This window comes from Amycolatopsis sp. NBC_01488, assembly GCF_036227105.1.
In the GTDB taxonomy this organism is placed as follows: domain Bacteria; phylum Actinomycetota; class Actinomycetes; order Mycobacteriales; family Pseudonocardiaceae; genus Amycolatopsis.
On sequence record NZ_CP109434.1, the window covers coordinates 1,347,145 to 1,403,337 of the forward strand.

At 68.8% G+C, this 56,193-nt stretch carries 57 protein-coding genes (2 of these 57 cut by a window edge); 30 read left to right on the plus strand and 27 right to left on the minus strand.

All coding sequences use genetic code 11. The features are described from left to right. The 4 genes from OG738_RS06265 to OG738_RS06280 form a co-directional block, all read right to left on the minus strand. Positions 1–289 carry the start of a DUF1206 domain-containing protein gene (locus tag OG738_RS06265; protein ID WP_329056585.1) on the minus strand. It extends 527 nt beyond the left edge of the window, so only the first 289 of its 816 coding nucleotides appear in the window; its start codon is at positions 287–289; its stop codon lies off the left edge, out of view. A 166-nt stretch (positions 290–455) separates the two neighbouring features. Next, positions 456–881 (minus strand): hypothetical protein, encoded by a 426-nt coding sequence (locus tag OG738_RS06270; RefSeq protein ID WP_329051982.1) that lies wholly within the window; start codon positions 879–881, stop codon positions 456–458. Positions 882–949: 68 nt separating this feature from the next. Continuing rightward, positions 950–1,879: an esterase/lipase family protein gene (locus tag OG738_RS06275; protein ID WP_329051985.1), complete on the minus strand. Its 930-nt coding sequence runs from the start codon at positions 1,877–1,879 to the stop codon at positions 950–952. A 1,044-nt stretch (positions 1,880–2,923) separates the two neighbouring features. After that, the gene (locus tag OG738_RS06280) at positions 2,924–7,147 is read right to left on the minus strand and encodes an NACHT domain-containing protein (RefSeq protein WP_329051987.1); all 4,224 of its coding nucleotides are present in this window, start codon (positions 7,145–7,147) and stop codon (positions 2,924–2,926) included. Between the two features lie 376 nt (positions 7,148–7,523). On the opposite strand from OG738_RS06280, the gene OG738_RS06285 reads away from it, so the two are divergent. Then, positions 7,524–7,907 carry an SCO5389 family protein gene (locus OG738_RS06285; RefSeq protein ID WP_329051989.1) on the plus strand — a complete coding sequence of 128 codons (384 nt, stop codon included), beginning with the start codon at positions 7,524–7,526 and terminating at the stop codon, positions 7,905–7,907. Between the two features lie 60 nt (positions 7,908–7,967). On the opposite strand, the gene OG738_RS06290 is transcribed toward OG738_RS06285, so the two are convergent. After that, positions 7,968–8,717: a GntR family transcriptional regulator gene (locus OG738_RS06290; protein WP_329051991.1), complete on the minus strand. Its 750-nt coding sequence runs from the start codon at positions 8,715–8,717 to the stop codon at positions 7,968–7,970. 137 nt (positions 8,718–8,854) lie between these two features. Between OG738_RS06290 and OG738_RS06295 the strand changes: the two genes are divergently transcribed. The 9 genes from OG738_RS06295 to OG738_RS06335 all read left to right on the plus strand — a co-directional run bounded on the left by OG738_RS06295 (position 8,855) and on the right by OG738_RS06335 (position 16,569). Continuing rightward, positions 8,855–9,316, plus strand: a complete 462-nt coding sequence (locus tag OG738_RS06295) for a hypothetical protein (RefSeq protein WP_329051993.1) — start codon at positions 8,855–8,857, stop codon at positions 9,314–9,316. A gap of 288 nt (positions 9,317–9,604) precedes the next feature. Next, complete coding sequence (locus tag OG738_RS06300) at positions 9,605–9,880, plus strand: hypothetical protein (protein ID WP_329051995.1); 276 nt, start codon at positions 9,605–9,607, stop codon at positions 9,878–9,880. After that, the gene (locus OG738_RS06305; RefSeq protein ID WP_329051996.1) at positions 9,864–10,112 is read left to right on the plus strand and encodes an AMED_5909 family protein; all 249 of its coding nucleotides are present in this window, start codon (positions 9,864–9,866) and stop codon (positions 10,110–10,112) included. Before OG738_RS06300 ends, OG738_RS06305 begins: the two co-directional genes overlap by 17 nt. A 335-nt stretch (positions 10,113–10,447) precedes the next feature. Then, positions 10,448–12,016, plus strand: coding sequence for an FtsK/SpoIIIE domain-containing protein (locus tag OG738_RS06310; RefSeq protein WP_329056587.1), 1,569 nt, complete (start codon positions 10,448–10,450; stop codon positions 12,014–12,016). Continuing rightward, on the plus strand, positions 12,013–12,402 hold the full coding sequence (locus tag OG738_RS06315; protein WP_329051998.1) for a hypothetical protein: 390 nt from the start codon (positions 12,013–12,015) through the stop codon (positions 12,400–12,402). The genes OG738_RS06310 and OG738_RS06315 overlap by 4 nt, the downstream gene beginning before the upstream one ends. Then, positions 12,402–14,033: a replication initiator gene (locus tag OG738_RS06320; protein ID WP_329052001.1), complete on the plus strand. Its 1,632-nt coding sequence runs from the start codon at positions 12,402–12,404 to the stop codon at positions 14,031–14,033. Before OG738_RS06315 ends, OG738_RS06320 begins: the two co-directional genes overlap by 1 nt. A gap of 13 nt (positions 14,034–14,046) precedes the next feature. Next, complete coding sequence (locus OG738_RS06325) at positions 14,047–14,235, plus strand: helix-turn-helix transcriptional regulator (protein WP_329052003.1); 189 nt, start codon at positions 14,047–14,049, stop codon at positions 14,233–14,235. Positions 14,236–14,449: 214 nt separating this feature from the next. Beyond that, positions 14,450–15,487, plus strand: coding sequence for a tyrosine-type recombinase/integrase (locus OG738_RS06330; RefSeq protein ID WP_329052005.1), 1,038 nt, complete (start codon positions 14,450–14,452; stop codon positions 15,485–15,487). 44 nt (positions 15,488–15,531) lie between these two features. Beyond that, a complete protein-coding gene (locus OG738_RS06335) occupies positions 15,532–16,569 on the plus strand; it encodes a DUF6414 family protein (protein ID WP_329052007.1) in 1,038 nt (345 codons plus the stop codon). 125 nt (positions 16,570–16,694) lie between these two features. Here the strand turns inward: OG738_RS06335 and OG738_RS06340 are convergent, their stop codons facing one another. Continuing rightward, complete coding sequence (locus tag OG738_RS06340) at positions 16,695–17,852, minus strand: acyl-CoA dehydrogenase family protein (RefSeq protein WP_329052008.1); 1,158 nt, start codon at positions 17,850–17,852, stop codon at positions 16,695–16,697. A gap of 109 nt (positions 17,853–17,961) precedes the next feature. Here OG738_RS06340 and OG738_RS06345 point away from each other — a divergent pair, with 109 nt between their 5' ends. Further along, positions 17,962–19,638: a class I adenylate-forming enzyme family protein gene (locus OG738_RS06345; RefSeq protein ID WP_329052009.1), complete on the plus strand. Its 1,677-nt coding sequence runs from the start codon at positions 17,962–17,964 to the stop codon at positions 19,636–19,638. On the opposite strand, the gene OG738_RS06350 is transcribed toward OG738_RS06345, so the two are convergent. Beyond that, positions 19,603–20,607: an Lrp/AsnC family transcriptional regulator gene (locus OG738_RS06350; protein ID WP_329052011.1), complete on the minus strand. Its 1,005-nt coding sequence runs from the start codon at positions 20,605–20,607 to the stop codon at positions 19,603–19,605. The genes OG738_RS06345 and OG738_RS06350 overlap by 36 nt on opposite strands. A 138-nt stretch (positions 20,608–20,745) precedes the next feature. Here OG738_RS06350 and OG738_RS06355 point away from each other — a divergent pair, with 138 nt between their 5' ends. Continuing rightward, a complete protein-coding gene (locus tag OG738_RS06355; RefSeq protein ID WP_329052012.1) occupies positions 20,746–21,429 on the plus strand; it encodes an SDR family NAD(P)-dependent oxidoreductase in 684 nt (227 codons plus the stop codon). A gap of 3 nt (positions 21,430–21,432) precedes the next feature. On the opposite strand, the gene purE is transcribed toward OG738_RS06355, so the two are convergent. The 5 genes from purE to OG738_RS06380 all read right to left on the minus strand — a co-directional run bounded on the left by purE (position 21,433) and on the right by OG738_RS06380 (position 26,562). Continuing rightward, entirely contained in the window at positions 21,433–21,930 is a 498-nt protein-coding gene (purE, locus tag OG738_RS06360) for a 5-(carboxyamino)imidazole ribonucleotide mutase (RefSeq protein WP_329052014.1), read from the minus strand. Positions 21,931–21,940: 10 nt separating this feature from the next. Then, on the minus strand, positions 21,941–23,125 hold the full coding sequence (locus OG738_RS06365; RefSeq protein ID WP_329052016.1) for a 5-(carboxyamino)imidazole ribonucleotide synthase: 1,185 nt from the start codon (positions 23,123–23,125) through the stop codon (positions 21,941–21,943). A gap of 12 nt (positions 23,126–23,137) precedes the next feature. Continuing rightward, positions 23,138–24,334 carry a glycosyltransferase 87 family protein gene (locus tag OG738_RS06370; RefSeq protein ID WP_329052018.1) on the minus strand — a complete coding sequence of 399 codons (1,197 nt, stop codon included), beginning with the start codon at positions 24,332–24,334 and terminating at the stop codon, positions 23,138–23,140. Beyond that, a complete protein-coding gene (locus tag OG738_RS06375; protein ID WP_329052020.1) occupies positions 24,309–25,658 on the minus strand; it encodes a glycosyltransferase 87 family protein in 1,350 nt (449 codons plus the stop codon). The genes OG738_RS06370 and OG738_RS06375 overlap by 26 nt, the downstream gene beginning before the upstream one ends. 70 nt (positions 25,659–25,728) lie before the next feature. Next, the gene (locus tag OG738_RS06380) at positions 25,729–26,562 is read right to left on the minus strand and encodes a GGDEF domain-containing protein (RefSeq protein ID WP_329052022.1); all 834 of its coding nucleotides are present in this window, start codon (positions 26,560–26,562) and stop codon (positions 25,729–25,731) included. 269 nt (positions 26,563–26,831) lie between these two features. On the opposite strand from OG738_RS06380, the gene OG738_RS06385 reads away from it, so the two are divergent. The 7 genes from OG738_RS06385 (at position 26,832) to OG738_RS06415 (ending at position 32,975) form a co-directional block, all read left to right on the plus strand. Beyond that, positions 26,832–29,012, plus strand: a complete 2,181-nt coding sequence (locus OG738_RS06385) for a sigma-70 family RNA polymerase sigma factor (protein WP_329052024.1) — start codon at positions 26,832–26,834, stop codon at positions 29,010–29,012. Positions 29,013–29,022: 10 nt separating this feature from the next. After that, the gene (locus OG738_RS06390; protein WP_329052026.1) at positions 29,023–29,523 is read left to right on the plus strand and encodes a GtrA family protein; all 501 of its coding nucleotides are present in this window, start codon (positions 29,023–29,025) and stop codon (positions 29,521–29,523) included. A gap of 38 nt (positions 29,524–29,561) precedes the next feature. Then, entirely contained in the window at positions 29,562–30,089 is a 528-nt protein-coding gene (locus tag OG738_RS06395) for a GtrA family protein (protein WP_329052027.1), read from the plus strand. 196 nt (positions 30,090–30,285) lie between these two features. Beyond that, positions 30,286–31,140, plus strand: coding sequence for an NAD(P)H-binding protein (locus OG738_RS06400; protein ID WP_329052028.1), 855 nt, complete (start codon positions 30,286–30,288; stop codon positions 31,138–31,140). Positions 31,141–31,156: 16 nt separating this feature from the next. Continuing rightward, positions 31,157–31,807 (plus strand): response regulator transcription factor, encoded by a 651-nt coding sequence (locus OG738_RS06405; protein ID WP_329052029.1) that lies wholly within the window; start codon positions 31,157–31,159, stop codon positions 31,805–31,807. A gap of 118 nt (positions 31,808–31,925) precedes the next feature. After that, complete coding sequence (locus tag OG738_RS06410) at positions 31,926–32,558, plus strand: response regulator transcription factor (RefSeq protein WP_329056589.1); 633 nt, start codon at positions 31,926–31,928, stop codon at positions 32,556–32,558. A gap of 3 nt (positions 32,559–32,561) precedes the next feature. Then, a complete protein-coding gene (locus OG738_RS06415; RefSeq protein WP_329052032.1) occupies positions 32,562–32,975 on the plus strand; it encodes a Pvc16 family protein in 414 nt (137 codons plus the stop codon). Here the strand turns inward: OG738_RS06415 and OG738_RS06420 are convergent. Next, positions 32,972–34,255: an ATP-binding protein gene (locus OG738_RS06420; RefSeq protein ID WP_329052033.1), complete on the minus strand. Its 1,284-nt coding sequence runs from the start codon at positions 34,253–34,255 to the stop codon at positions 32,972–32,974. The genes OG738_RS06415 and OG738_RS06420 overlap by 4 nt on opposite strands. Positions 34,256–34,258: 3 nt before the next feature. Next, a complete protein-coding gene (locus OG738_RS06425) occupies positions 34,259–34,954 on the minus strand; it encodes a response regulator transcription factor (RefSeq protein ID WP_155549497.1) in 696 nt (231 codons plus the stop codon). 42 nt (positions 34,955–34,996) lie between these two features. On the opposite strand from OG738_RS06425, the gene hisN reads away from it, so the two are divergent. Both hisN and OG738_RS06435 read left to right on the plus strand, forming a co-directional pair. Further along, positions 34,997–35,782, plus strand: coding sequence for a histidinol-phosphatase (gene hisN, locus OG738_RS06430; protein WP_329052035.1), 786 nt, complete (start codon positions 34,997–34,999; stop codon positions 35,780–35,782). Positions 35,783–35,917: 135 nt separating this feature from the next. Beyond that, positions 35,918–39,178 carry a GH92 family glycosyl hydrolase gene (locus OG738_RS06435; RefSeq protein ID WP_329052037.1) on the plus strand — a complete coding sequence of 1,087 codons (3,261 nt, stop codon included), beginning with the start codon at positions 35,918–35,920 and terminating at the stop codon, positions 39,176–39,178. A 43-nt stretch (positions 39,179–39,221) separates the two neighbouring features. On the opposite strand, the gene OG738_RS06440 is transcribed toward OG738_RS06435, so the two are convergent. From OG738_RS06440 to OG738_RS06460, 5 genes are all read right to left on the minus strand, one after another. Continuing rightward, positions 39,222–39,482 (minus strand): hypothetical protein, encoded by a 261-nt coding sequence (locus OG738_RS06440; RefSeq protein WP_003105220.1) that lies wholly within the window; start codon positions 39,480–39,482, stop codon positions 39,222–39,224. Continuing rightward, positions 39,482–40,450 (minus strand): TNT domain-containing protein, encoded by a 969-nt coding sequence (locus OG738_RS06445; protein WP_329052042.1) that lies wholly within the window; start codon positions 40,448–40,450, stop codon positions 39,482–39,484. The genes OG738_RS06440 and OG738_RS06445 overlap by 1 nt, the downstream gene beginning before the upstream one ends. Positions 40,451–40,557: 107 nt before the next feature. Then, on the minus strand, positions 40,558–41,487 hold the full coding sequence (locus OG738_RS06450) for a hydroxymethylglutaryl-CoA lyase (RefSeq protein ID WP_329052043.1): 930 nt from the start codon (positions 41,485–41,487) through the stop codon (positions 40,558–40,560). Then, a complete protein-coding gene (locus OG738_RS06455; protein ID WP_329052045.1) occupies positions 41,487–42,080 on the minus strand; it encodes a PH domain-containing protein in 594 nt (197 codons plus the stop codon). The genes OG738_RS06450 and OG738_RS06455 overlap by 1 nt, the downstream gene beginning before the upstream one ends. Before the next feature lie 85 nt (positions 42,081–42,165). Then, the gene (locus OG738_RS06460; protein ID WP_329052046.1) at positions 42,166–42,963 is read right to left on the minus strand and encodes a biotin--[acetyl-CoA-carboxylase] ligase; all 798 of its coding nucleotides are present in this window, start codon (positions 42,961–42,963) and stop codon (positions 42,166–42,168) included. Between the two features lie 81 nt (positions 42,964–43,044). On the opposite strand from OG738_RS06460, the gene OG738_RS06465 reads away from it, so the two are divergent. Further along, positions 43,045–44,070, plus strand: coding sequence for a C40 family peptidase (locus OG738_RS06465; RefSeq protein WP_329052047.1), 1,026 nt, complete (start codon positions 43,045–43,047; stop codon positions 44,068–44,070). Here the strand turns inward: OG738_RS06465 and OG738_RS06470 are convergent. Further along, on the minus strand, positions 44,043–45,116 hold the full coding sequence (locus OG738_RS06470; RefSeq protein ID WP_329052048.1) for an alkene reductase: 1,074 nt from the start codon (positions 45,114–45,116) through the stop codon (positions 44,043–44,045). The two genes, OG738_RS06465 and OG738_RS06470, sit on opposite strands and share 28 nt — an antisense overlap. A gap of 64 nt (positions 45,117–45,180) precedes the next feature. Between OG738_RS06470 and OG738_RS06475 the strand changes: the two genes are divergently transcribed. Then, the gene (locus OG738_RS06475) at positions 45,181–46,035 is read left to right on the plus strand and encodes a sigma-70 family RNA polymerase sigma factor (RefSeq protein ID WP_329052050.1); all 855 of its coding nucleotides are present in this window, start codon (positions 45,181–45,183) and stop codon (positions 46,033–46,035) included. Here the strand turns inward: OG738_RS06475 and OG738_RS06480 are convergent. Further along, complete coding sequence (locus tag OG738_RS06480) at positions 46,025–46,612, minus strand: dihydrofolate reductase family protein (protein ID WP_329052051.1); 588 nt, start codon at positions 46,610–46,612, stop codon at positions 46,025–46,027. The genes OG738_RS06475 and OG738_RS06480 overlap by 11 nt on opposite strands. 190 nt (positions 46,613–46,802) lie before the next feature. Here OG738_RS06480 and OG738_RS06485 point away from each other — a divergent pair, with 190 nt between their 5' ends. From OG738_RS06485 to OG738_RS06495, 3 genes are all read left to right on the plus strand, one after another. Then, complete coding sequence (locus OG738_RS06485; RefSeq protein ID WP_329052053.1) at positions 46,803–47,621, plus strand: class I SAM-dependent methyltransferase; 819 nt, start codon at positions 46,803–46,805, stop codon at positions 47,619–47,621. Positions 47,622–47,636: 15 nt separating this feature from the next. Further along, positions 47,637–48,248: a TetR/AcrR family transcriptional regulator gene (locus OG738_RS06490; RefSeq protein WP_329052055.1), complete on the plus strand. Its 612-nt coding sequence runs from the start codon at positions 47,637–47,639 to the stop codon at positions 48,246–48,248. Between the two features lie 104 nt (positions 48,249–48,352). Continuing rightward, entirely contained in the window at positions 48,353–49,252 is a 900-nt protein-coding gene (locus tag OG738_RS06495; RefSeq protein WP_329052057.1) for a LysR family transcriptional regulator, read from the plus strand. On the opposite strand, the gene OG738_RS06500 is transcribed toward OG738_RS06495, so the two are convergent. The 4 genes from OG738_RS06500 to OG738_RS06515 form a co-directional block, all read right to left on the minus strand. Next, positions 49,209–50,072 carry a transglutaminase-like domain-containing protein gene (locus tag OG738_RS06500; RefSeq protein ID WP_329052059.1) on the minus strand — a complete coding sequence of 288 codons (864 nt, stop codon included), beginning with the start codon at positions 50,070–50,072 and terminating at the stop codon, positions 49,209–49,211. The genes OG738_RS06495 and OG738_RS06500 overlap by 44 nt on opposite strands. A 19-nt stretch (positions 50,073–50,091) precedes the next feature. Next, entirely contained in the window at positions 50,092–51,090 is a 999-nt protein-coding gene (locus OG738_RS06505) for a GlxA family transcriptional regulator (protein WP_329052060.1), read from the minus strand. Positions 51,091–51,262: 172 nt separating this feature from the next. Then, on the minus strand, positions 51,263–52,000 hold the full coding sequence (locus OG738_RS06510; protein ID WP_329052061.1) for an SDR family NAD(P)-dependent oxidoreductase: 738 nt from the start codon (positions 51,998–52,000) through the stop codon (positions 51,263–51,265). Next, positions 51,997–52,848: an NAD(P)-dependent oxidoreductase gene (locus OG738_RS06515; protein ID WP_329052063.1), complete on the minus strand. Its 852-nt coding sequence runs from the start codon at positions 52,846–52,848 to the stop codon at positions 51,997–51,999. Before OG738_RS06515 ends, OG738_RS06510 begins: the two co-directional genes overlap by 4 nt. 83 nt (positions 52,849–52,931) lie before the next feature. Between OG738_RS06515 and OG738_RS06520 the strand changes: the two genes are divergently transcribed. Beyond that, entirely contained in the window at positions 52,932–53,291 is a 360-nt protein-coding gene (locus OG738_RS06520; protein WP_329052065.1) for a winged helix-turn-helix transcriptional regulator, read from the plus strand. Here OG738_RS06520 and OG738_RS06525 read toward each other — a convergent pair. Both OG738_RS06525 and OG738_RS06530 read right to left on the minus strand, forming a co-directional pair. After that, positions 53,263–53,733: a hypothetical protein gene (locus tag OG738_RS06525; protein WP_329052067.1), complete on the minus strand. Its 471-nt coding sequence runs from the start codon at positions 53,731–53,733 to the stop codon at positions 53,263–53,265. The two genes, OG738_RS06520 and OG738_RS06525, sit on opposite strands and share 29 nt — an antisense overlap. A 110-nt stretch (positions 53,734–53,843) precedes the next feature. Beyond that, the gene (locus OG738_RS06530) at positions 53,844–54,401 is read right to left on the minus strand and encodes a flavodoxin family protein (RefSeq protein WP_329052068.1); all 558 of its coding nucleotides are present in this window, start codon (positions 54,399–54,401) and stop codon (positions 53,844–53,846) included. Positions 54,402–54,480: 79 nt separating this feature from the next. Between OG738_RS06530 and OG738_RS06535 the strand changes: the two genes are divergently transcribed. The 3 genes from OG738_RS06535 to OG738_RS06545 form a co-directional block, all read left to right on the plus strand. After that, entirely contained in the window at positions 54,481–54,897 is a 417-nt protein-coding gene (locus OG738_RS06535) for a MarR family winged helix-turn-helix transcriptional regulator (protein WP_329052069.1), read from the plus strand. A 31-nt stretch (positions 54,898–54,928) separates the two neighbouring features. Further along, positions 54,929–55,720, plus strand: a complete 792-nt coding sequence (locus tag OG738_RS06540) for an SRPBCC family protein (protein ID WP_329052071.1) — start codon at positions 54,929–54,931, stop codon at positions 55,718–55,720. 204 nt (positions 55,721–55,924) lie between these two features. Next, positions 55,925–56,193: the start of an acyl-CoA carboxylase subunit beta gene (locus OG738_RS06545; protein WP_329052072.1), read on the plus strand. It continues 1,369 nt past the right edge of the window; only the first 269 of its 1,638 coding nucleotides appear in the window; its start codon is at positions 55,925–55,927; the stop codon falls past the right edge of the window.

Below are 56,193 nucleotides of genomic sequence, written 5' to 3' on the forward strand. Positions count from 1 at the left end.
CGCCGCTGACCCATTCGTAGCCGGTGGCGGCCATCAGGAACTGCCAGAGGCCGAACAGGACCAGGCCGATCGCCAGGATCCAGAGCAGGACCTGGCCGAACGCCGTGGAGCCGACCTCCTGCAGCGCGCCCTTCTGGTCGGCCCGCTCGCTGCTCCCGAAGGCGACCTGCACGGCCAGGTACGCGATGATCAGGTGCACGACGCCGTAGCAGGCCATGCCGATCCGGCCGAGCAGCTGCGCGGTGTCGCTCTTCTCGCCTCTTTCGGCCTCCGCCTCGCCCCGGCGCACCCCTCTTTCGGCCTTCGCCTCGGTTCGGTTCGTGCCGTCTGATGTCCGGTTCATGCCTGCTGAGGTACCCATTCCGGTTCATGATCGGCTGGGCCAAGCGGCCTAATCACTTGCTGTGCCCGAGCCGATCGCAAAGTGAACCCGGCTGAGCGGCTCCCGCGCTCGCTCAGGCCGGGCGGCGCCGGATCGCGTCGAGGGCGGTCCAGCCGCCGTTGACCGCCAGCAGCGTCAGGACTTGCTCGGCCTGCTCGGCGAAGCGCGTGAGGTCCTCGTGCAGCAGGGCCGCGCGTTCACTGTCGAGCTGGTCGAAGTCGTCGAACCACAGCCCGATCGCCGACCCCGCCGTGACGACGAGCCCTTGCACCAGGCGCAGGAATCCCGGCGACGGCTCGGTGGCGGCCGCCCGGTAGGACGTCTCGATCTCGTCGCACGCGGCGAGGAGCTCCCGCAGCTGGCGGACGGCGTCGGCGGGGGTGCCGTCCCAGGCGGCCGTCGGCCAGGCGCGGTCGGACAGCTCGAGCCACAGCCGCCAGCCGGCGACCAGCTCGGCTTCGTCGTGGGGCGTCCAGGACGCCGGAACCGGCCAGTACATGGTTCGAGCGTGACACCGCCGGAGCGGAAATCCGCCCCGGCGGTGGGTTATGTCTCATGTGGCGTAGCTCAGCTGATCACCGGCGGCACCGGCACGCAGGGCGGCGTCTTGGCGTGCGCCGGGTCGAGCGCGTTGAGCACCAGTCCCTCGGCGACCGGGTCGTAGGTGATGCCGAGGTGGTCGGTGAAGTCGAGCCCGCAGACGTTCTGCAGCAGGATGTTCTTGACGTTCGGCGCCGCCGCGAGGAATGCGCTCGTGTACGGCGTCACGACGTCGTCGTAGCGGGTCTGGATGACGGTGTACTGGATCCCGGGCACGGTTTCGCCGCCGGCGTTGAGGTCGGTGAGGAAGGCCGAGCCGACGGCCTGTTCGTTGCACGACTGGCAGAAGGTACCGAGCCCGGCCGGCACGCCGGGGATCAGCTCGAGGGTGCTGAGCAGGCCGAAGAGGTCGGTCCCGTGGTTGGACGGTGACAACCCGACGAGCCGGCTGATCTTGCCGGCGCCGCCGAGGTACTTGATCCAGTACCGGATGTTCATGCCGCCCTGCGAGTGCCCGACGACGTCGAGCTTGCTCGCCCCGGTCGCCTGAAGGATCTTGTCCCCGAAGGCGGCAAGCGCTTTCGCGGTGTCGGCGACCGGCCCGACGGTCTGCAGGAAGCTCCCGGACGCCCCGCCGAAGTTGCCCGCGAAGACGCAGTAGCCGGCGTTCGCGAGCTTCTGGGAGAGGTTGGCCCAGTTCTCGTAGGCGTTGGCGGTGGTCCCGTTGGAGAGCAGCACGGGGTTGGGGTGCTTGTCGGAGGGCTTGCAGTTCCAGTCGTTCGCCCCGGGCGGCGCGATGCTCGGCGCCCCGAGCGAGTAGGCGGCTGCCGTGAGGATGTTCGGCTGCACGGGCCCGGTGGGCTCTTTCTCGGCCGCCTGAACGGTCCCGGCCCCCAGTGTCAGCGCCGCCAACGTAGCGACGGCCGCCGTGAGCCACCTGCGCGTCGTTGCACCCATCCGTTTCACCTCTCTGTGAACCGATGGTGATCCGCGTCACCGATGAGTTAACGCGCGGGTAACTTGTCCGGACACTCCCCTGGGTGAGTGATTTTCTTTCGGCCGATGACCTGCTATGAGTGACACGAGATGGCTCGAGTGCCACTTACGGACGTGACAAAAAAGCCCCCGGCGCGACGGCGCCGGGGGCTTTGGTGGGTCCGGGTGGTCAGCCCTTGAGCAGGGCCCGCGCCATCACGACCTTCTGGATCTGGTTCGTGCCTTCGTAGATCTGCGTGATCTCTCGGCCGATCTGAGCCGACCTGGCGATCATGCCCTGAAAATAGGCTCCGAGCTGCGCGAATCCATCTCAACACTTCTCGGCGGATCTTGGCCTTCCCCGACGTCCGACGGCCTGTAGACGGCCTGGCGACGTCGGGGACCTTGCCATGCCCGGCGGCTCGCGCCTGCCAGTCGATGAGCTGGAAGCGGCTCCACAGTGCGCCCTGATTGGGGCTGCGTCGTCGGCTCGGCTGCTTCATCGTCGGCACTCCTCCGGCTGGTCGGCGTCGGCGAGCAGGTAGCGCAGTGGCTGTCCGTCCCCGTCTTCCTCGCCCCTGCCGCCCGTTAGCGCCGGGTCGCCGGTGTCAAGGGTGAGCGCAGCTCATCGCGGAGCGACGCCGGAGGCGCCCTTGATGGCGGCGGGCCGGTGTTAAACGATCGCCTGCGAGGGAGCAGCCTCCCCGGCCGGCAGTCCGCTTCGCCCGAATCGGTCATCGATCTTGCGGAGGCTTGCCTGTGCGGCCGTAGAGTGCAGGGTGCGGTACCCGGAAGCGTCCGCGTTGAGCAGGGCCAAACTCCGCGCGCGATGTGACCGGGTACCGCCTTGCTCTGGTGGCGCCGTCGGCGGCGCTGCGCACAGGGCGACCTCCGGCGGCCCGCCCGGCGACCGGCGGCCGGAGCGGAGCGGCAGGCCGTCCGTGTCGCAATCGGGCGGGCCGCCGTGCGGCCCCGAGGTGCGCCGCCGACGGCGGCGCCTTGATCCCATAGAGCCAAGTTCGGCAACTACTCCGCTTCGACAACGAGCGGAAGACCAAGCTCGCGCTCGTGCATCGCGAGACTCTGATCGGCCTCTGCAAGCAATACAGCCATTGCGTCGACCAAGGCGGCATGGTCAGCACCGAGCCTAGAATCAGGGATCAGCGAGCTGACAAGCTCAACCCAGAAGTCACGCTGATCAGCGTTGCGAAGCGCATCACCAGGCAGAATACCAAAGAAGTACGCAATATTGCGCGCCGACGCTCGTGACAGCAGCTCCTTCAGGCACGCCATGTCGACACTCGAGCTAATTTTCCGGAGCGTGAATAGATTCAGGGCAGCATGAATATCGTCTTCGGTTGCGGCCGATTCAGCGAAGGCACGATGCGAGGCGTTGAATCCTCGAAACGAGAACTTCGCCGTTTGGACGCCGTTGCTATCGGCCCAGAATCTAGCCGAAGTTGTAATCACATCAATCATAAACCGCGCACCACGGGTCAACTCCACCGACTGCCGACTAATCAAGCACTTCAGTGCGCCATGAATCATACGTGCAATAACCGGCTTCCTATTCCAGGAATACATGGAAGGTGCTGGATCGTTGGAAAATCGCGCCAGGCTTGAGTGAACTATATTCGTCGATTCTGAATCTAAATCCTTCTTGCGATACATGAAGTGTGCATACTCCAGGCAAAGTCGCACATCCGCTTCACGCGCCGCAATAGTCGCACCCTTGGCCATCGCCGAAACAACGTACGCAATATCTGCCTGGGGTCGGTCTACTTCTTTTACATCTACCTCGATGTCAAAGCTTGCTAAGCTGTGCCAATTTCGCTCTGATATGAACCCGTCGCGCTCGATATTCACGGCAACTTCGCGAATATCGGAGAAGGTAAGGATAGTCGTCAAGGCCCCAGTCACGCGAGATGCTCGAAAAACTAAATCGAGAACCAATGACGATTCAAGTGCACTAAACGGCCAAGAAATACCAAGTTGTTGAGCATCGTTTTCGGTGAGCATGAAGCGATGCAGCTCACTCTTATTCCGAAGCCGCACACTCGACCATTGCGAGACTCTATATTCTAAGGCTTGTCCCTCTTCAAACCCACGTTTCCCGCCAAATCTACACAAAAGCTCGACGGCATCACCGATTTCGATCTTATCACCGCGTCGAACACTATCAACTACAACTAGTATGACTGGCCGCCATAACAACCCGAGGTCACTGACAAGATTGTAGATACATGAGTGCGAACGATGTCTAATAAGGATCTCGACAAAGGCTCGCGCGCTCGCAGGGGTGACGTCTCCAATTAGCGCGTGCAGCATCCAGGGAATAATCAAGAGACAGTCAGGAATTGCCGCCAAATGTTGATTTTCATTTGGATCCAATTGGCCCTGGATGACATAGTTCGGAGCGTGTCGATCTAAGTCGAACTGCACTATCGTTTCGTCACTAGGCCGAAAAACTCTGCCATCAGTCGTCTCGCGCTCAAATTGAACAGCCAGCCCTAGAGACAAGAGGCAAGTTACCAGCACTCCTGGCATCGACCTTGGTCGCATTTCTTTTTCTAGGCGATCCAAACTAACGCGATAGCCATGCAAAGTTCGCGTCGATTGCGGTTGCCCGAACGCGAAGAGATCCGACAGACACGACCAGATGACCGTATCTGACACCCCGTCAGCCAGCGAACGCTCAACAGCGTAAACGAGTTCCCCGCCGCTCAACGATGCGAACACACGCACCAACTGCTCCGACGACAACAATTTGACAATATTACTTACTGTCGATTCACCAATCTGCGCTTGCGACAATCTGAGGCGATAGATATTCTCGAGACATGCACTTCTGGTATCAGCATTTTCCGCTAGCTTTAATACAGCAACGCGCTGCAACTCGGGATCTGCCTTACATGCGTAAACAACCTCGGGAAAATGCACGATGTGCCTACTGTCAAGCAGTTCCAGCTTCTGCCTCAGTAACACGCTGACATGATCGCGTACATCCTCCACGGGAAGCTTTTGCAAGAGCTCTTTAATTTGCAAAAGGCGACCATAGGAGTTACTGCGCTCTAAACTTTCTAGTGCGATTTCGAGCAGCCTTCGCTGACCTCGTCGATTGTGACCGAATGCTCGATCTGCCGCTAGCTCGAGAGCCAGAATACTGCCACGATGCACGATCGACGAGTGCGTTTCCCGGTTGAGATCGTGACATACTTCGATGATATTTCCAGTCTCACCAGAGTAGTTTCTGCCAACTCGACCCGCGAAGTACAATGCAACATTCCGCCAGTGATCCAATCGCGCAATAGCATCGAACCTTCGGTACCGCATGTCGGTACCGGTCGAGGTGTCGGTCATGTGACACGCAGCAAAGAACTCTTGGATCGATCTTAACTCGAATCCGAATTGATCTGACCGAGGTTCGACAAGAAGGACGAGGCGCTCGCCGGCGTCCGTCGTAATGGCACGCTGGACAGCTTTAATCTTCTGAGGAGCAGAGAAAGGGTCGCAGTATTTCAGGTAATTCATGACTTCAGCTTCATAATCTGGCCTATCTAACACCGCGCTTGCCGAAGTCGCCGAAGTCGCTTTTTCATGCAAAATGTAACCGATATACTCATGCAGGCCAACCAGTTTTTCACGTTCAGAACTTACTACATTCTTACCTTTCCCAGTCTCTCTCTTATATATTACATTCAAGTATTCGTCGAATAGCGCTTCTCGTTGCCGGGGTGGCGCGCCACCCGAAGAAATGATCAGAACGAGGATCGTCACTTGCAGCGGAGTATTTGTGAGAAGCTTAATTTGCGGATCGATCAGACATTCTTCAATATTTTCTTTCAAATGTTCAGCCTTGCTAGGCTCAATTGGCCTGGCGCCAATCCATTTGACTACATAGTCGCGAACCTGATTGGGAACCAGCTTGATTAGGCGCAGATGAAGGTAGGTCTTTGGACTGAATTGATTTGAGTATCCCGTCGGCCTAGTTGCGGCCAGTATCTGCATATCCGCATTGAACGTCGTCCTACAACGATCGGTGAACTCTGCCAACCGGTCGAGAAGGGATCGGCGGATATCCTCACCAGTGACTTCGTCAAGACCATCGAATATCAACAGCGTCGGATTTTCTTGGATAACGCGATGCAACTCCTTCGTCGTAATAGGTCTTGCCGTCGCCTGCTCAATATGACCGGTCAGATATTCGTCAAGTGTTCGACCAGTATTGATTCCTTCAACATTGGGACGAGCGAGCCATTGGGCAAAATCACGCAGTACAATCCGAAGCGGAATTCTTAGAACAACTGGCGCATACGGCTCGTCTATTGTTATTTCATCGGACTTTCCAATGAGACGCGCGCGATGTATCTGCGCTAGAAACTGCCCAATTGTTGACTTGCCCTCGCCTGGCCCTCCGACAATTACGAGGCTTCCAACTGAATCGGTCGTCAACAGCAGGAGGGGTGACCAGCTGTTCTCCCGACTTTGGGATTGCGAGCTTCCGTAGCGACGATTAAACTCCGCTAGTTGCCTTCCACCAATACTGCTGATTTCTTGATCGTAAGTGGCCAACAAATCAAAAAATACGTGCTGGATGCGTACCGGCTCCTCCGACATGTCTCCAGCCTGGTCCAGCTGCGCGTTCTGTTCACGAGTATAGAGTACCTTGACGTATTCTTTTACCGTGATGGCAAGATCATCAATCTCTTGATCGTTCCTTTTGATCAACTGATGCAGCACGTCGCCAGCGACGATGAAGTGCAAATACGAGGTTCTGATGTCTACATAGTTCTCGAGGAACCTATTTATGTCGTCTGCGCCCCAGACGTGAATGTTCTCAATCTTGTCACTATATTTCGGTGCGATACTGTTGGCAATCGTATCAAGATTTCCGGTGCCAGCGACCCCAGTCAAAGGCACATTAGTCGCCAGTATGTAATTGTTACATGGATGCTTATACTTATTTGTGATCTTATCAAGCTCGTCTTCGAGCTCACTTAGGACTTGCTTGCGCGCCTTACCGACCCCAAGGAGTTCCAGGTCGTGGTACTTGGCCTGGAAGATCCACTTTCCCGAAAACTGATGCCTCTGAGACGGATACGGAGCAGAACCTTCATATGTAGCCTCACGGGCACCGTCCCGACCTGCACCAAATGTGATGGTTCCGGCACCGATCACTTTCTTGATGACAGCCTGGACGAGATGCTCAAATTCAGTGCTGCCGAGTCGGCTTAGGTCATAATTTGGCAACTCTGCTCCTGACTTCGCGGACTGCAGGGTGAATCACCCTACAGTGGCGACGCCAATAAGGCGAGGCACCGCGCGAACATGATGACATGAACTGCTCACGCAAACGCCAGTGAACCTATAGAGAACAATCAGACTAGTTGGTTGGTCTCCAACTTCAAGCGAAGCTCGCGGCGGCAGCAGCGGCAGCAGCGGCAACAGTCGAATATTATGGAGCTTCGCTGTTCGAATCACAAAATAGTTTGTTGGATCGTTCTATGCATAGGCGACCATGTCACAGTCTGTCAGCAGTGGCGTCACACTGACGGGCGGTCGCGCGCGACAGCAAATCAGCGTTAGCTTGACAGTAGCAATATTGACGCTGAGAGGAAGTGCCGCGATGTCGTTGACGGTCCCGGAAGAATTGGTTAGGAAGGCGCAGGCTGGCGCCATGACCGATGACGAATTCCTGGCCTGCGTTCAGAACTCGCTTCCCTACGCCTGGTCGGTGGTCGAGCGGCTGGTCAAGCAGTACGAGAGTGGGGCGACGGCGGCCGAAGACGGCACCGTTCCGCCGGATGACCAGGCGTGGGGTGAGCTGCTGCGCTTCGCTGCCAGCGACTCGATGCGCGGGGCGGTCGAGCGGAAGTACGGCGTCCGGCTGGCCTTCCAGAACTGCTGCAAGACGGGCCTGTTCGCGCCGTCGGCCGTGAAGGAGTACGAGGAGTTCGTCTCGCCGCGCGCGCAGATCCTCAACCAGAAGCCCGAACTGATCAACTGCTAGGCATACGACAAGCGCCCGTCGCGGAACCAACGCGGCGGGCGCTTTCGTATTTCCATGCTTTTATTGCAATGGGTCCACCCGGAGCACGTATTCAAGCTCGAACCTATGTGCGTCCAGCAATATGTCCGCTGTTTCCACGGGTGTGTCGTTTGAGTACGTGGTCCGCACGATGATCACAACTGGCGTGCCCTTGCGTAGTTTCAGGGCCTCGGTCTCCGACGGCCGGGGCATCCGCGAACGAAGTCTCTCGACGACTCGCGTCGGACGCATGTCGATCGCCGTGAAGCGGTCCACCAGGCCGGCCGTCATCATGACGCCTTCCTCGGGGCGCTCGATCACGGTGCCCTTCGTGATCTCCAGTGGCTCATACGAATGCGTGAGCATCATCGGCTCATCGTTCGCGAACGACGTGTAGTCGGTGCGCATAACGTCCGCACCCACGGGGATCTCCAGGCGGTGCGCAATGTCGGCGCTGGCGCGGTCCGGGTAGGTGTTGTGGCTGTACCGGGGGATGCGCTCGGCGGCTAGGGCCTCCTCGGCGAACGGGGCGCCGGGGTTGGTGCGGTAGTGCTGCTCCGACCTCCGGATGAGTGGCTGGTATCGGCGGACGAACGCGCCGAGTCGCTGGACGCGATCAATCAGCCCTTCGCTCTCTAGCAGGTCGAGCGCCTCGCGGGCGACGATGCGCGACACGTCGAACTGCTCGCTCAGTGCCTCCTGTGACGGTAGGCGGTCGCCTGGGCCGAGATCTCCGCTGACGATCTGCTCGCGCAGCACGTCGGCGATGCGTTCGTACATGTGCTCGGGCACGGTGCTCTCCTGCCTGGTCGGACGTGCTTCCTCAGCTTAGTTGACTTGGCATGCCAAAGCTTGGTATACCTAGAAGGACCTTGGCATACCAAGGCGGCGGCGACAAGGCCGCGAATGGCTGAGAAAGGGCCTCTGACATGGCGATCATGAAGGGACACCGGTTCCCGATCGAGTTCGACAGCGCGTTTCCGCAGGGCTTGGTACTAGTGGGCGAAGTTGCACCTGACAACGAATACCAGTCCCGGGAAGACCGGGCAGCCGGCCGTCCCACTCGGCAGCGCGTGGACGAAGCCACCGGTAAGCGGCAGTGGAAGGCCACGGTCACCGACCCGGACGAGACGAAGGCGAAGAGGGCTTCGTTCGAGATCACTCTTCTGGCCGACGTTCAGCCCGTCCCGGCTACCCCGGAGGCGCTGCCCGGTATGCGCCCGATTGAGCTGGAGGGCTTGACGGCGGAACCGAAGGTCGCGGGGCAGGGCGAGTTCAAGTACCAGTCCTACGTGTTCCGCGCTACCGGCTTCAAGGCCGCCGGTAGCGGTTCCGGGTCCAAGTCGGCGCGCTCCGCCACGGGTGGCGAAGCTGCGGCCAAGGCGGCGTGAGCGGGATGAACGCGTCCGGGCCGGTTCGCGACGCTGCGGCGTTTCACGAACTGGTCCGGGCGTGGGAGCAGGCGTACCGCGACTACATGGCGGCCTGGGAGCACGGGTCTGCGGTGCTATCACCGATGAACGCCCAGAACACGGCGAGTGCGGCGCAGCGTGTGTCGCGAGCGTGGCATGAGCTGGCCAAGTCCCGGGGGCTGCCCTGGTGGTGCGTCGCGGCCCTGGAGTCGGCCGCCGAGGGGTTCGAAGAGCTGGCGAGGGAATGGGCAAGCAAGGCAGGGCGGGATGACGGCCAACTGGGACGGGCTCGGCGTGACGTGGATCGTCGGGCGGGAAGCGGAATTGACGGTCGAGGAGACTGGTTCGGACCCGACGCATCCGCCGATGCTGGTGCTCGCGGGGGCGCCGTGCGTGGTGATGCTGCGGCCACCGGACGACCCGGCGACGTGGCCCGCGTGCGTGAGGTTCCTTCGCCAACTCCGCGACAGCGCCGAGGACCTGGCGGCGCTCCTCGAAGCCCGCGCGATGGCTCGGCTGGTGCCTGATGGCGACGCCGAATGAACCGCGCACTTTGCGTGAAGCGCATGAGATCGCGATGGATCGACGACCGGCGCCGGATGCGAACCCTTCCGTGTGGCTGACATTTCGCCAAGCGAACGCGCGGATGTACGAGAAGGTTGCCGACGTCGACCGGGGCCACCACCATGAGGCGCTGTACTGGGCGGACCATGAACGGCGGAGGGCGGGGGAGGTTTCGGCGAAGATCCAGGGCGTGAACTCGAAGGCTGAGTAGTCCTGTGTAGATATACGAAAAGTCAACGACAGCAACAAAAACGCGCGCTATGACGTGCGGCGGTGAAACGCGTCCTCGTGCGGGTGACGTGAAACGTAAGGCGCAGAAGCGGAAACCGGCTACCAACCATGCCGCTCCTGCGCTGTCCACAACCTCGGGAAGTGAACAATGCAGACGCTAGACGATGGCAACAAGCGTGCGCCAGTGGGGGTCACCCCCTCGCGCTGCGCGGAATGCAAGCGGTTCGCTCGGCTGCTGCCGGGAGAGACGAAGTGCGCGCCGTGTTTGGGTGCGCTGCCGCTGGATCTCTCGGCGGTGTTGCGGGGTGGCCGGTGATGAACCTGTCTCCCGGATTTCTCGTCGTGGCCCTGGCCGTGCTGGGACTCGGTGTGTGGGTGCTGCACAAGATCGGCCGCGCCCTGGCGTCGGTGGTCGAGGCACTGGCCGCGATGGTGATCGTGTTCGTCGCCCTCTGGTGGGCCTGCAAAGCGGCACTCTGGCTGCTGACGCAAGTTGTGACGCGGTGGCGGACCAGCCTGACTGTGGTCGCGGTCTATCTGTGGTGCGTCTGGATCGGCTGGGTTTGGCTCGTGGCGAACCTCGGCGGCCTGGCGCTGATCCTCGGCGTGTGGCGATTGGTCGACGTGGTGTCGTTCGATCAGTGGTGCGGGCGACTGCTGCGCTCCTGGTGGGCGCGCTGGGCGGTGTACGGGCGCAAGCTTCCCGGCTGGCTGCACGCCTGCGGCCTCAGCGTCCGCGATGACGCGTTGCCGGTGGAAGTGACGGTCAACCTGGTCGGTCGCCGGAGGGTGGCTCGTTCGACGGCTCGGCAGGCCGGGGTGCAGGTGCCCAAGGTTCTTGGTGTCCGGTCGGGTCCGTCGTGGGATGAGGTGCGGGTTGAGCTGGTGGCCGGCCAGAAGCCGGAGGACTTCGACGACGCCGCTCGTGCGCTGGCCTCGGCCCGGAACGTCGCCCGGTGCCAGGTGCGGGAGCTGGCACCGAACGTGGTGTCGATCGACTTCCAACGGCGAGACCTGCTCGGCAACGTTGTGCACTCGCTCCCGGTGCCCGATCTCCTGGCGGCCGATGCGACCGGTGTGGATCTGCGGCGAGCGTGGTCCGGTCACACCGAGTACGGGCACGACTGGCGTGTCCCGCTGTCCGGTTCCGGTGCGCACTGCTTGACCGCCGGTGCCTCGGGCGCGGGGAAAAACTCAGTGATGTGGTGCCCGCTGGTGTCGGCCGCGTCGGCGATCCGCTCGGGTGTGGTCCGCATGTCCGGGATCGACCCCAAGGGCATGGAACTGGCGTACGGGCGCGGGATTTTCGCTCGGTATGCGGTGTCTGGGAAGGACGCGATCGAGGTCCTGGACGACCTCGTGGGCACGATGGAGGCGCGCAAAGCCGAGTTCGCCGGACGACTGCGGACGGTCCCGATCAGCATCGAACACCCGCTGGAGCTGCTGGAGTTCGACGAGATCGGCGCCCTGACGAAGTACACCGACCGCAAGACCCGCGATCAGATCGTCGAACGCGTCGCGCTGCTGACCACCCAGGGCCGGGCGCTCGGCATCACCGTGCGCGGGTATGTGCAGGAACCGACCAAGGACACCGTGCCCGTGCGGGAGCTGTTCACCCGTCGCGTGTGCTTGCGGGTGACCTCGAAGACGCACGTTCCGATGGTGCTCGGTGATGGCGCGTATGAGCGGGGCGCGTGGGCCAACCGGATCGGCGACTCCGAGGCCGGGGTCGGCTACGTGTGGGGCGAGGGCATCCGCGAACCGCTGCGCATCCGGGCCGGGTGGGTCTCCGACGAGACGGTCAAGGCGCTGGAGCACTACGTCACCAATGGTGGCGTGGTTGACCTGGCCGCGCGGCGCGGTACTGAGGGGGTGGCGGCGTGAACACCACCATGGTCTTCCTCGACGCGATCCGGGATCACCTGGACCTGCACGCGTTCGGTCCGGTCGCGTCGGTGCTGGTGACGTCCGACTCGGGGCCGGTCACGGTGCAACTCGATGTCGTTCGTGAGGTGCCGCAGGTGGCGTCGGCGCTGGTGACCTGGGCCGGGACGCTCGATGAAGTGTCCGCGCAGGTCTGGCGGACTCCGGCCGGAACGTCGGTGCATTTGATCGTCAACGGCCGGATGCCCTGCGGCATCCCGGTCCGTGTCTACGGCGCGGTCGACTTCTCCGAGGACGTGTTCCCGGACCTGCCCGTCGGGTCGCACCAAGAGATGCCTGTGTTCGTGCTTCGGCAATGGACTCGCTCCGGGGAGGTGGCCGCCTGATGACCGACCAGCAACAGAGCCAGCCGGCCGGGACCCGGGCCGAACGGATGCGGGCACCACTCGCGGCGGACGTGATCCGGGCGACGGCCGAGAAGCACAGCGTCTGCGTCCGCCCGTTCACCATGGAAGTCGGCGACACCCAGACCGGCGAACTCCGCTACGTCCCGGTCCCGTGCGGCTCCACCGTGGAATCGGTCTACCTGCCGTGCGCTCGGAAGGCGAAGGCGCTGCGGCAGGCCCAGTGCCGCGAGGGCTGGCACATGGCCGAGGAACCCAACCTCACCGCCGCGCCACCGACCGAGGATCAAACCGAGCTGCTCACGTACAGGGCCGATCTGGTCGCGGCGTACCGAGAGGTGGTCGAGCGGGACCAGGCGGAGGCGGAGGAACTGCGGGTAGAGATCACCGGGGTGGACGCGGAACTTCGGCAACTCGGCATGCGCGGTCGCCTGCCTGCCGTCGACGTGCCGACCAAGCGCGCGGTGAAGCGGTCGACGAAGCGGCGGCAGGACGCTCCGAACCTGCCCCGGCGCAAGGTCGCAAAGACCACGGTCGGGCGGGAGTACGCGGGGAAGTTCCGCCCGTCCATGTTCGTCACGCTGACCTGCGACACCTACGGGCCGGTCCGTGGTGACGGTTCACCGGTCGACCCGGCGCGGTATGACTACCGGCGGGCTGCGCGGGATGCGGTGCACTTCTCCGCACTGGTAGATCGCTGGTGGCAGAACCTGCGCCGGGTCGTCGGCTGGGACGCTCAGTACTTCGCCACCGTCGAGCCGCAGAAGCGGACCGCTCCGCATCTGCACGCCGCGATCCGCGGGGCCATTCCGCACGACGTCATCCGCCAGGTCACCGAAGCGACGTATCACCAGGTCTGGTGGCCCAACCACGACCAGGTGGTCTACGTGGACCGGCTGCCGGTCTGGGACGGTGACACCCGGATGTTCCTCGACCCGGACACCCGGGAGCCGCTGACCACCTGGGATGACGCCGTGGACCAGGTCGAGGATCCGGCGCACGTTGTCACGTTCGGGCGGCAGGTGCACTCGAAGGGGATCCTCGGCGGCACCGAAGAGGCCGGCCGCCACATCGGCTACCTCACGAAGTACCTGACCAAGTCCACCGGCGAAGTGGTCGAGGCAGACACGGCGCGGCTGCGGGATCACCACGACCGGCTGCACGCCGAACTGTCCGTCACCCCCTGCTCGCCACGCTGCGCGGTCTGGCTCCTCTACGGGATCCAGCCCAAGGGCGCGAACAGCAAGACCACCCCGGGGCACTGCAAAGGCCGGGCACACCGCCGGACCACCCTCGGGCTGCCGGGACGTCGGGTGCTCGTGTCACGGAAGTGGTCGGGCAAGACCGTCGACGACCACAAAGCCGACCGCAAGGCCTTCGTTCAGCAGGCCTTGGCGGCGATCGGGATCGAGAAGCCACAACCGGACCCGACCCGGCTGGTCTGGCGCAAGGTCGAGCCCGGCGACCCGCATGTCCCGCCCCGTCCGCACCTCGTCATGCGCGCCATCGCGGAACGGATCACGTGGAAGGCCGAGTACGACCGGGCGCTACTCGCCGCCGCCGGACCACCAGGGGACGGTCCGGAAACTTCGGCAACTCAGCTCGCAGCCTGACCAGGGGGAACGCATGAACATCAGCAACATGGACCGGCTCTGGTCGGTTGACGACGTGTCCACCTACCTCGGCGTCCCGGTCAAGACGCTGTACCAGTGGAAGTGGCGCGGCGAGGGGCCGCCGGTCCGGAAGATCGGGCGTCACCTCCGCTACGACCCGGCCAAGGTGCAGGCCTGGGTCAATGGGGAGGTCGCGGCCTGATGGGACACATCCAAGACCGCTGGTACCGCCCCGCTCGTGACAAGGAGACCGGCAAGGTCCTCTTGAACAAGCGGGGCAAGCCAGTGCTCGAAAGGACCGAGCTGTACGGCATTGGCCTGCGCTACAAGGTGCGCTACCTCGACCCGGACAACGAGGAGCGCTCAAAGTCCTTTCCGGACAAGCAAAGAAGCGCGCGGAAGACTTCCTCATCGGGGTGGAGTCGGACAAGCGTGAGGACAAGTACATAGACCCGCGCTCGTCGTCCAAGACGTTTCTGCAACAGGCCGAAAACTGGCTCAAAGCGCAGTCACCGGACCCGGCGACGCGGGAGATCCTGCGTAGCCGTCTCGAAAGTCAGATCTACCCGGTGTTCGGGCACCTGAAGTTCGGCCAGATCAAGCCGTCGACCATTCGCGACTGGCTCGGCTTGATGGATGAGAAGCGGTTGAGCGCCAACTATCAAGTCGTGCTGTTCACCATCGTGACCGGCGTCCTCGACTCGGCGATAGACGACAAGCTGATCCGGGAAAACCCCTGCCAGGCAAAGACCGTTCGGCGACCGGTGGGCAGTAGCCCGCAGGTGGTGGTCTGGCCGGAAGATCGCGTGCACAAGGTGCGGGCCGGGCTCGTCAAACGGTTCCGCGTCGTCGTCCCGCTTGGGTCCGGGCTCGGACTGCGGCAGGGTGAGATCCTGGGCTTCTCACCGGACGACATCGATCGAGAGGAGATGGTGGTCCGCGTTCAACGGCAGATCAAGACGGTCAAGGGCGTGATGATGTTCGCCCCTCCGAAGGGCGGTAAGACGCGGATGGTGCCGCTCTCCCCCGCGATGCTGGCGGAGATCGACGACCATGACGACCAGTTCCCGACGACCGCCATCACACTCCCGTGGAAGAAGCCCGATGGGGATCGGGTGACGGTTCGACTTCTCGTCACGGGCGAGGCCGGCCGCCTGTACACCGGCGACCTGTTCACCAAGGTCGTCTGGCAGGGCGGGTTCAGAGAGGCGAAGATCACCCACCGTGGCCGGGCCGACGGCATGCACGCGCTGCGGCACTTCTACGCCTCGACGCTGCTGTCCCGGGCGGTCTCGATCAAGGAGCTGGCCGAGTATCTGGGGCACGCCGACGCGGGCTTCACGCTCCGGACGTACACCCACCTCGTCCCGTCGAGCCATGAACGGGCCAGGCAAGCCGTTGACGCGGTGTTCGCGAGATCAAGCAACCAACAAGGCGACGTAACCGCCGAGTAGTTCCCAATCCGTAACAGAAGATCAGATAAGTCCGACTTACGATCATGACACTTGAGGATCAGCTACGTGAAATTACACTTCGCGACTATCTATACCTTGACGTAGATAGAGTAAAGTCTCTCGCTGGACAGCTCGATCAAGGCGTCGAAGAAGGGCGCAGCTTCTCTCGGCGCGCCAGCAAGAAGACCGCAATAGGGTGGGAAAAGTTTCTATCCTTCAGTCCAGAAAGCGGCACGGAATCAACTATTCAAAGATCCATGCTCGACAGCTTATTTCCAGATCTTGAAATCAGCCTAGAGGCAACCCTTCTGCGGGATATCAGCGACGAATTTAGCGACACCGAGATTGCCGCATACAAGGTCATTCGAGAGAAATGTCCAGAAGGTTCCTTGGTTCGACTCACCGCGCCTGGATATCTCTTCGATAGCAACTACTTAGGCAGCTCTCTAGTAAACTTATCTACAGCAATAAACGGGTATCAATGGCTTAACTACGAGCTACTAAAGGCCGCCCTGAAGGAAACAGAAGGTGACCCCAACGACGAGCTCGCAGACTTGAACTTCCTCGAATCGTCATTCCCCAAAGGGGAGGAGGACGAACACGAGAGAGTCTTGCACGACTTCATCCCAGACTTTGGGTATACCGCAAACTTTCTTCGCGCAGTAATCAGGACCACAAGAGGAATCCTGCCATCCGGATTGAACCTGGTTTCGTTTAGCTCCCACGGCAACATCCAGATGACAGCAAACACCCGCCTTCAAAGAGAACGCCGATACCTGGAGGCGGACCCTGCAATCATCGGTTCAAGGTTCGGCACTACACCTCAGGACTGGACAGTAGTAGGCACCGTAGGCCACTACACCCAGCTGCCCGCCGAAGTAAGTGCAATACAAAAGAGTGCCATCGAGACACTTCGCGAATTCCAAGATGGAGCAAAAGAAGCCACCGGCTTCAGCCGAGCTAACTTCATAAAGGAAGTAACCAAGATGCTTTCCGAGCTAGGTCGCCTCGGCTTCCTAAATGTTCCGCAGCATCCAGGAATGACCATCATCCCCATGGCGATATATCGCCATATCCAGTAGCGCGAGTGCTTCTCGCCGGGGCGGACAGTCAACGCGGTGTTCGGGCGGCCTAGTGCCGATGACGGCCTGGAGGCGGCCTGATCATGAACCACCAGGACCACCCGAACTACCGGATCAAGATCGATCTAGCCCTTGAGCAGGGCGCGGGCCATGACGACCTTCTGGATCTGGTTGGTGCCTTCGTAAATCTGCGTGATCTTCGCGTCCCGCATCATCCGCTCCACCGGGAAGTCCCGCGTGTAACCGGCGCCGCCGAACAGCTGGACCGCGTCCGTCGTCACCTCCATGGCGATGTCGGACGCGTACGTCTTCGCCGCCGAGGCCATGAAGCCCGCGCGCTTGTCACCGCGCTCCGAAGCCGCCGCGGAGGCGTACACCAGGTGGCGGGCCGCTTCGATCTTCGTGCCCATGTCGGCCAGCATGAACTGGACGCCCTGGAACTCGGCGATCGACTTGCCGAACTGCTTGCGGTCCTTGACGTACGCGATCGCCGCGTCGAGGGCGCCCTGGGCGATGCCCAGCGCCTGCGCGCCGATCGTCGGGCGGGTGTGGTCCAGCGTGCGCAGTGCCGTCTTCAGGCCCGTGCCCGGCTCGCCGATGATGCGGTCCTCGGGGATCGTGCAGTTCTCGAAGTAGATCTCGCGCGTCGGGGAGCCCTTGATGCCGAGCTTCTTCTCCTTCGGCCCCACCGAGAAGCCCGGGTCGTCCTTGTGCACGACGAACGCCGAGATGCCGTTGGCCTTCTTCTCCGCGTCCGGGTCGGTCACGACCATCACCGTGTACCAGGACGACTCGCCCGCGTTGGTGATCCAGCACTTGGTGCCGTTGAGCACCCAGTGGTCACCGTCGAGGCGGGCGCGGGCGCGCATCGACGCCGTGTCCGAGCCGGCCTCGCGCTCCGAAAGCGCGTACGACGCCGAAGCCTCACCCGAGGCGATCGACGGCAGCACCAGCTTCTTCACGCTCTCCGAGCCGGACAGGATGATCGGCTGCGTGCCGAGCTTGTTCACCGCCGGGATCAGCGACGCCGACGCGTCGACCCGGGCGACCTCTTCGATCACGATGCAGGCGCCGACGGCGTCCGCGCCCTGGCCGTCGTACTCCTCGCCGATGTGGACGGCGTTGAACCCGGACTTGACCAGCGCGTTGTACGCCTCGATCGGGTAGCGCTCGTTCTCGTCGACCTCGGCCGCGTACGGCGCGATCTCCTTCTCGGCCAGGGCCCGGACCGCGGCCCGCAGCTCCTCGTGCTCCTCGGCAAGCTGGTACAGGCCATCGGTCACTTCCGGTCACCTTCTCTACGACGTCGGGAGAGTCCTGTCGATGTTAGCGCTCGTTCACCGAGGGGCCGCGTCCTTGTGTCGCGGACCGCAGAATTCGTAAGGTCGAGTGATGCCGCTCACCGCGCCGACGACGCCGCCCGGTCTGCCCGTCTCCCTCGACTACCCCGAAGTCCCGGTCGGTTCGCTCCTCGCGGCCGGCGCCGCGCGCTGGGGCGACCGGACCGCCTTCGCCCACGACGGCCGCAGCATCACCTTCACCGAGACCTGGCGCGCCGCGTGCCGGTTCGCCAACGCCCTGCGCGCCCACGGCATCGGCCGCGGTGACGTCGTGGCGCTGCACCTGCCGAACTGCCTGGCCTTCCCGGTCGCCTACTACGGGACGCTGCTGGCCGGGGCGACCTTCAGCCCGGCCAACCCGCTGCTCCCGCCGGACGACCTCGCCTTCCAGCTCACCGACTGCGAGGCCGCCGCGGTCGTGACGTTCGGTCCGGTCGCGGGCGCGCTCGCGAGCGTCGCCGACCGGATCCCGGCGCGGCTCACCGTCGTCGTCGGCCCGACCGGCGACCTGCCCGACGGCGGCTTCGAGTTCGATGCCTTCCAGGCCGGACAGCCGGAGACGCGCCCCGAGGTCGAGCTGTCGCTGCACGAGGACCTCGCGCACCTCGCCTACACCGGCGGCACCACCGGCCGCTCGAAGGGCGTGCGGCTCTCGCACCGCAACGTCGTGGTCAACACCTTGCAGCACGCGTGCTGGGGCAGCGGCTCAGTGCCGGCACTCGATGCCCGAGGCGACGTCACCCTCGACCAGATCGGCAGCGAGGACGAGTGGCCGACGCGCCTGGGCACCGGCATCGCGATCAACCTGACGCCGTGGTTCCACGCGATGGGCATCATCGGCGGTATGAACGCGGCGGTCATCGCCGGCACCACGATCGTCCTGCACTCCCGCTTCGACCCGCCGGCCTACGTCGCCGACGCCGAACGGCTGCGCATCACCGGCATCGGCGGCGCGCCCGCGCTGTTCGCCGCCCTGCTCGCGACGCCGTCGTTCCACACCGCGGACCTCTCGTCGGTGCGCTCGATCGGCTCAGGGGCCGCGCCGATGAACCACGCGATGATCAACGCGCTGCGCGAGCGGTTCCCGGGCGTGGTGGTCAGCGAGGGGTACGGCCTCACCGAGGCGACGATGGGCGCGGTGATCTCGCCGACGTACGCCTCGGGCATCCGCAAGGTCGGCTCGGTGGGCGTGCCGATCTTCGACACCGAGGTCAAGGTCGTCCCGGCCGAAGGCGGCGAGGACCCGCTCCCGGCGGGCGAGAAGGGCGAGGTCTGCCTGCGCGGACCGCAGATCATGCTCGGCTACCGCAACCGCCCCGAGGAGACGGCGGCCGCACTGGTCGACGGCTGGCTCCACACCGGCGACGTCGGCATCCTCGACGCGGACGGCTATCTGTCCATTGTGGACCGCAAGAAGGACATGCTGCTGTACAAGGGGTACAACGTCTTCCCGCGCGAGCTGGAGGAACTGCTGATCACGATGCCCGGCGTCGCGGCGGCGGCCGTGGTGGGGCGGCCCGACGTCGAGGTCGGCGAGCTGCCGGTCGCCTTCGTGGTGCCGCGCGGTTCGCTGGACGCCGACGAGCTGATGGCCGCGGTCAACGAGAAAGTACTGCCCTACAAGCGGTTGCGGGAGGTCCACGTCGTCGAGCAGATCCCGGTGTCCGCCGCCGGGAAGGTGCTCAAGCGGCAGCTACGGCAGCAGCTGATCGGCGAGCTGCCCGGCTAGCCGGTCGCCGGACAGGAGCGTGCCGGCCTGCTTGACGTGCTTGAGCAGCGGGGAGACCTCCATGCTCTGCAGCCCGGGCAGGGAGCCGATCCGGTCCGACGTGAACTCGAACAGTTCGTCGAGGTCCCGGCAGTGCGCGACGGCGTGGACGTTGTGCGGCCCGGAAACCGCTGCGGCGAAGGCGATCTCGGGCTCCCGCGCAAGCGCGCGCCCGACGTCCTTGACCGCCGACGGGTGCACGCGCAGGTAGAGGTTCGCCCGCGCGTGGTAGCCCAGCGCCGCGGCCGCGATCTCGACGTCGATGTGCACGACGCGCCGCTCCAGCAGCGTCTCCAACCGGCGGGAGGCGCGGCCGGGGGTCAGGTCCGCCGCCGCGGCGAGGTCGACCAGCGTGGCGCGGCCGTCTTCGGCGAGGACGTCGAGCAGCTTCTCGTCCTCGGCGGTCAGGCGCATCGGCTCGCGGGCCACGACCGGGGCCTCCGTGAACGGTGCGCCCTCGCTTCCGAGCATCGCCTCCTGCTCGGGGGTCAGCGTGCCCCGCAGCGCGGCCCAGTAGTGCCCGCGGCCGCCGACGAACTGGCGCAGCATCGCGGACGCGTGGATGTCGAGGACGGCCGCGGTCCGCGGCAGCTGCTCCCCGAGCAGGTCGTCCCGCTGTTCCCGGGTCCGGGACCGGATCGCGAACCCGATCTCGGAGCCCCCGGCGCAGAGCCCCACCCAGCTGACGTCGTCGCGCTTCGCGAGGGCGTCGGCGATCGCCGCGACGCTCCCGGGACGGCACCGCAGCCGCACCAGCCACTTGCTCTGGCCCAACGCCCCCGGGTCGACGATGCCGGCGACGCGCAGGACACCCTCGGCACGAAGCCGCCGGTAGCGTCGGCCGACCGCGTTTTCGGTGACGCCGAGCGCAGCCGCGATCGACGCGAACGAAGCCCGCGGAGCGACCTGAAGCGCGCGGATGAGACGCACATCGTCAGGCTGCGGAGTGACGGATTCCGCCATCACTGCTCCTCTCATCGAAGCAATCCTACAAACCAGCCTCCACGACGAGCGCGATCAGCGGTCGCGCGGACAGACTCGGGGCGTAACCGGCCGAAGGGAACAACCATGCAGACCGCCCTCGTCGTCGGGGCCTCGCGAGGACTCGGACACGCGATCGCCACCGAACTCTCCGCCCGCGGCTGGCACGTGCTCGGCACGGTCCGCGACCCGGCCGCCCGGACGCCGCTGCACGACCTGGCGGACGCCTCCGACGGACGCGTCGAGGTCGAGCACCTCGACATCACCGAGCCCGACCAGCTGCCGCCCCTGCGCGAACGGCTCGCCGGCCGCCGCCTCGACGTGCTCTTCGTCAACGCCGGCACCACGAACAACCCGGCGACGCCGATCGGCGAGGTGCCGACGGCCGACTTCGTCGACGTCATGGTCACCAACGCGCTCAGCCCGATGCGCCTGATCGAAGCGCTCGCCGACCTCGTGCCGGCGGACGGGCTGATCGGCGCGATGTCCTCCGGGCAGGGCAGCATCACGAACAACACGGCCGGCTCGCGCGAGGTCTACCGGGGCAGTAAGGCGGCGCTGAACATGTTCATGCGCAGCTACGCGGCCCGGCAGGCCGACCGGGCTCTCCTGCTCATGGCCCCCGGCTGGATCCGCACGGCCCTCGGCGGCGACCAGGCGCCGTTCACCCTCGAGGAGACGGTGCCCCGGATCGTGGACGTCCTGCTGGCCAAGCGCGGCAAGCCCGGCCTCGAGTTCCTCGACCGCGAAGGCCAGACCGTGCCGTGGTGACCGCTAGTGGCCGGTCTTCGCGCGCAGGGCCGCGTCCTTGTCGAGGACCAGCTTCTCGAGATCGCGCTGGAACTCCGCCATCTTCGAGCGCAGGCCCTCGTCCGACGCCGCCAGGATGCGGACCGCCAGCAGGCCCGCGTTGCGCGCGCCGCCCACCGAGACGGTGGCCACCGGGACGCCCGCCGGCATCTGGACGATCGAGAGCAGCGAGTCCAGGCCGTCCAGGTACTTCAGCGGGACCGGCACGCCGATCACCGGCAGCACCGTCGCCGACGCGACCATGCCCGGCAGGTGGGCCGCGCCACCCGCGCCCGCGATGATCACGCGGAGGCCGCGCGCCACCGCCGATGTCGCGTAGTCCAGCATGCGCTGCGGGGTGCGGTGCGCCGAGTAGACGCCGACCTCGTACTCGACGCCGAACTCGTCCAGCGCCGCACCGGCCGCCTCGAGGGTCGGCCAGTCCGAGTCGCTGCCCATGATCACGCCCACCTGCGGCGCCATAGCTGATCTCCTAGTGGATTTCGTAGCCGTCGAGCCAGACGGCGTGGGACAGCCAGTGCGCCGACAGCAGCGCGCGGTTGCGCAGGTCGTCCATCCGGTCGCCGGTGAAGTTGACGTGCCCGAGCTTGCGGCCCGGCCGCTCCTGCTTGCCGTAGAGGTGCACGCGCACCTCCGGGTACCGCGCGAACAGGTGGTGCAGCCGCTCGTCCGGCCCCATTTCGGGCAGCTCCGGCGCGCCCAGCACGTTCGCCATCACGCACGCCGGCGCGACCAGGTCCGTCCGGCCCAGCGGGTAGTCCAGCACCGCGCGCAGGTGCTGCTCGAACTGCGACGTGCGTGCGCCGTCCATGGTCCAGTGCCCGGAGTTGTGCGGGCGCATCGCCAGCTCGTTCACCAGCAGCCCGGTGTCCGTCTCGAACAGCTCGACCGCGAGCAGCCCGGTGACGTCCAGCGTCGACGCGACCCGCAACGCCAGGTCCTGGGCCTCGTGCACCCGGTCCGGGGACAGCCCCGGCGCCGGGGCGAGGACCTCGGTGTTGATGCCGCCGGCCTGCACGGTCTCGACCACCGGATACGCCGCGCCCTGGCCGAAGGGCGAGCGGGCGACGAGCGCGGCCAGCTCCCGCCGCATCGCCACCTTCTCCTCGACCAGCAGCGGGGTGCCCGCTTCGAGCAGTTCCGGCACGGTCTCGCGGGCGTGCTGCGCGGTGTCCAGCATCCAGACGCCGCGGCCGTCGTACCCGCCGCTCGACGCCTTGAGCACCACCGGCCAGCCGTGCTCGCCGCCGAACTTCACCACGTCGTCCACAGTGGACACTTCGGCGAAGGCCGGGCCCGGCACGCCGAGGCCGGCCATCATCTCGCGCATCACCAGCTTGTTCTGCGCGAAGCCCAGCGCCGACGGCGCCGGCCGGATGACGAAGCCCTCCATCGCCAGCGTCAGCAGGTGCTCGCCCGGCACGTGCTCGTGGTCGAACGTGAGCACGTCGACCGACGCCGCGAACTTCCGCAGCGCGTCGAGGTCGGTGTGGTGGCCGAGCGTGACGTCGCCCGCGACGAGCCCCGCGGCTTCGTTCTCCCCCGCGGCGAGCACGCGCAGGGACTGGCCGAGGGAGATCGCCGCCTGGTGGGTCATCCGGGCCAGCTGGCCGCCGCCCACCATGCCCACGACGGGCAGACCGGTGTGTTTGTCCATAGCGCGCCCAGACTAGACGGTGACGACCTGCGGTGACCGCCGGACCAGGCGAACCTCACGCGCCGCGAGGCCGAGGATCCCGGCCGCCGCCGCGAGCACGTAGAGGTTGCCCAGTACCGACCAGCCCAGGCCCCAGCCGAACTCCGTGTCGCCGCCGTTGGGCACCAGCATCACGATCTGCGAGGCGAACAGCAGCGCGACCGCCGCCGCGGCCCACCACCGCGCCTTCACGACCAGCAGGGTGAGCAAGGGCACGCACCAGACCCAGTGGTGCGACCACGACACCGGCGACAGCAGCAGCCCGTAGAACGCCGTGACGAGCAGCGCGCCCGCGTCTTCCCCACGCCGGTGCAGCCGCACGACCAGCCACACCGCGGGCACGGCGAGCACCGCCGCCACTCCGACCGCCACCGCCAGCGACCAGGGCGCGAGGTGGGTGGCCCGGTTGACCAGCCCGTTGAGCGACTGGTTGAAGATCCAGTGCACCGACCCGACCCGGCTCGGATCGGTCGCCGAATCCCGCCAGAACCGCGCCGCGTCGACCGGGATGACCGCGAACATCACCGCTTCGAGCACCACGAACGTGCCCAGGGCCCGCAGCCCGTCCTTCCACCTTCCCGTAACGAACAGGTGCGGCACGAAGATCAGCGGGGTCAGCTTGATCGCCGCCGCCACGCCGATCAGCACCCCCGCGAACCGCGACCCCCTGGCCGACAACACCAGGACGTCCAGCACCACGAACGCCATCAGTATCAAGTTGATCTGACCCAGGAACAGCGTCTTCCACACCGGTTCCAGCGCCAGCGCGATGGCTGTTCCCGCCGGCAGCGCCCACCACGAAAGCGAGCGCCCCGGCGACGACGAAACCACCGTGATGACGACCATAACGGCGACCACCGACAAAACCGCGATCACGCCCCACACGAGCCCGGACGGCACCAGCGCGAGCGGCAGGAACAGCGGCGCGGCGGCCGGCGTGTAGGTGAACGGCAGCCGCACCCAGTCCGGCAGGGCGGTCAGCACGTCCCGCGTGTAGAGCGGATCGCCGTGCAGCAGCGTCAACGCACCGGCGCGGTACACGGCGCTGTCCGCGCCAAGGTGCCACCCGGCCAGCCAGCCGACCACACCGAAACCGAGCACCAGCAGCGCGATCCCCCCGGCGGCGAACCGGCCGGTGCGCGCCTCAGACGCCGGACGCGACGTCGACATGCTCGTCCGGAGCGGCCTTCTTCCGGGTCCGCCGCTGCAGGCCCCAGCGCAGGATCAGCGCCGCGGCCAGCACCACCGGCATCAGGATGTAGGCGTCCCCCAGGATGTTCTGCCACACCTTCCAGTGCAGCTCGACGTTGCGGCCGTTCGGCAGGATCAGCAGCACGCAGCTGACGAACACGAAGGCCACCAGGAACGTCCCGGCCCAGCGCTTCCACGCCGTCGCCGGGGTCGTCTTCGGCAGCCGCGACACCAGCAGCACGATCAGCGGGACCACCCAGACCCAGTGGTGCGTCCAGGAAATCGGCGAGATCAGCAGCGTCCAGAACGCCGTGACGAGCAACGCGGCCAGCGCCTGGCCCTTGCGGTGGAAGCGGATCAGCAGCCACAGCGCCGGGATCGCGAGCAGGAACCCGATGCCCATCGCCGCCTTCGACGCCCACGGCGCTAGGTCGGTGGCCCGGTTCATCAGCGCGTTCAGCGACTGGTTGCCCGCCCAGTGCACCGGCCCGATCCGCCCGGTGTCCGGCAGCGTGATGGTCCAGTACTTGGCGGCGTCGTGGGCGTTGATCAGGAACATCACGCCCTGGAGCACGACGAACGTCGCGAGCCCGCGCAGCGCGTCCTTGCGGCGGCCGGTGATGAACAGGTGCCCCAGGAACACCAGCGGCGTCAGCTTGATCGCCGCCGCGACGCCGACCAGCACGCCGCCCCACCGGCTGCCGCGCGCGCCGATGACCAGCATGTCCAGCAGGATCATGGCCATCAGGATCAGGTTGATCTGGCCGAGGAAGATCGTCCGCCACACCGGTTCGAGAGCGAGGAAGACCAGGAAGAACACGATGGTCGAACGGGCGGGCGAGGCCCACCAGCGCGGCCCGTCGTCGGCCGGGCGGGGCAGCGCGCCGATCGCGGTCCGGATCGACAGTGCCATCGCCGCCAGCGACACGGCGGTGATCAGGCCCCACGAGATCTGCGTCGGGAACGCGGCGAGCGGCACGAAGATCAGCGCCGCCGTCGGCGGGTAGGTGAACGGCAGCAGCGCCCACCACGGTTCGGGCGCGAGCGTGTTGGAGTCGTAGAGCGAATCGCCGTGCAGCAGCGTCAGCGCACCGGCCCGGTAGACCGCGCTGTCGACGCCGAGCACCCAGTCGTGCTGCCAGCCGTAGATGCCGTACCCGATCGCGACCAGCGGGATCACCGCGAGGATCAGGATGGACCGCGGACGGACGGACAGCCGGGCGAGTGACTTGCGCAGGGCCAGCCGGTGCGGGGATCTGGCCGCGATCGGGCCGTCGATGTCGGTGGATACGGTCCGGGTCACCTCACCAGGAAATCATGACCGGCCCGATCCAGGTCAGAAGGGTCCGGGCGGAACCGGACTTTTCACGCGTTTACCCCCTCGCGAGGCGGGCCAGCAGGTCGCAGGCCAATTCGTGGGTGGCGGGCAGGCGCACGGCGGACACCCGGGGCCGCCCGGCGTCCGCCAGCTGCGAATCGACCGAAAGCCGCTCGTGCAACGCCCTTCGCAGCGCGACGCCGTGCGAAGCGACCTTCTCGTCCTTCGGGACCAGGGCGGCGACGACGGACGGCCCCAGCGAAGCGACGCTCTGCCCGCTGTCGAAGACCGCCCGCAGCGCGTCCGCGACCAGGATCATCCCGGTCAGCCGCGGGAATCCGGTGACCGCGGCGAGGTCGAGCGAGACGACCAGCAGCACGTGGTCCTCCGCGGCCGGCCGCTCGCGCGCGGCGGCGGCCCGGTAGACCTCGACGAGCCGGGTGCGCAGGTAGGCGGCCGAGGGCAGGCCGGTCAGCGGGTCGGTGACCTCGGTGTGCACGAGCTGGTCGGTGGCGACGTCGGCCCAGGCCAGCGCAGTGTTCCGGAGCAGCCGCGCCGGCGTCGCGTCCACGTCCGGCGAGACGAACCCGTCGGTGCCGTGGTCGAGCACCGCGTGCAGCGCGGCCAGGTCGGCGAGGGTCTCGGCGAGCCCCGCGCCGGCCGCCGCCCGGGCGCGCGCCAGCCCGGCCAGCGCCGTCTCGGCGGCTTCGACGCGGCCCTTCGCCATCACCGCCGCGCAGACGGCGTCCACCTCGGGCAGGGCCCAGTCGCTCGGGAACCGCCAGCCCGCGGCGAGGCTGGCGGTGCGCCAGCGGGCACGCAACGTGCGCAGGGCGCGGTCCGCGAGCGGGGCGTCACCGGGGCCGGAGCGCGTAGCCGGAACGTCCACTGGCCACCTGCCCCTTTCGTCCGGTCCGTGTCGATCTTGCTTGGTGCTTCACGGTGAGGACGTGCCTCGCCGGACCCCGTGACGCGTACTCGCGAGTTTTGTTGAGGAGCTTTTCCACGGCGCGACCCGGGGCCGGGTGATTTTGCTGCGCCGTCGGAGTCAACACCCCGACCACGACGTGACGGCCCGGGGTGGGTCAGTCACACTTGTCTCGCGCCGCGGACCCGCCTGTAATGGCAGGTCCTGGCCTTAACCGACCGAGGAGTGCCGTGTCCACCATTCCCGCCGATCTCAGCGGAAAGAGTGACGCCGAGCTGATCGCCGAGGTCCGCGCCGGGAAGATCGAGTCGTACGGGCCGCTTTACGAACGCCACACCGGCGCGGCGCACAACCTCGCTCGTCAGCTGGCCCGGTCGAGCTCGGAAGCCGACGACCTCGTGTCCGAGGCGTTCTCGAAGGTGCTGGACACACTGCGTGGCGGCAAGGGGCCGGACACCGCCTTCCGGGCGTACCTGCTGACTGCGCTGCGTCACACCGCGTACGACCGCACGCGCAAGGAACGCCGGGTCGACCTCAACGAGGACATGACCGACGTCTCCGCCGAAGCGCTGACCGTGCCGTTCTCCGACACCGCCGTCGCCGGGCTCGAGCGGACGATGGCCGCCAAGGCGTTCGCGCGGCTGCCCGAACGCTGGCAGGCGGTGCTCTGGCACACCGAGATCGAGCAGCAGAGCCCGGCCGAGGTCGCGCCGCTGCTCGGCCTGACCGCGAACGGCGTCTCGGCGCTCGCCTACCGCGCCCGCGAAGGGCTGCGTCAGGCGTACCTGCAGGTCCACCTGCAGGAGAACGCCGAGGAACGCTGCCGCGCCTGCGCCGAGCGGCTCGGCGCGTGGACACGGGACGGCCTGTCCAAGCGCGAACGCTCCCAGGTCGAGAACCACCTCGACGAGTGCGAGAACTGCCGGGCGCTGGCCGCGGAGCTCGCCGACGTCAACGGCGGCCTGCGCGCGATCATCGCCCCGATCGTCCTGGGCGGCGCGGCGCTCGGCTACCTCGCCACGATCGGCGCGGCCAAGGCGAGCGCGGCCACCGCGGCGGCCGCCGGTGCCGCCGCCGCGGGTGCCGCGGCCGGGGGCAAGGCCGGCGCGGCCGCGGGAGCCGCCGCCGCGGGCCCCCGCCAGTTCGCCGGGGTCGCCGCTTCCGGCGCGGCGGTCGTCGCGGCCGTCGTCATCGCGCTCACGGCCGGCGGCGGGACGCAGGAGATTCCCGTCGCGGCCCAGCAGCCGCCGCCCGCGGTCCAGCCGGTCAACCCGCCGGCACCGAAGCCGCCGCCACCGGCCCCGTCCGCCCCGGCGCAGCCACCTGCTCCGCCCGCGCCGCCGGCCCCGCCCGTCGTGCCCGCGCCGCCGCCGGTCGCGCCGCCCGCGCCGCCGGCACCGCCCGCTCCCGTGCCCGCGCCGCCGTCGATGTCCGCGACCACCCCGCCGGACGGCGTCGAGCTCAGCCCCGGCGCCGCGACGAACCTGCCCATCACCGTGCGCAACGACGGCGGAACGCTGTCCGAGCCGGTGGCGGTCGCGCTGAACCTGCCTCCGGGCGTGCACGCGATCGACGCCGGCGGTGGCGGCGCGCCGATGGCGTTCGCGCAGGACGGCGGCCCGATCTCGGTGAACTGCCCGGGCGGCGACGGCACGGTGACCTGCAAGACCGGCAGCGGCCTGCAGCCCGGCCAGAGCGCGACGCTGAACTTCCACCTCCGGGCCGACGACGACGCCGAGGGCGGCACGGTCACCGGGTCGGTCACCGCGGGCGTGCGGATCAACGTCGCGGTGAGCGTCAAGGTCACCGTGAAGCAGCCGCCGGACGCGGTGGTCCTCGAAGCGCAGGGCGACGGCCTCTCGGCGTTCCCGTGGACCCGCAACCCCCTGGTCTACGTGCGGGTCCGCAACACCGGCGAGACGACCAAGCCGGTCACGGTCACCTTCGACCACCCGCTGTGGCAGTGGTGGAGCCTGCGCGGCTTCCCGTGCACGTCGTCCGGCGAAGGCGCGACCTGCACGACGACGAGCGCGGTGGCGCCCGGCCAGCACGTCAACCTGTGGGTGCGGCTGAAGGGCCGTCCCGACGACGGGCGCGTGACGATCGCCGCGAAGCTCGGCAAGGCGTCGGCGGAGCCGGTGACGATCGACTTCGGCTGCTACCACCACTGGTGCGGGAAGGACCCGCTGCCGACGACGACCCCGTCGACCACGACGCCGTCGAAGCCGACCCCGACCAAGCCGTCGAAGCCGTCGTCCACCCCGCCGGCGACGACGTCGGAGACCGAGCCGACGACCGAGCCCCCGACGTCGACGACCACGACGAGCGCGCCGCCGCGACCGACCGGCAAGCCGGGCGACCAGCGGCCGACCGCCACCCCCGAGAAGGGATTCGGCTGGCTGACCGGGTAGCGTCCGCGCGGTGCGCGAGCTGCTGAAGAAGCATCGCGAGCTCCTCCGCTTCGCCGTCGTCGGCGGGATCAGCTTCGTGATCACGATGTCCGTCAACTACGGCCTGAAGTTCACCGTGCTGCGGACCCACCCGGTCACGGCGCTGATCGTCGGCGTCCTGGTCGCGACGATCTTTTCCTACGTCGCCAACCGCGAGTGGTCGTTCCGCACCCGCGGCGGCCGGGAGCGGGCACACGAAGCCGCGTTGTTCTTCCTGATCAGCGGCATCGCGCTGGGCCTGAACGCGCTGCCGCAGTGGTTCTCGCGGTACGTGCTCGACCTGCAGGCGCCGCGGCTCTCGCCGTTCGGCGTCGAGGTGGCCGACTTCGTCAGCGGCATCATCATCGGGACCCTGCTCGGCACGGTGTTCCGCTGGTGGGCGTTCAAGAAGTGGGTCTTTCCGGACGAGGACGCCCGCGGCGTGGTCCAGGTCGCGGACGATCCGGACATTCAGGACCGCAAGGCTGCCTGAGCCACAGGTCAACGCGGTGTGCTCCTAGACTGCGTGGTGTGACCGTTGTGGAAACCGTGCTCAAGCGCACGCCGGAACCACTGCGTTCGGTGCTGATCAAGCACCGGGAGCTGCTGAAGTTCGCGATCGTGGGCGGCACGACGTTCGTGGTCGACAACGGCGTCTGGTACTTCCTGAAGCTGTCGGTGCTGGAGTCGAAGCCCACCACGGCGAAGGCGATCGCGATCATCGTCGCGACGATCGTGTCGTACATCCTGAACCGCGAGTGGTCGTTCCGCACCCGCGGCGGTCGCGAGCGCCACCACGAGGCCGCGCTGTTCTTCGTGATCAGCGGCGTCGCGGTCGTGGTCAACCTGATCCCGCTGTACGTCTCGCGGTACGTGCTGCACCTGGAAGTCCCGCACGTGACGCGGCTGGTGCAGGAGGTCGCGGACTTCGCGAGCGGGTCGATCATCGGCATGCTGCTGGCGATGTTCTTCCGCTTCTGGGGCTTCAAGAAGTGGGTCTTCCCGGACGAGCTGGGCGAGCGCCGCCGGGACAACGGCGACGTGACCCGCCTGCACTGACCGTCTCCCAAACTACTTGTCCTTTGACATGTAGTTGTCTACAGTCATGTGCACCGGCGTTCCTTCGCAAGGACGCCGTCCGGGGGACCTTCTTGATCACGACCGTGCTGAAACGCGCCCAACAGCGCTCGCGCTCGCCCTCGGCACGGCGTTCGCACTCCCCCACCACAGGCCGCTCCACCACAGGAGAACCACGATGATCTTCGTCCTCGGCGCCACCGGCAAGGTCGGCCGCGCCCTCGTCCCCGCCCTGCTCGACGCCGGCGCCGCCGTCCGCGCCCTGACCCGCGATCCGGCCCGGGCCCGCATCGACCCGCGCGCCGAAGTCGTCCACGCCGATCTCGACACCGCGGACCTGCCCGCGCTGCTCGACGGCGCGGAGCGCGTGTTCGTGCTGACCCAGGGTCACAGCGCCGACCGGGAGACGGCGGTTGCGCACGCCGCCGCCCGGGTGGGCGTCACCCACCTCGTCAAGCTGTCCACCACGGGTGTCCACTTCGGACAGACGGATCCGATCACCCGCGCCCACGCCGAAGCCGAGCAGGCGGTCCGCGAAGCCGGACCGGCGTGGACGATCCTGCGGCCCGGCGCGTTCATGGACAACCGGTTCGCCTGGCGCGACTCGATCCGCGACGAGAACGCCGTGTACGTGCCCGAGGGCGATCCGGCCTCCGCACTGGTCCACGTCCGGGACATCGCCGCGGTCGCGACGCTCACCCTCACGACGTCCGGCCATGAAGGCGCGACCTACGAGCTCACCGGCGGCGAAGCCCTCACCACCGAACAGCAGGTCGAGATCCTCGCCGAGGCCCTCGGCCGTCCCGTGAAGTACGTCGAAGAGCCGCTGAGCGCCGCGCGTGACCGCATGATGCGGAAGTACGGCTGGCCCGCCGAGGCCGTCGACGGGTTCTTCGCGCTGAAGCGGGAGTCCGCCGAGCGCGAACACGTCGTCTTCGACACCGTCGAGCGCCTGCTCGGCCGGCCGCCGCGGACGTTCGCCGAATGGGTGGGTGAGAATACGGCCGCGTTCCCCTACCATTACCGGGGGTGACGGGGGAGGTGACCGGATGGCCAAGGGCCTGCGCGTCCTCGTCGTGGACGACCACCCGCTGTTCCGCTTCGGCGTGTGCACGCTGCTGGACGCCGAACCCGGGATCGAGATCGTCGGCGAGGCCGCCAGCGGCGCCGCCGCGGTCGACGCCGCGGGCGCGTTGCTCCCCGACGTCGTGGTCATGGACCTGCACCTGCCCGACCTGTCCGGGATCCAGGCGACCCGGCACATCGCGGCCGTGAGCCCGGACACCGGTGTGCTGATGCTGACGATGGCCGACGAGAGCGAGTCGGTCTTCGCGGCGATGCGCGCCGGTGCCCGCGGCTACCTGCTGAAAGACGCCGAACCGGACGAGATCATCCGCGCCGTCCAGGCGGTCGCGCGGCGCGAGGCCATCTTCGGCCCGGACATCGCGAACCGCGTCCTCGGCTTCTTCAACCAGCCGCCGCCCACGAGCGAGCCGGTGTTCCCGGAGCTGACCGTGCGCGAGCGCGAGGTCCTGTCCCTGATCGCGGCCGGGCGTAGCAACGGCGTCATCGCGAACACGCTGTGCCTCAGCCCGAAGACCGTGCGCAACCACATTTCGAACGTCTTCGCCAAGCTCCACGTCGCCGACCGCGCCGAAGCGATCGTCCGGGCCCGCGACGCGGGACTCGGCCGACCCTGACGGGCGCCCAACCGGGCAAATAGGGACGCCGGTCCCATGCGCTCGGGACACCCCGGCGGGCAGTGTGGTCGGGGTGAGGGGTGGAAACCCTCGCACCGTTCGAGGGGAATGGGTGACGATGTTCGAATCCGACAGGACGGCGGTGGTGGTCCGCGCCACCGATCCGATCCTGCACAACGGCGTCTGCATGGCGCTGCGTTCGCGTGACGAGGTCCGCGTGGTGGACGGCGAAGCAGCCGACTCGGCCATGGTCGCGCTGCTGGTCGCCGACCGGCTCGACGACACGATGACCCAGCTGCTGTCCGCGCTGCACCACCAGGGCTTCACCCGCATCGTGCTGGTCGCGGGCGAGGTCGACGACAACGAAATCTTGAACGCCGTCGAGCACGGGGTCTGCGCGGTCGCCCGCCGCGCCGACGCCGGGCCGGAGGTGCTCGTCCGGTTGATCAAGGCGGCCGCGGCCGGGGAGGGCGCGCTGCCGCCCGACCTGCTCGGCCGGCTGCTGAGCCGGGTTTCCCGGCTGCAGCGCCAGGTGCTCCAGCCGCGCGGCCTGCACCTGGGCGGGATGAGCAACCGGGAGACGGAGGTGCTCCGGCTCGTCGCGGCGGGGTATTCGACGCAGGAGATCGCCGACCAGCTGTGCTATTCGCAGCGGACGGTGAAGAGCATCCTGCACGACGTGACCAACCGGTTCCAGCTGCGCAACCGTTCGCACGCGGTGGCGTACGCGCTGCGTGAAGGGTTGATCTGACCCATGATCGCCCAGGTCGACGCGGCTCTGTGCCGGCTCCTGCGGCCCTGCCTGCCGGCGGGGACGCGGATCCGGCTCGATCCGCCGAAGCCGACCTGGCAGACGGAGTCACAGGTGCGAAGCGTGGAGCTGTTCCTCTTCGCGCTGCACGACGCCGTCGAGGAAGAGAGGGAGGGGAAGCGCGCGGCCCGCCGCTGCGCGCTTTCCTACCTCGTCACGGCGCGGGCCGCGCAGGTCGAGGAGGAGCACGACCTGCTCGACGCCGCCCTGCACGCGGTGCTCGACGCCGAGCCGTCTTGCGAAAGCGCTTCCTCGATCCGGATGGCTTTGGCCACAACGGATCCGACGGGGTTGTGGACGAGCCTGGGCATACCCGCCCGAGCCGGTTTCGTCCTGCGGGTCACGGCCGACGTCTAACGCGGAACGCGCTCCGCGGGCCACCGGACCTCGGGAACATCACTCGGCCGCGGCACCTTCAAGAACAGGCTGAACACCGCCGGCCGCCGGTTGGACAGCTCCAGGCGGCCGCCGTCCGCCTCCACCAACGCGCGGGCCAGTGCCAGTCCGACGCCCGTCGAGCCGCCTCCGGAAAACCCGCGCTCGAAGATGTGCGGGGCCAGCTCGTCCGGCACGCCCGAGCCCGTGTCGCTGACCTCGACCACCACCGTGCCCTCGGCGTCGCCGCGGCGGGCGGCCACCGTGACCGTGCCCGAACCGTGGCGCAGGGCGTTGTCCAGCAGCACACCGACCACCTCGCGCAGCCGCCCCGGTGTCGCGCGCGCCATCAGGCCGTCGGCCACGCGCATCCGGAGGTTGCGGCCCTCCGAGCGGAGCAGCTCTCGCCACTCCTGCGCCATCTTGGGCAGCTGCGTCGGCAGGTCCACCGGTTCCGCGCCGACCTCGCGGGCGGCGCGCGCCGCCGCCAGCAGCTCGTCGAGCGCCTCGGCGAGCCGGTCCGCCTGCTCCTGGGCCGCCTTCGACTCGTCGGCCACCTCTTCGTCCGGGTGCACGGTGAGCGGTTCGAGCCGCAGCTGCAACGCCGTCAGCCGGCTGCGCAGCTGGTGCGAAACGTCGCCGACGAGCTGACGTTCCCGCTGGACGAGCTGGGCGAGCGCGGTGCCGGACGCGTCGAGGGCCTCGGCGACCATGTCCAGCTCGCCGACGCCGTAGCGGCTGGGGTCGGGCCGGAAGTCGCCGCCGCCGAGGCGGGACGCGCGCTCGGCGACGTGCCGCAGGGGCTTCGCCAGCCGTCTCGCCGTCGCGATCGCCACCACCGCGCCGGTGCCGACCGAGAGCAGCACCAGCAGGACGACGACCAGCGTCACCGTCGTCTGCCGCTCGTGCATCGGGCCGGCCGGGATGGCGATGGCCACCTTGCCGTCCCGGGCGAGGTCGGCCGTCTCGGTGACGGTGTCGGCGCCCGGGTCGTTGCCGTAGCGCTTCTCCTGCTGGTCGGGGACCTGCACGGTGAGCAGGCCGTTCGCCGGGACCGCCGCGCGGACCTGGTCGAGGTCGATCTGCTGGCCGTTGGCGATCTCGGTGTCGAGGATCGCCGCCGCCGCGCGGGCGTTCTCGGCGAGCGTCTCGCGGTAGCTCGACTCGATCTGCCAGCTCGCCACGATGCCCAGCGGGATGCCGAGGACCGCCGCGGTGACGGCCACGGCCAGCAGGATGGCCAGCAGGATGCGACGGCGCACGGCTTATTCGGCGTTGAACCGGAAGCCGACGCCGCGGACGGTCGCGATCCGCCGCTCGCCGTCGTGGGTCTTGCTGGTGCGCCCGGCGGCCTCGTCGGCGGCGATGGCGAGCTTCCGCCGCAGCCACGACATGTGCATGTCGAGCGTCTTGGACGTCTTCGACTCGAGGTCGTTCCACACCTCGGCGAGGATCTCGTCGCGGCTGACGACCTGCCCGGCGCGGCTCATCAGCACCCGCAGCAGCTCGAACTCCTTGTTCGCCAGCTGCACCTCGTGCAGGTCGACGGTGACCAGCCGCGCGCCCAGGTCCATCCGCACGCCGCCGGCTTCGAGCACCTCCGGCACCCGGCGGCGCAGCAGCGCGCGGATCCGGGCGAGCAGCTCGGCGAGCCGGAACGGCTTGGCGACGTAGTCGTCCGCGCCCGCGTCCAGGCCGACGACGAAGTCGACCTCGTCGGTGCGCGCGGTGAGCATCAGGACGGGCAGCTCGGTGCCGTTGGCGCGAAGGCGCCGGCAGACCTCCAGGCCGTCCATGCCGGGCAGCCCGAGGTCGAGCACGAGCAGGTCGACTCTCTGGGCGGCGGTGGCGTCGAGCACCGAAGGGCCGTCGGTGACGACGTGGATCTCGTATCCCTCACGTTCGAGGGCGCGGGAGAGCGGTTCGGCGATGGCCGGATCGTCTTCGGCAAGTAGGACCATGCTCACCTGGTCAACTCTACGGCGGCGGGGCGTGAAACCATCGTGACCGTGCCTGGCTACGGAGATGATCTGGCCCTCGCCACTCGGCTGGCTGACGCCGCCGACGCGATCACGACGGCGCGCTTCCGCGCCCTGGACCTGAGGATCGAGCGCAAGCCCGACCGCACCCCGGTGACCGACGCGGACACCGCGGTCGAGGACGAGATCCGGGCCATGCTGGCTTCCGAACGCCCCGGCGACGCGGTGCTCGGCGAGGAGCGCGGCGGCTCCGCGGCGACCGGCCGGGCGTGGGTCCTCGACCCGATCGACGGCACCAAGAACTTCCTCCGGGGAGTACCCGTCTGGGCGACCCTGATCGCCCTCGTCGAGGACGGCGACCCGGTGGTCGGCATGATCACCGCGCCGCTGCTGGGCCGCCGCTGGTGGGCGGCCACGGGCTCGGGCGCGTTCTCGAGCGACTCGGCGGGCACCCGGCAGCTGTCGGTTTCCGGCGTCTCGTCCCTTTCGGACGCGTATCTGTCCACGACGGACCTGAACTCGTGGATCGAATACCACTCGCGCGAGAAGTACCTGGACCTGGTGGACGCGTGCTGGGAGACCCGCGCGTTCGGCGACTTCTGGCACCACGTCCTGGTGGCGGAAGGCGCGCTGGACGTGGCGGCGGAGTGCATCGTGAACCCGTGGGACGTCGCGGCGGCGCAGGTGATCGTCACCGAGGCCGGCGGCCGGTTCAGCGACCTCGACGGCGTCGAGCGGTACGACAACGGGAGCGCGCTGTCGACGAACGGGCGGCTGCACGAAGAGGCACTGGCGACCCTCAAGCGGTAACCGGATGGGCCGCTCGGCGGGAACTTCTTGACCGGTCTGAACCACCGGTGGTTCACTCCCAGTGCTCGCCGGGTCACCCGGTCCGTTGACAACGTTGTCAACACGGGACGGCCCGCTCACCCCGGGAGGAAGAGCATGCGCAGAGTCGTCACCGCGGCTTTGATCGTCCCCCTCATCACGGCCGTGGCCAGCCCCGCGACCGCCGAAGTCCAGAACCGGGACTTCGCCACCTACGTCGACCCGTTCGCCGGCGCGAAGGCCGGCGACACCCCGGAGACCAACACCTACGCCGGCGACACCTTCCCCGGCGCCGACGTCCCCTTCGGCATGGTGCAGTGGAGCCCCGACACGCCCCTGCAGCCCAAGCCGCCCGCCGGGCAGGGCCGGTACTACGCCCGCGACCGCGACGGCGGGTACGCCTGGGAGGAGAACAAGCTCCGCGGCTTCAGCCTCACCCACTTCAACGGCGCCGGCTGCGGCGGCGCGGCCGGCGACGTCCCGTTCCTGCCGTTCGCGGGGAACCTGAGCACGTCCCCCGCGGTCGACGCCACGAAGTACTTCCCCACCTTCAGCCACGGCAACGAATCCGCGTCCCCCGGCTACTACAAGGTGACGACGGACTCCGGCATCACCACGGAGCTGACCGCGACCCAGCGCTCCGGCCTGGGCCGCTTCACCTTCCCGAAGAACTCGCCCGCCACGCTGCTCATCGACGTCGCGCAGTCCGCGATGGGCAGCGACGACGCCTCGGTGACGGTCGACCCGGCCAGGCGCACCGTCGAAGGCTGGGTCTCCAGCGGGCACTTCTGCCGCGGCCCCAACACCTACAAGGTCTACTTCACCGCGTCGTTCGACCAGCCGTTCACGACGTCCGGGACCTGGCAGGACGCCACCGTGACGCCCGGCGGCACCAGCGCCCGCGGCGGCGACCTCAGCAAGGCCACCTGGGACAAGCAGGTCGTCACCGCCGACGGCGGTTCGGGCGCCTACCTGACCTTCGACCCGGCCAAGCCGGTCCAGGTGCGCGTCGGATTGTCCTATGTGGACATGGACGGCGCGCGGCTCAACGTCGCCGCCGAGCAGCGGCACGACTCGTTCGACGCGGTCAAGGACAACGCGCGCCGGACCTGGAACGACCGCCTGCGGCAGATCGCCGTCGAGGGCGGCACGGACGCGGCGACCCGCACGTTCTACACCGCGCTCTACCACACGCTCATGCAGCCGAACGTCTTTTCCGATGTGGACGGTCGCTACGCGGGCTTCGACAAGGCGGTCCACCGCACGAAGCCCGGCCACGCGCAGTACGCCAACTTCTCCGGCTGGGACACCTACCGCGACGAGGTCCAGCTGCTGTCGATGCTCGCCCCGCACGAGGCCGCCGACATGGCGCAGTCGATGCTCAACCAGGCGAACCAGGCGGGCGGGATCTGGGACCGCTGGTCGCAGAACAACGACTTCATGGGCGTGATGGGCGGCGACCCCTACCACTCGATCATCGCCAGCACGTACGCCTTCGGCGCCACGGACTTCGACGCGTCGCAAGCGCTGAAGTCGATGGTCAACGGCGCGACGCGCGTCCAGCAGGCCGGCGAACGCGCGCTCGAGCGGCCCGGCCTGTCCGACTACCTGGCGCTGGGCTACCACCCCAACAACGTCTCGGACATGCTCGAGGAGACGACGGCCGACTTCGGCATCGCCCAGCTGGCTCAGCGACTCGGTCAGCAGAGCACCTACCAGCAGTTCATGTCGCGGGCGCAGTACTGGGAGAACGTCTACAACCCGGCGACCGGCTACCTGCAGACCCGGATGCGCGACGGGCAGTTCCTCTCGCCGTTCGATCCCGCGCAGTACCAGGAAATGCGCTACCAGGAAGGGAACGCGGCGCAGTACACGTGGATGGTGCCGTACGACGTCCGCGGCCTCTTCGACGCGATGGGCGGCGACGACGCCGTGAAGAAGCGTCTCGACTTCTTCTTCACGAAGCTGAACAGCGACGCCAATTCCCCGTACGCCTTCATGTCGAACGAGCCGTCGTTCGAGGTGCCGTGGGAGTACGCCTACGCGGGCGCGCCGTCGAAGACGCAGGACATCGTGCGCCGCTCGGCGGAGCTGCTGTTCAAGCCGACCGAGGACGGCCTGCCCGGCAACGACGACCTCGGCGCGACGTCGGCGTGGTACGTCTTCGCCGCGCTCGGCATGTACCCGGAGGCGCCCGGCCGCGCCGAGATGGTGCTGGCCAGCCCGATGTTCCCGAAGATCACCCTGACCCGCGAGACCGGGCAGCGGATCTCGATCACCGCGCCCGGCGCGTCCAGTTCGGTGAAGTACGTGCAGAGCCTTCGCCTGAACGGCAAGCCGAGCACGAAACCGTGGCTGCCGGAGTCGTTCGCGGTGAACGGCGGACGGCTCGACTTCACGCTCGGCGCGTCCCCGACGTCGTGGGGTTCCGGCGCTTCGGACGCACCGCCGTCCTTCCGCGACGGCGAGGTGCCGGTGCGCGGCCGCGTCGGCCCCGGCCGGATCGTCGTCGCGCCCGGCGGGACCACCAGCGCCACGGTGACCGCGGAGGGCATCACCGGCCAGGGCAAGGTGACGTGGCAGGCGAAGCCGCCGGCCGGGATCACCGTGACGCCGTCGAGCGGGACGCTCACCGTGGGCGCGCACGGATCCGCGGCACAGCAGGTGAACGTGACCGCGGCGGCCGGGACCCCGGACGCGTTCACGAGCGTGCCGGTGACCTTCAGCGGGCAGCAGGTGCCCGCGTACCTGCCGGTGACGGTCGGGAACCCGGGGACACTGCACGCGGCGGACACGAACGTCGGCGTCACGGACGACAAGCTCGTCCAGTACGGCGACTTCGGCGAAACCGACCTCTACCCGGGCGGGTTCGCGTTCTCCTACTCCGCGCAGGGCTTCGCCGCGAACGGCATCACGCCGGGCGGCGTGGTGACGGCCAACGGGCAGCAGTTCCGCTGGCCGTCGAGCCCGACGGGCTCACCGGACAACGTGATCGCGGCCGGGCAAACGCTTGCGGTGGACGCTGCGAAGGGCGCGACGAAGCTGTCGTTCCTCGGCGCGGCGACCGGATCGGACGCGCAGGGCACGGTGACCGTCACCTACACCGACGGCTCGACGCAGCAAGGGGCCCTGGGCCTGTCGGAGTGGCTGCTGAAGGGCGGTGACGAGACGCCGCAGTTCGGGAACACGGTCGTCGCGAAGGTGCCGTACGTGAACTCGGCGTTCCCGAGGTACATGTTCCGGCTGCAGCGGCCGTACACGTCGTACCTGTTCGCGACGGCGCCGATCGCTCTCGACCCGGCGAAGCAGGTCCGCAGCATCACCCTGCCCACCCCCGGCGCAGGACAGGCGCACATCTTCACCTACGCGGTGTCCTGACGAGGTCGTGAGTGAGAAACAGCGTTCCAACGCTGTTTCTCACTCACGACCCGGGCAGCAGGCCGACGGCGCCGCGGGCGACCTGCGCCCAGGCCAGCCGGCCGAAGAGGTAGTGGCACGCCACCTGCTCGCTGGTGAACCGCGCCCAGTCGTAGCGGTTGCCCTGCTCCCGCCAGAAGACCTCCCACGCCTCGTCCTCGCCCTGCATCAGGCACCAGGCGTTGTCGACCTCGGCGCCCAGGGAGACGACCTCCGGCGGCACGCCCAGCACGCCCAGCCAGCGCTGGATCGACTGCGTGTTCATCAGTCCTCTTCCCCCTTGGCCTCGGCGAGGTAGCCGAGGGTCACGAGCTCGTCGGCGGCCAGCAGGGCACGGTACCGGGTACCCCCGCCGACCTGGCCGAACCAGTTCGCGGTCTCCGACCGCCACATCGGCACCGCGCGCACGACGACGTACCGGCGGTACTCCGCGTCCAGCATCCCGGGCGGCAGCGAGCGTTCCGCGAACGGTGTCCCGTCGGCGAAGAACACGCGGCCGTACGCCGGGCCGAAGCGGTCGAGCACGGTGTTGGCCGGGACCATCACCGGTTCGGCGTGGTCGACGCTGCCCTCGGGGAACATCTCGCCCGGCGGCCACGCGTACTCCGGCCCGAGCTCGCTGTGCCCGACGACGAACCGGCGGATCCACACCGCCTGCGTCGCGTGGGCGTACGGCACGTAGCCCTCGGTCAGGTGCCGCGGCACCGGCCGCGGTGGCGCGGTCGGCGACCGGCGGAACCCGGCGGTGACGTTGGTGAGCGCCTGGTCGTCGAAGATGAGCCGGGCGTCCGGGTGGTCGTTCGGGCCGAAGCCGTCCGGGTCGTCGGGCAGCGGCAGCTGCAGCGCCGGCTTGTCCATCGCCACCGGCAGGTGCCCGATCGGGAACATGTGCACGAGGAACAGCGCGACAACGCTTTCCCGCTCCTTGCGCGGCGAGCCGAGCGGCGGCAGCGGCGCGGGCGAGCCCGGGTTCGGCGGCGGGCCGGCCACCGGGGGCGGTGGCCCGGCCGGCGCCGGGGCGGGCGGGGCCGGGACGGGCGGGGCCGGGGGCAGCGGGAACGGCGGCAGCAGCGGCGACACCGCGTGCGGCCACGCCGCGGGGTGGCCCGAGGGCGGGGTCGGCGCCTCTTCGAAGGCGCCCGAATCCGTCAGGCCGTACCCGGGCAGCCGGATCGGTCCGGTGTCGAGGTCGGCCTCGACCGGTTCGGAGCCCGCCTCGGAAGGCTCGGTCACACCCATCCTCCGGCTCGGTCGGTGCCCGCGGGCACTCTGTTCGACGCGGCCGCGGCGCTGCCGGTCCCCCTTGATACCGCACGCCGCACGTGCGGGTGCGGGCGAGGTCAGCTCAACGCGGCGACCACGCGGGACGGGCTCGGGCGGCCGAGCTGTCCCGCCATCCAGGCACTGGCCGCCACCAGCGCGTCCAGGTCGACGCCGGTAGCCACCCCGAGGCCGTCCAGCATCCACACCAGGTCTTCGGTGGCCAGGTTCCCCGTGGCCGACTCGGCGTACGGGCAGCCGCCGAGCCCGCCGGCCGAAGAGTCCACTGTCGACACTCCACATCGGAGCGCCGCCAGCGTGTTGGCGAGAGCCTGACCGTAGGTGTCGTGGAAGTGCACGGCCAAAGTACCGACATCGCCGAACAGCCCGACGAGGTTCTCGACCTGGCCCGCGGTCGCGACGCCGATGGTGTCGCCCAGCGAAAGCTGCGAGCACCCCATGTCCAGCAGGCGGCGGCCGGCGTCGGCGACCTGCTTGGCCGGCACGGCGCCCTCCCACGGGTCGCCGAAGCACATCGAGAGGTAGCCGCGCACGTCCAGGCCGGCTTCCCGGGCCCGCGTCACGACCGGCTCGAACATCGCGAACTGCTCGTCGAGCGACGAGTTGAGGTTCTTCCGGGCGAATGTCTCGGTCGCGCTGGCGAAGATCGCGATGTGCTCGACGCCGGCGTCGAGAGCGCGGTTCAGGCCCTTCTCGTTCGGCACCAGCACCGGGTAGCGGACGCCTTCGCGGCGGTCGAGCCCGGCCAGCAGCTGCTCGGCGTCGGCCAGCTGCGGCACCCACTGGGGGTGCACGAAGCTGGTCGCCTCCAGCGTGGTCAGGCCGGCACCCGCGAGCCGGTCGAGGAACTCCAGCTTGACCTCGACCGGGACGATCGTCTTCTCGTTCTGCAGCCCGTCCCGCGGGCCGACCTCCCAGATCGTGACCCGCTCCGGCAGGTCACCCGCCGAGGGGACCCGCTCGGGCAGGCCCAGTTCGCGCGTGCCCATCAGCGGCGTCGGTCGCCGCGCTGCGGACGACCGCCCTGGGGCGGCAGCGGCTCGGTCTGCTGGGGGCCGGGAGCGGCCTGGGAGCCCGGCCGGTAGTCGTCGTACGGGTTGTCGTTGACCTCGCGGTAGATCACCGTGTGCACCTTCTCGACGTGCGGGATGTCCTCGAACCGCAGCGGCTCGTCCGACGCCGACTCGATGATCAGGGTGCCGCAGCCGAAGACCCGGTCGAGCAGGCCGTGCTCGAACTGGACGCTGTTGATCCGGCCCATCGGGATGTCGATGCCGGTGCGCTTGAGGACGCCTTCGCGGGCGATGAGGCGGTCGGTGGTCACGATGAAGTGGGTGGTGCGCCAGCGCACGAGCGGTGCCAGGAACAGCCACACGATCAGCACGAGGGCGACGACCCCGATGGCGATCAGCCCGACCGTGTTCCACGGCGAGCCGGCGTCCTTCGCGAGGATCGCCAGCCAGCTGCCCGCGCCCAGGGTGACCAGGAACGCGAGCGTCGGGAAGATCAGCATCTTGAAGTGCGGATGACTGTGCACCACGACGTGCTCTTGCTCGCTGAGCAAATCATCCGGATAAGCCACGGCGGACGCTCCCAAGGTCGGTGCGGCGATGTCGCTTCACCGTACCGGCGAGACGCCCGGCCGGTGCGTGCAACGCCCCGAAGAATCAGGCCGGGCGGACGTGGACCACGTCACCCGCGAAGACGGTGTGCCGCCGGCCGCCGGTCGTGTCGACCTGGAGCTGGCCGGCGGCGTCGATGTCGGCGGCGCGGCCGGTGAGCGAGGTGCCGTCCGGCAGCTGCACCTCGACGTCCTGGCCGAGGGTGGCGCAGTGGGCGCGGTAGTCGCCCAGCAGGCCCGCCTCGGTGAGGTCGCCGCCCGCGAGCCGCCAGCGCTTCTCCCGCTCGTCGAGCTCGGTGAGCAGCGCGATCGCGACGTCGGTGCGGTCGGTGTTCGTGGCACCCAGCTCGGCGAGCGACGTCGCGGGCAGGCCGCCGGGACCCGGCTGGACGTCACCGAGGGGCAGCACGTTCAGGCCGATGCCGAGCACGAGCGACGGCGGGTCCCCGGCGACGGCCTCGGCGAGGATCCCGGCGCACTTGGCGCCGCCGGAGAGGACGTCGTTGGGCCACTTCAGCACGGCGTCGACCCCGACGCCGGCCGCGGCCGCCCGGACGGCGAGCCCGGCGACGAGGGAGAGTGAGCCCAGCGCCGTGAACGGGACGCCCGGCCGCAGCGCCACGCTGAGGTACAGCCCGGCGCCCTTCGGCGAGCTCCACGTCCGGGCCCGGCGACCCACCCCCGCGGTCTGTTCTTCGGCGAGCAGGACGGTCCGGTCCGCGGCGCCCTGATCGACGGCTTTCCGCAGGTCGGCGTTGGTGGAGCCGGTGCGCTCCACGACGTCGATCTTCGCGTACCGATCCTTGAGTGCCGCGCTCAGCCGGGCAGCGTCGATCTCAGGCATGTGTCCACCATATGAGAGTCCCCCTAACGTGCAAGCTACTCGGTCGTTCACCAAGAGGTGCGCTCTTCTAAGTTGGACCCCGTGACGACCAAGCCGACCTCCTGGGCTCGCGGCGCGGCCCTGCGCGGCCTCGTCGCGCTGCCGCTCGTCGCGGGCCTGGTCGCCGCGGGCTGGCTGCTGGCCGACCGCTCCCCCGAACCCGCCCCGGCGGCGCCCCTGCCGGTGGCGCGCGACGCGGCGTCGGGCCCCTCGGTCCTCGAAGTCAGCGCACCCGTGAAGGCGCAGGAGCCGGGCCAGGGCGCGTCCGGCCAGGGCGGCAAGACTCCGCTGCAGCAGTGGGCCGACCAGCTCGCGGGGCCCCTCGACATCCCGGCGGCCGCGCTGATCGGCTACGCGAACGGCGAACTGGCGTTGCGGAGCGAAGACCCGTCGTGCCACCTCTCGTGGGTGACACTGGCGGGCGTCGGTTCGGCGGCGTCGAACCACGGCCGAGGCGGCGGCAACCTCCTGGGCCTGACCGCGGCGCAGGCCAAGAAGTACGGCGGCGAAGCCCCGATCGCGGCCGGACGCGCGTTGTGCGCGAGCGGCACGGACCTCGGCTCGGGCCCGGGCTGGTGGAAGGCGATCGCGGCGTACCACCCGGGCAGCGACACGGAGCTGTTCCGCCAGCGCGTCCTGGGCATGGCCCAGCTGTACGCGACGCTCTCCCTGGACCCGGCGTCGGCCTCGGCACCGTCCGTCCGCGCGACCCGCTTCGCGCTGGGCCAGCTCGGTCTCCCGTACGTCTGGGGCGGCAACGGCCCCGACGCGGGCGCGGCGGGCTTCGACTGCTCGGGCCTGACGAAGGCGTCGTACGACAGCGCGGGGGTGTCGCTGCCGCGGACGGCGGACAGCCAGTTCCGCGCGCTGCCGCCGGTGCCGGCGTCGGAGGAGCCCCGCCTGGGCGACCTGGTGTTCTACGGCAGCCCGGCGACGCGCATCCACCACGTGGGGCTCTACCTGGGCAACGGCCTGATGATCAACGCCCCGACCGAGGGCCAGGCCATCCAGATCCACACGTACCACTCGAAGGGCGACGACTACGCGGGCGCGGGCCGTCCGGCCTGAGCCGGCGTTTTGCCGATGGCCGCCGAACAGCTACCGGCGACGTAACCGGCGGCCCCACCGCCGTAGTAGGTCGCGGGGTCGCTGGGCACGAGCGGCAGGCCGAGCGCGAACCGCGTCACGAGGTCGGGGTTCGCGACGAAGTGCCGGGCGTACGACACGGCGTCGGCGATCCCGGCCTCGATCACGGCGTCGCCGGAGTCGCGGTCGAAGCCGTTGTTCACGATCAGCGAACCGCGGAACAGCCGTCGGTACCGTGCGAACCCGGCGAAGTCCGGCCCGGCGTCCGGTCCGCGGAGGTGCAGGTAGGTCACCTCGAGTGAAGCGACCAGCTCGTCGTATTCGGCGCGCAGGGATTCGTCCACAGTGCACAGTCCACCGGTCCACCACGGCGAAAGCCTTACCCCGACGGCGATCCCGGCGGCACGCACGGCGTCGACGACCTCCAGGAGGAGCTTTCGCCGAGAGCGCCCGTACGCGTCGGTGCGGCGGTTCAGCCGCGGGTGCAGGAACTGCGCGAGCAGGTAACCGCCGTTGGCCGCCACCTCGACACCGTCGAAGCCGGCGCGCCGCGCGTTCTCCGCCGCGTGCGCGTAGTCCGCGACGACCGCCCGGATTTCGGCCGCGCTCATCTCGCGCGGCGTCACGGTCGGACGCCGGCCCGAAGCGGTGTGCACCGTCTCCTCCGGGTTCACCGCCGACGGCCCGGCCGGCCGTTCGCCGAGGAAGTCCGGGTGCGACACCGCGCCGGTGTGCCACAGCTGCACCACGATCCGCCCGCCGAGCGAGTGCACGACGTCCGTGACGAGCCGCCACCCGGCGACCTGGTCCTCGGCGTACACCCCGGGGACGTCCAGGAAGCCGACGGCCCGCTCGCTCACCCAGGTGCCCTCGGTGACGATCAGCCCGGCGCCGGCGCGCTGCGCGTAGTAGGCGGCCTGTAGTTCGCCGGGCACGCCGCCGGGAACGCGCGCGCGGGTCGTCGGCGCCAGCACCACGCGGTTCGGCAAGCGCCATCCGCCCAGGTCGGCCGGGGTCAGCAAGCTCATCGGTCACCTCTCGTCGCCGTGGTTCGTCGGGAGTGCGACGGTGGGTGCGATCGAAAGGTGACCGATGGACGAGCTGGCCGAGGAGTTCGAGGCGGAACGCGGCAGGCTGCGCGGGCTGGCCTTCCGGCTGCTCGGTTCGGCGGCCGAGGCCGACGACGCCGTCCAGGAGGCGTGGCTGCGCCTGAACCGCGTGGACTCCGTCGACAACCTGGCGGCCTGGCTGACGACGGTCGTCTCCCGCGTCTGCCTCGATGTCCTGCGCTCGCGGAAAACCCGGCGCGAGGAGCCGTTCGACGCGGTGCCGGAGCCCGCGGCCGACACCGATCCCGCCGGCGAAGCCGAGCTGGCCGACTCGGTCGGCCGTGCGCTGCTCGTGGTGCTGGACGCGCTGGGCCCGGCCGAGCGGATCGCGTTCGTGCTGCACGACCTGTTCGCCGTGCCGTTCGACCGGATCGCCCCGGTGCTGGACCGCACGCCCGTGGCGGCGAAGAAGCTCGCGAGCCGTGCGCGGCACCGGGTTCGCGGCACGTCCCCGCTGCCCCCGGCCGATCTGAGGCGGCACCGACGGGTGGTCGACGCGTTCCTGGCCGCGGCCCGCGGCGGCGACCTCGGCGAGCTCCTGGACGTGCTGGCGCCCGACGTCGTCCGCCGCGCCGACGCGGCCGCGCTGCCGCCCGGAGCGGCCCTCGAGACGCGCGGGGCCCGTGCCGTGGCCGAGGAGACGCAGGTCTTCGGGAAACGGGCCCACTTCGCCGAAGCGGCTCTGCTGGACGGCGCGGTCGGCGTCGTCGTGGCCCCGCGCGGCCGGCTGCTGCTCGCCCTCGCGGTGACGGTCGAGGGCGAGCGGGTGGCGGCGTACGAGGTGATCGCCGACCCCGCCCGGCTCGCCGCGCTGCACGTCACGCTCCTCAGCGCTTGATCCGGTAGGAGAGGTGCGTGACGCCGGTCCCTTCGACGACCTCGGGGCCGGACAGCGTGGTGGTGGCGTCGAGGCCGTCGAAGAACCGGACGCCGGAGCCGAGCAGCACCGGGATCAGGTCGACCTGGATGCCGTCGAGCAGGCCGAGGTTGAGGCACTGCTGCGCGATCTTGGTGCTGGCGACCGCGACGTTCTTGTCGCCGGCGACCTTCTTCGCCTGCTCGACGGCACTTTCGACGCCGTCGGTGACGAACGTGAACGGCGCGTCCGGGTGCGGCCAGTCCGCGGGCGCCTCGTGGGTGACGACGAAGACCGGCACGCCCATCGGGTGCTTGCCGCCCCAGCCCTGGGTGAGGTCGAACAGGTGGCGGCCGGCGATCAGCGCACCGACGTTGTCCATCGCGTCGCGCAGCATCTTCGCGCTGGCCTCGGAGGTCTTGAAGGTCGCCCACTCGACGGCGGTGGGGACCTCGACGTCGCCGTTGCCGAACCACTCGAACAGGTGATCGATGCGGTCCTGCGGGTCGGCGACGAACCCGTCGAGGGACATGGACATGTTGGCGATGACGTCAGCCATTTCTAGCTCCTTTGCGCTGGTCGGAGGCGGTTTGCCTCGCTGAAGGGAAGTCTTCCGCGACCGCCCGGCCGGAAGATCTGCCACCTGGCCGACATCCGGCGGCGGGTGGCCGATGCCTTGACAGCCGTGTTCGTCACCGGAACTATGAACATGTGTTCATGAACGTGTGTTCATCACGAAGGAGCTGGGGATGACCGGGATCGTCAACACCGCGCAGGCCGAGGCCTGGAACGGCTACGAAGGGGAGCACTGGGCGTCGCACGCCGACCGGTACGACGCGGTGAACAGCGGGTTCAACGGCTACCTGCTCGACCGGGCCGGCCCGGACGACCGGGTGCTCGACATCGGCTGCGGCAACGGCCAGCTGACGCGGCTCGCGGCGGCGCGGGCCCGGTCCGCGACCGGCGTCGACCTGTCCGGGCCGATGCTCGCGACCGCGCGCGAGCGGGCGGCGGAAGTGCCGAACGTGACGTTCGAGCAGGGCGACGTCCAGGTGCACCCGTTCGCCGAAGGCGGCTTCGACCTCGCGGTCAGTCGGTTCGGGGTGATGTTCTTCGCCGACCCGGTGGCAGCGTTCGCGAACGTCCGGCGGGCCCTGCGCCCGAGCGGGCGGCTCGCGTTCCTGTGCATGACGGCGCTGGCCGGCACCGACCTCGGCCGGGTGTTCGGCGCGCTGGCGGCGTACCTGCCCCAGCCCACCGGGCCGGACGGCAGCGGCCCGACGTCGTTCGCGGACCCGGCCCGGACGACCGGGGTCCTGACCGAAGCCGGCTTCGAGGACGTGGCGTGCACGCACGTCGAGGCCGACCAGGTCTGGGGGCACGACGTCCCCGACGCGGCGCGGTTCATCGGCGACTGGGGCCCGGTCCGCCACCACCTGGGCCTGGTCGACGACGCGACCGCCGCCCAGGCGAGGGAAGCGCTGAGGGCGGCGCTGACGCCGTTCGCGGGCCCGGACGCGGTCCGCCTGCGCGGGACGGCGTGGCTGGTCACGGGACGGAGGTCCTAGGCACGGGGTCCTACGATGGTGGTGATGTCACCGAGGAAAGCCGCGGCCCAGCGGGACGGTCAGTCCCTGCACGACCTGCTGGTCGAAACCGCCCAGAAGATGATCGCCACGCACGGGACGACCGGCATGACCGTGCGGGAGATCGCGCGCATGGCCGGCGTCGCCGACGGCGTGCTCTACAACCACTTCTCCGACAAGGAGGAGCTGGTGGCCCGGGCCTTGCTGGAGCACGTGCGCACGACGGAAGCCGAGCTGGGCGACCTGCCGGTGGCCGGGGAAGGCACGCTCGAGGGCAACCTCCGCCGTCACCTGGAATTCGGTCTCGCGCTGCACAAGGTGATCGTGCCGGCCTTCAGCGGCCTGGTCGGGCAGCCGAGGGTGCTGCAGCGCTTCGCGGAGATCAGCGAGCGCTCCGGGTACTGGCGCGACCGCCTGGTGATCTACCTCAAGGACGAGCGAGCGCTGGGCAGGCTGCACCCCGAGTCCGAAGTGGACGCGGCGGCGGAAATGCTGGTCGGCTACTGCCACGCTTCGGTCATGGCGGCGGTCTTCCCGCACACCGGCCCCCTCGACCCGCCGTCGGTGGACTCGATCGTCAAGGCGGCGCTCCACGGCATCGCGCCGTAACAGCCGGGCCACGTCCGTCCTTTGTGGAGTTCTCGACACCAAACCCGCCATCCGCCACGAAGAAAGGCAAAGACCGAGGGACGCTGCCGCGATACCCTCGCGGTATGGACGACGTCGAGGTCCGTGAGCTGCGGTACTTCCGCGCGGTCGCCGAAGAGCTGAACTTCTCCCGCGCCGCCGAGCGGCTCGGGATGGCGCAGCCACCGCTGTCCCGCGCGATCCGGTTGCTGGAGCGGCGGCTGGGCGTCCAGCTCTTCGAACGCACCAGCCGGCACGTCGCCATGACCCCGGCCGGGGAAGTCCTGTTCGCGGAGTCGGCGAAGGCACTGGACGCGGTCACCACCGCGGTCCGGAGCACCCGGCGGGCAGCGCTGCGGCCGCCGGCGCTCGTCGTCACCGCGAAACCCGGCTTCGCCGTCGACCTGCTGCGGCGGATCGCCGACCGCCATCCCGAGCCGGTCGAAATCCGGCTCGGCGAGTTCGGCGAGCGGGCGGGCCTTCCGCGTGACTGCCGGACTGACGTGGCCTTGCTCGGCTGTCCGGGCGACCAGGGCGACCTGGACGTCGAGGTGCTCTTCACCGAGCAGCGGGTCGCCGCGCTGCCGGTGCGGCACGAGCTGGCCGGCCGGTGCTCCCTCACCTGCGCGGACTTCGCCGGGCGGGCGACGCCGTCGTGGCCGGACGCGTCGGGCGCGGATCGGGCCTACTGGTCGGGTGCGGACGTGACCGGCAGCCTGGGCACGCCGGGGCCGGTCGTGCACGACAGCGCCCAGCTGCTGGCGGCCGTCGCGCTCGGGCGGGCGATCGCGCTGCTGCCCGGGTCGGTCGCGGAGGCGCACCGCCGGCCGGACGTCGTCTACCGGCCGGTGGTCGACGCGACGCCGTACTCGCTCGCCCTCGCCTGGCCGGCGGGTGCGCGGGACCTGCGAATCGCGCGGTTCGTGCGAACCGCCGTCGAGGTCAGCGAAGCACAACCTCGACCGGGCGCCGTCCCGGCGGGGTGACCGAGCGGATCACCGGCGGCACCCGCAGGTCCTCGGCTTCGAACAGCACGCGCAGCTGCTCGAGGTCGGCGTCGGCCAGCACTTCGGCCAGCTCGTCCGCGCGGGCGACGGCAGCCGGGGTGAGCGGGGCTTCGTCGGAAAGGTCGCCCCAGACGTCCCACAGGATCATCTCCTGCTTGTTCAGCGCGGCGAGGTCGAGCACGAGGTTGTGCCGCGCGTACGGCAGGCCGCGCAGGAACGGCACGTCCAGGTCCGGCGAAACCACGAGCCGCGCGGGCTCGATGTCTCCCGAGCGGGCCGCGGCCCAGGCGTCCGCGCCGACGAGGAACTGGTCGCGGGGGACGTCCAGGAGGTCGACCTCGCCGAAGTCGTCCGACAGCTGGGGTTCGACCAGGCGCCAGCCGTCGGGGGACCACACCTCCGCGACGACGTGGTCGAGGTACCAGCCCGGCACCAGGTAGCTCGCGAAGCCGACCCGGGCGCGGGCCGGGATGCCGTGGTGGCGGGCCATCGAGACGAACAGCAGCGTGAAGTCGCGGCAGCAGCCGACGATCCGGTGCACCGGCGAGCGCGGTGAACCGGGCGGGGCGGGATCGAGTTCGCGCAGCCGCGCGAACATGTCCGACGCATACCGCAGGTCGATCTCTTTGCCGCGCGAAGCCGGGAAGCCGTGCCGTGTGATGTCGCCGTACGCCCAGTAGTGGAACACCAGCTCGGACGCCGCCCGGCGCAGGGCCGCGAGATCGCGCGGGGCACCGTCGAGCCACGACGACTGCGCGCCTGGGTCGGAGAAGCGACTGTGGCCGACGTACCAATCCATCGCCTCAGCGTACGAAAATTCAGCCCGCCTGCGTAGCGAGTTCTCCGCGGAACGTCGTGCGGTAGGCGCTCGGGGAAACCCCGAGAGCGGCCTGGAAGTGCTGGCGCAGCGACGCCGCCGTGCCGAAGCCGGCCTCGGCGGCGACGCGGTCGACCGGCAGGTCCGACTCCTCCAGCAGCTGGCGGGCGCGCTCGATGCGTTGCTGCGTAAGCCATTGCAACGCCGAGATGCCGACCTCCTCGCGGAAGCGGCGGGTGAACGTCCGGGTGCTCATCGCTTCGCGGGCGGCGAGCTCGCGCAACGTCAGCGGGCGGTGCAAGTTCTCGAGCGCCCACGCCCGCGCGGCCTTCGTCGACGACGTGCGCGGCTCGGGCACCGGCCGCCGGACGAACTGGGCCTGGCCGCCTTCGCGGTGCGGGGAGACCACTGTGCCGCGGGCGACTTCGTTGGCGACGGCGGTGCCGTGGTCGCGGCGGATCATGTGCAGCACCAAGTCGATCCCCGACGCGACACCCGCCGACGTCAGGACGTTGCCGTCGTCGGTGTAGAGCACGCACGGGTCGACCTCGACCTCCGGGAACCGGTTCTGCAGTTCGTCGGCGGAGCGCCAGTGGGTCGTCGCGCGGCGGCCGTCGAGCAGGCCGGCCGCGGCGAGCACGAACGCGCCCGTGCAGATCGACGCGATCCGCGCGTCCCCCGGGATCCGGTCCAGCGCGGCCGCGAGGGGCGGCGTCAGCACGCGCGCCATCGGCTCGTACTCGACGAGCGACGCCGGGACGATCACGGTGTCGGCCTCGGCCAGCACCTCGGGGCCGCGGTCGACCGGGATGGTGACGTCGGAGTCGGTGCGGACCGGCCCGGGTTCGAGGGTGCAGGTCACGACCTCGTACAGCGGCTCGCCCGAGGCCGAGCGCGCCTGCCCGAAGAGCCGGTGGACGATGCCCAGCTCCATCACGAGCATGCCGTGCCTGACCAGCACGGCGACGTGGTGACGGGAAGGGTGCACGAAGGCGGCCATGGCTCGATTCTTGCACATGTCGGCCATCAGGCCACTCGATCGAGCCGGACCTGCGTGAACATCGGTTCTACGAAAGCAAAACGGCGGCGACTACGACGACGACCTCGTCCTGCGGCCCCAGCACGCCCCCGGCGCGACGGGCCTGGCCATCCACCTCACCTGAAGCCGTGAACTACGCGGGCAGCGTGAGCCGTTGTCCCAGGCCGCCGTCCACCGGCAGGTCGGCTCCCGTCGTGAACGTCGCTTCGAACGCCAGGAACAGCACCGCCGCCGCCACTTCCTCCGGCCTCGCGTGCCTCTTCAACGGCGTCACCTCGTCGCCGGTCTTCTTGAACGCCGCGAGCACCGCCTCCGGCACCCCCGTCACCCCCATCGTCGGGGTGTCCGTGTAGCCCGGGCTCACCACGTTCACCCGGATGCCGCGCGGTGCCAGCTCGGCCGCGTACGTCAGCGCGAACGAGCGCACCGCCGCCTTCGCCGCCGAATACGGGCCCATTCCCGCGATGCCCGCCCCGGCCGCCACCGACGTCGTGAACACGAACGACCCGCCCGGCCGCACCAAGCCCGCCAGCCGCTGCGCCGTGAAGTACGCGCCCTTCGTGTTGACGTCGAACGTGCGGTCGTAGACCTCCGGCGTCGTCTCCCGATACGGCGTCAACGTAGCGAAACCCACGTTGACGAACACCAGGTCCAGCGCACCCAACCGCTCGGCGGCCACCGCGGAAAGCGCGTCGATGTCGGCCAGCGACGACGCGTCCGACGACAGCCAGTGCGCCGGCAGGTCCAGCCCCGACACGTCGCGGCCGGTCGCCAGGACCTCCGCGCCGCCGTCCAGCAACGCCCGCACCACCGCGAGCCCCATTCCGTGCGTGCCGCCCGTGACGACCGCCTTCTTCCCCGCGTACTTCACCGGATCTCCTCGATGACGCTCGCGATCGCGTGCGCGCCGTGGCCCGCCGCCACCGCGCGGTCGAACAGCTCCCGCACCGCCGCCGGGACCGAAGACCCGATCCCCTGCGCGCGGCTGGTCTCCACCAGCAGGCCGAGCCCGGCCGCGTTGATGTCCAAAGCGGACACGTCCGTTTCGTAGTCCCCGCTCGCGACCTGCGCGCCGATCCCCGGCAGGAACCCGCCGACGGCCGAAAGCCAGGACGACGCCATCGGCGTGAACGTCGCAGGCGTGACGCCCTCGGTCCCGACCAGCGCCAGCGCGTGCAGGTACCCGGCCATCGTCGACCACATGATGCCCAGCAGCGCCAGGTCGTACAGCGCCGCCAAACCCGCGTCCTCGCCGAGGAACACCGGCTCCCCCAGCACCGACAACACTTCGCGCTGCACGGAAAACGCCGATGGCGAACCGCTGTACAGGATGCGCGCGGCCGACGTCCCGATGCCCTGCGGCACCGCCATGATCACGCCGTCCACGTACTCGATGCCCGCCGACGACGCCCACGCGGCCAGGTCGCGAGCCTGCGCCGGCGTCCCCGAGGTGAGGTTGACCAGCACCTTCGGAGACGCACCCGCCAGCACCGGCCGCTGACTGTCGTATGTGGACAGACAGCTGAGCACGACGTCCGCCGTCGCCACCTCCGCCGGCGTGGCCGCGAGCCGCGCGCCGCGGTCGAGCAACGGACCCGCCTTGAGCGGCGACCGGTTCCACACCACGACGTCGTGACCCGCCCCCAGCAACGCCCCGGCGAGGGCGGCGCCCATCCGCCCCAGGCCCAGCACGCCCACCTGTTTCTTGCTTTCTCCCATGCCGATCATGCTGCTGCCGGCGCTTTACACTGGACAAGTACCGACTAATGAGTCGGGTACCCACCGAAAGGTAAGGATCCTGGATGCTGGCGAGAACCTACCGCTGCGGACTGGACGCGGCGATCGACGTCGTCGGCGGCCGCTGGAAGGCGCTGATCCTGTGGGCGCTGCACGCCGAACCGCTGCGATTCGGGGAGCTGAAGCGAAAGGTCAGCGGGATCAGCGAGAAGATGCTGATCCAGGCACTGCGGGAGCTGGAGGCGGACGAGGTCGTGCACCGCGAGGTGTTCCCCGAGATCCCGCCGAAGGTCGAGTACTCGCTGACCGAGCTGGGTCAGCGGCTCAATACCGCGTTGCTGCCGCTGGGCGACTGGGGCGAGGAAAACATGGCCGGCATCGCGAAACGCCGCGGCGTCACGCCCGCGCCGCCGCATACTCCTTGAGCGTGATCGCGTTGCCCGCCTTGAGCGGCAGCTCCTCGATCACCTTGCGCCACGGCAGGTACGGCAGCAGCTTGTAGTTGAGGTTGCGCATCCGGATCCACCCGCGGGTCGGCGGGACGAACCACTTCCCGTTGCCCTGCGCCAGCTTCTGGCAGGTTTCGACGAAGCCGCGCATCTCCTCGTGGTAGGCCGCGAACGCGGTGGTGTGGTCGCCGGCCGCGGCCGCGAGCTCACCCGCCAGCACGTACGCGCCGACGATCGCGAGGCTCGTCCCCATCCCCGAGAGCGGCGCGGCGCAGTACGCGGCGTCGCCGCCCGACCTGGCCCCCGAAGTGCGCACGCAGCTGGCGAACGCCCTCGAGCTGGCCCGCTCGACCTGGCGAATCTCTTCCAGGGCCTCGACGACGAGGGTGACGAAGCCCGGGCCGTCGGCACGGTGCACCAGGCCCTACTGTCGGGGGTGATGCTCCAGTGGCTGATCGACCCGGACCGCGCCCCCTCGGGCGCCGACCTGGTCCGCGGCCTGCGCCTGATCGCGACGGACGTCCTGACTTAGGCGGTCACGAGAGCGCCGGCGAAGAACGTCGAAGCCGCGGACATCGCGTCGGCGTCCAGGAGCACGTCGCCGGGGCGGCTGCCGTTCCCCAGGAGCACGCCGCCCCAGTTCATGGACAGGTACTCCGCGCACAGCTCGAGCGTGCCGATCAGCGGCTGGGCCTCGCGCGCCGTCTCGCTCAGGACGCTCACGCCCCACAGCGTCTTGCCGCGCATCTTCGGCTTGAACTCGACGGGCAGCCGCATCCAGCCGGACCAGTAGTCCAGGTAGAGCTTCACGCTCGCCGCGACCGAGTACCAGTACACCGGCGACACTACGACGATGTCCGTCGCGGCGAACGTCGCGTCCATCAGCAGCTGCTCGTTCTCGCCGGGCTCCGGGTGCTCCCCGGCGCCGTGGCGGCGGTCCTCGAACGGTGGCAGCGGCACCTCGGGCAGCCGGACCCACCGCTGCTCGACGTCGCGAGGCAGCTCCCGCGCCGCCCGCCGGGCCAGCATCTCCGTGTTCCCGCCGGCCCGCGCCGCGCCGACCAGGAAGAGGAAGTTCCGCGTCATGACCAGTCCCCTCAGTTACTTGCATGTACATATAAATACTGTCCCTGGACTATGCTGGTGTCAAGAGAAAGGCGGGAAGATGACCGTCGACGAACAGTCCTGGGGACGCATGCTCGTGCTGCACGCCCGCATCGAGCAGGAGCTGGGGAAGGCGCTGCAACGGAGGCACGGGCTCGGCCTGTCCGAGTACCGCGCGCTCGGCAAGCTGGTCGCGGGCCCGCGGGGCGGCCTGCGGATGCAGGAGCTCGCCGAGGCGATCGGGCTCAACCAGAGCTCGGTCAGCCGGATGTGCGCCCGCCTCGAAGACGCCGGCCTGACCATCCGCGACCTGTGCGAAGACGACCGCCGCGGCGTCTATTCGGTGATCACCGACGCCGGCCGCAAGCGCTACGCCGAGACCGAGCCGACGTACTGCGCGGTGCTGCGGACCTCGCTCGACAAGGCCGCCAGCGACCCCGAGCTCGCCGCCGCCGTCACCGCCGTCCGCGGCGCTTGACCATTATATGCCTCGCTGGTTATATACAGGCATGCCCGCGAAGCTGCGCACCGACGAGGAACGTCCCGCCCTCCGGCTGGAACGCCGGCTGAAGCACGCGCCCGAGCAGGTGTGGCGCGCCATCACGGACCCGGCCGAACTGGAGCACTGGTTCCCGGCGAAGGTCGACGTCGAGCTGCGGAACGGCGGCGCCATCCGGTTCACCTTCCCCGGCGAGGACGAGCCGACCACCGGGCACGTCGTCACGGTCGACCCGCCGCGCGAGTTCACCTTCGCCTGGAACGACGACACGCTGCGCTGGCTGATCACACCGGACGGCGACGGCAGCCTCCTGGAGTTCACGCACACGTTCGGCCGCGGCGACCCGGCGATCGCGAAGCTGGCCGCGGGCCGCACCGCCGCCGGCTGGGACGTCTGCCTCGAGGCCCTCGAAGCGCGCCTGGCCGGCCGCGATTTCGAGCAGCCGACGGACTGGCACACCCGCATGGCGTCCTATGTGGACGAATTCGGCCTCGGCGACGGCGAAGTGCTCGAAGACGGCACGCTCCGCTTCCGCCGCGACCTCGTCTGGAAGCCGGTGGACGAGGTCCGGGCACTGCTGCCGGACGAACCCGGCTGGCACGTGGTCCAGGAGCCCCTCGAAGGCACCCGCGTCGAGTTCACCGAGCCCGCGCCCGACGACGTCGTCGCGGAGCTGGCCCGGCGGCACGAGCAGCTCGACAAGCTGTTCGCCGCGACGCACGGCGTCGAGCTGCCGGACTGGACGCCCGAGCACGTCGAGGCCGTGAAGAAGCACTACGCGGAGCGTCCGGCCCAGGGTTGACGCACGGCGCCGCTGGTGGCCGCGACCCGCCTACGTCCTGGCGCTCGTGCCGACGGCGGCCCACTTCGGCGGCTCCCGCGGCCACGACCGGGACTCCGCCAGATCGGAGCACGCGGGCAGATCAGCAGCACCCAGAGTCCGGAACTCCACGGACGTTGCCTACGCCACACGCGAAGTGACCGACAAGTAGTTAAGCTCCCGGGAATGAGCAGTGCGACGGAGCCGCTCGGGACGCCGCCCGAGGACGAACCGGACATCCACACCACGGCCGGCAAGCTGGCGGACCTGTATCGCCGCTATGACGAGGCGGTGCACGCGGGCTCGGCCCGCGCGGTGGAGAAGCAGCACGCCAAGGGCAAGAAGACCGCGCGCGAGCGGATCGAGCTGCTGCTCGACGAGAACTCGTTCGTCGAGCTCGACGAACTCGCCCGGCACCGCTCGACCAACTTCGGCCAGGAGAAGAACCGCCCCTA

Bases quoted from the DNA above. Each gene is read 5' to 3' on its own strand.
- OG738_RS06270 (WP_329051982.1), bottom strand. From the start codon at position 881: ATGTACTGGCCGGTTCCGGCGTCCTGGACGCCCCACGACGAAGCCGAG.
- OG738_RS06275 (WP_329051985.1), bottom strand. From the start codon at position 1,879: ATGGGTGCAACGACGCGCAGGTGGCTCACGGCGGCCGTCGCTACGTTG.
- OG738_RS06285 (WP_329051989.1), top strand. From the start codon at position 7,524: ATGTCGTTGACGGTCCCGGAAGAATTGGTTAGGAAGGCGCAGGCTGGC.
- OG738_RS06295 (WP_329051993.1), top strand. From the start codon at position 8,855: ATGGCGATCATGAAGGGACACCGGTTCCCGATCGAGTTCGACAGCGCG.
- OG738_RS06300 (WP_329051995.1), top strand. From the start codon at position 9,605: ATGACGGCCAACTGGGACGGGCTCGGCGTGACGTGGATCGTCGGGCGG.
- OG738_RS06305 (WP_329051996.1), top strand. From the start codon at position 9,864: ATGGCGACGCCGAATGAACCGCGCACTTTGCGTGAAGCGCATGAGATC.
- OG738_RS06310 (WP_329056587.1), top strand. From the start codon at position 10,448: ATGAACCTGTCTCCCGGATTTCTCGTCGTGGCCCTGGCCGTGCTGGGA.
- OG738_RS06320 (WP_329052001.1), top strand. From the start codon at position 12,402: ATGACCGACCAGCAACAGAGCCAGCCGGCCGGGACCCGGGCCGAACGG.
- OG738_RS06325 (WP_329052003.1), top strand. From the start codon at position 14,047: ATGAACATCAGCAACATGGACCGGCTCTGGTCGGTTGACGACGTGTCC.
- OG738_RS06335 (WP_329052007.1), top strand. From the start codon at position 15,532: ATGACACTTGAGGATCAGCTACGTGAAATTACACTTCGCGACTATCTA.
- OG738_RS06345 (WP_329052009.1), top strand. From the start codon at position 17,962: ATGCCGCTCACCGCGCCGACGACGCCGCCCGGTCTGCCCGTCTCCCTC.
- OG738_RS06355 (WP_329052012.1), top strand. From the start codon at position 20,746: ATGCAGACCGCCCTCGTCGTCGGGGCCTCGCGAGGACTCGGACACGCG.
- purE (WP_329052014.1), bottom strand. From the start codon at position 21,930: ATGGCGCCGCAGGTGGGCGTGATCATGGGCAGCGACTCGGACTGGCCG.
- OG738_RS06365 (WP_329052016.1), bottom strand. From the start codon at position 23,125: ATGGACAAACACACCGGTCTGCCCGTCGTGGGCATGGTGGGCGGCGGC.
- OG738_RS06370 (WP_329052018.1), bottom strand. From the start codon at position 24,334: ATGTCGACGTCGCGTCCGGCGTCTGAGGCGCGCACCGGCCGGTTCGCC.
- OG738_RS06400 (WP_329052028.1), top strand. From the start codon at position 30,286: ATGATCTTCGTCCTCGGCGCCACCGGCAAGGTCGGCCGCGCCCTCGTC.
- OG738_RS06405 (WP_329052029.1), top strand. From the start codon at position 31,157: ATGGCCAAGGGCCTGCGCGTCCTCGTCGTGGACGACCACCCGCTGTTC.
- OG738_RS06410 (WP_329056589.1), top strand. From the start codon at position 31,926: ATGTTCGAATCCGACAGGACGGCGGTGGTGGTCCGCGCCACCGATCCG.
- OG738_RS06415 (WP_329052032.1), top strand. From the start codon at position 32,562: ATGATCGCCCAGGTCGACGCGGCTCTGTGCCGGCTCCTGCGGCCCTGC.
- OG738_RS06425 (WP_155549497.1), bottom strand. From the start codon at position 34,954: ATGGTCCTACTTGCCGAAGACGATCCGGCCATCGCCGAACCGCTCTCC.
- OG738_RS06435 (WP_329052037.1), top strand. From the start codon at position 35,918: ATGCGCAGAGTCGTCACCGCGGCTTTGATCGTCCCCCTCATCACGGCC.
- OG738_RS06440 (WP_003105220.1), bottom strand. From the start codon at position 39,482: ATGAACACGCAGTCGATCCAGCGCTGGCTGGGCGTGCTGGGCGTGCCG.
- OG738_RS06450 (WP_329052043.1), bottom strand. From the start codon at position 41,487: ATGGGCACGCGCGAACTGGGCCTGCCCGAGCGGGTCCCCTCGGCGGGT.
- OG738_RS06460 (WP_329052046.1), bottom strand. From the start codon at position 42,963: ATGCCTGAGATCGACGCTGCCCGGCTGAGCGCGGCACTCAAGGATCGG.
- OG738_RS06470 (WP_329052048.1), bottom strand. From the start codon at position 45,116: ATGAGCTTGCTGACCCCGGCCGACCTGGGCGGATGGCGCTTGCCGAAC.
- OG738_RS06475 (WP_329052050.1), top strand. From the start codon at position 45,181: ATGGACGAGCTGGCCGAGGAGTTCGAGGCGGAACGCGGCAGGCTGCGC.
- OG738_RS06480 (WP_329052051.1), bottom strand. From the start codon at position 46,612: ATGGCTGACGTCATCGCCAACATGTCCATGTCCCTCGACGGGTTCGTC.
- OG738_RS06485 (WP_329052053.1), top strand. From the start codon at position 46,803: ATGACCGGGATCGTCAACACCGCGCAGGCCGAGGCCTGGAACGGCTAC.
- OG738_RS06490 (WP_329052055.1), top strand. From the start codon at position 47,637: ATGGTGGTGATGTCACCGAGGAAAGCCGCGGCCCAGCGGGACGGTCAG.
- OG738_RS06495 (WP_329052057.1), top strand. From the start codon at position 48,353: ATGGACGACGTCGAGGTCCGTGAGCTGCGGTACTTCCGCGCGGTCGCC.
- OG738_RS06500 (WP_329052059.1), bottom strand. From the start codon at position 50,072: ATGGATTGGTACGTCGGCCACAGTCGCTTCTCCGACCCAGGCGCGCAG.
- OG738_RS06505 (WP_329052060.1), bottom strand. From the start codon at position 51,090: ATGGCCGCCTTCGTGCACCCTTCCCGTCACCACGTCGCCGTGCTGGTC.
- OG738_RS06515 (WP_329052063.1), bottom strand. From the start codon at position 52,848: ATGGGAGAAAGCAAGAAACAGGTGGGCGTGCTGGGCCTGGGGCGGATG.
- OG738_RS06520 (WP_329052065.1), top strand. From the start codon at position 52,932: ATGCTGGCGAGAACCTACCGCTGCGGACTGGACGCGGCGATCGACGTC.
- OG738_RS06530 (WP_329052068.1), bottom strand. From the start codon at position 54,401: ATGACGCGGAACTTCCTCTTCCTGGTCGGCGCGGCGCGGGCCGGCGGG.
- OG738_RS06535 (WP_329052069.1), top strand. From the start codon at position 54,481: ATGACCGTCGACGAACAGTCCTGGGGACGCATGCTCGTGCTGCACGCC.
- OG738_RS06540 (WP_329052071.1), top strand. From the start codon at position 54,929: ATGCCCGCGAAGCTGCGCACCGACGAGGAACGTCCCGCCCTCCGGCTG.